Genomic DNA, 55,228 nt, shown 5'->3' with positions numbered 1-55,228 from the left:
ACGCCCCGAGAAAGAGGGTCCCGTGGCCGAGCGGGGTCACGACCGCGTCCGGCGCGTCCCACCCCCGTTGGAGGGCGATCTCGTACGCGACGGTAGCGGTCCCCTCGAAGAAGGCGGGGTTCCACGCGTGGCTCGCGTACCACGCCTTGCCACCGGACTTGTCGGACTCACCGGACTCACCGATCGACAGCGCCGCGACACACGCGTCGGTTACGTCGGTTCGGCTCCCCTCGATCCGCACCGGCGTCGCGCCCGCCCGCCGGATCGCTCGGAGCTTCGACGGTTTCGCGTCGGCGGGAACGTACACCTCGGCGTCGATCCCCGCCCGCGCCGCGTACGTCGCGATCGCGGCTCCCGCGTTCCCCGACGAGTCCTCAACGACCCGATCGACGCCCAGCTCCGTTGCGCGTGTCAGCGTCGTCGTCGCCCCGCGGTCCTTGAACGAACCGGTCGGGAAGACGTACTCCAGTTTGAACGACGCGTTCCATCGTGTCTCATCGGATCGGCCGTCCCCGCCGGCGTCCGTCGAGCCTCGTTGCGCCCCGTCGGCGTCGACGAGGGGCGTCATGCCCTCGCCGAGCGTTACCCGATCGGTCGGGTCGTCACCGACGGGGAGGAACGCCTCGAAGGCCCACAGCCCCGCTCGCGTGTCGAACTCGGCCGGGGACGGCGGCTCGCCTCCCGGAATCGGACGGTCGGCAAAACGAAGCGGGGCACCACACCGACACCGCCACCGGTCTCCCACCGTCTCCCCACAGGCCGGACACTCCAGGGATCGAACCGTCGTTTCCCCGCAATCGGTCCCGCCCATCAGTACGTGTCGACGTTCGTCCCTACCGAGCAGACGTACTCGCCGGCGGCGACCTGTGGCAGTCTGCGGGTTCGCCAGAACACGCCGCTCTCGTCCGCGGTCACCCGCGCCTTTCGCGATCCGAACACGTCCGTCACCTCGAACAGGGTGTCGCCGACGGACACCCGCTCGCCGAGGTCGGTCTCGAACCGGACGAGCCCGCCGGCCGGGGAGCCGTACTGGTCGAACCCCCGCGCTCGGGTCTGTGGTTCCACGTCGACGTCCCCGTCGAGGAAGCCGTAGTAACGGAGGACGTTGAACACCCCCTCGACACCGTACCGGATCGACTCCTCGTCCCACCCTACGCACCCGCCGAGCTCGGGGTCGATGGTCGGGACCCCCTGATCGGGGCCGGCCCGCGCCAGCTGGCCGTCCGGGCCCTTGATGTCGAGGACGTGGCCACAGCCGAACACCTTCGCGAGCTCCAAGCAGTCGCCGTGGAGGTGGTGTCGCAGCCCACAGCGGACTCGAGTTTCGTTTATCATCCGGCTCGTCGAGCCCTGGTGGAGGTCGAGGACGAGATCCGCCTCCTTCGCCGTCTGAAACGTCGCGTGGGCGATCCGCTCGCTCGTCGTTCCCTCGGGGTCGCCGGGGTAGCCGCGATTCATCTTTCGGTCGTCGATCGGGTTCCGGTGTTCGGCGACTTGAAAGCCGAAGTAGTTCACGATCCCGACGACGAGCACCGCGCCCGACAGTGTCGCCGGGTCGATCCGGGGGACGACCCGGCTCACCACCCCCAGCCCGTTGAGCTCGTCGCCGTCGCTGACCGCCTGCATGTAGAGCGTCTTCCCATCGCTGGCACCGTTGATGACGGCGACCGGCAGCCGGACGGGGCTTCCGTCGCGCGTCTCCCCCACCTCGAGACGGCCGGTGTCCGCCTCGCCCGGCGGTGCCCGTGCCGTTCCCAGCGTGATCATTACACGGAGGTGGGCCGGCGGCCCCTTTATCCGTTCGGTCCACGTCGCGTGAGCGACCCGATCGGCGACACAAGCTTTACGCCCGTCTCCGACAAACGGATGGTAGCCACTACCGTCCCGCGTGTCGGTCCTCCCACGTTCCGGTCGCGGAACGGTCGCCGTTTCGGGAGCTCGACCCCGCCCGGTCGCGGACGAAACCCATCACATGAGCATCGATATCGACCCGCTGTGTGACGCCGCCGGTCTGACCGTGACCGATCACATCGAGAACACCCAGTTCGAGCTGTACACCGACCGGCGCGTCGTGCCACGCCCGTCTCCCGAGGCGGACCACTACTTCCCGGTCGACGCGAGCGTGACGGTCGAGACGGGGTGTATCAAGATCCCGCGGGTCGCACAGGTGACCGCCCGTGACGCCGACGGAACGCTTCTCGCCCGCGGTGACGACTTTTCGATGCCCGACGGCGAGTACTACGTCAGCATCGATCCCGCGCCGACGAAGCTGTATCTCGATTTTTCGGCGGAGTTCTCCGCAACGGCGGACCGCGAGACGACGCGTATCGAGTTCGAGAACCCCACCGTCATCTCGCTCGGGTTCCGCTCGCTCCATCAGGCTCCCGCCGGAACGATCACTACCCCGACCGACCCTGAGTCGCTGATGCAGGCCGTTTCACTGCTCGGCTCCGCGCTTCAGACGACGAGCCCCGAACGGTCGTTCCCGACGCTCCGGGGCCACCCGCCGCTGATCGAGCCGGGCGACGAGTTCCGGATCCCCGAGCGGGTCGATCCGCCCGACAGCGGCGTCCGGATCGTCGTCCCGCCCGAGTATCGATCGCTGTACCCGGTCGTTCCGCTCGCGTACTACTTCGCCGCGGAGGTCGTCCCGGGGTCGCCGGCACGGATCGAGGGCGACGGCTGGGAGCACTCGCTTGAACCGGACCTCGAACGGCGGGCAGCCGAAGTCCTCAGACAGTCGTTCCACTTCGACTGTATCGCCCGTACGGAGGGGTTCTATCCGGTCGACCTCCACGAGCGCGAGGCGACCGACATCGACCTCGACTGGGGGGCCCTGTACGACGCCCCGCTCGCTGAGCGCCTCGGCGAGTACCTCGCCGTCCCGTTCGAGCGGGTCGAACCCGAGCTCCCGCAGTGGACGCTGACGACGGACGTCCGGCCCGACCCGGACAACATCGAATCGATCCCGTTCGTCGCGGCCGAGCTGTCGATCGTCCGCTCGCCGGAGACGGTTACGCCCGCGAGCGCCACGGCGGACGACGGTCTCGGCTTCTTCCGTGCGCCAAGCCCGGAACCCGCCGATCTGGTTCGGGGTGGTGCGGATGCGTCGACGCGCGGCGCGGACGTACCGACCGACCGGGGGGCGGCCCTCGACAGCGCGGAGTTCGTGCAACCGGAGGGGGTCGACACGGTGGAGCACGCCTGGGTCGGTGACGGGGTGCCGCTCGATGCGAACAAGGCCACGCTGGACGCGTACCGCCGGCGGCTGGAGACGGGTGCCGTTGAGCAGTCACGCATCTCCGTCCTCGTCGTCTGTAACGACGAGCAAATGGCCGAGGAGGACGAGGTTTCGGAGCTGTACGGGCTCCGCGATATGGTGCAGTTCGACATCGACGTCAAACACAACCTCACCCGCGCGGAGATGCGTGAGACGCTCGCGTCCGACGTGGACTTCCTCCATTACATCGGCCACGTCGACGACCGGGGGATGCAGTGTTCGGACGATCACCTCGATCTCACCCAGGAGGACCTCGAAGTCGGCGTCAGCGCCTTCCTCTTGAACGCCTGTCAGTCGTACGGACAGGGCGAGGCGCTCGTCCACCGTGGAAGCCGCGGCGGCATCGTCACCCTGAGCGACGTCGCCAACTCGCCGGCGACCAAACTCGGCCGGATCATCGCGCGACTGATGAACAGCGGGTTCAACCTCCGGACCGCGCTTCACGTCGCGAAACGCGAGCTGATCACCGGCCACCAGTACATCGTCGTCGGCGACGGTGGAGCGACGATCTGTCAGAGCCGGAGTGGTTCAGCTGTAGTTGTTACACTCTCGCGTAATAGAGACGATAGTTGGAACGTGCTAACTGATGTGTTCCCGAACGGTGCGTACGGGCTGGGATCACTTACTACGGCTAATCTTGGGTCAACACAGTCAAATTATTATTTACCTTCTCTTATGACTGTGGATGACGTTTCTTCGTCAAACCTCAGAGAGTTCCTTGAATTGGAGGTACTCCCGATATTCGTCGATGGCGAACTATACTGGAGTGATACTTTCACGATCGATTAGGGGCCTGGATCGGTGACAACAGCGTTCGCCGCCGCGGGAGCCGCCTGCGACAACAACAGCAGGGCGGTGAACAGGACGCCGGTCATCTTCGGGTTCTCAGCCAGGTAGTCTGCAACACTTTCGTGCATATTACAGAAGATAACGCGTGATAATAACATCCAGTCTTATGCGAACTGGTACGTGTTCGATGTTTGAATCAATACAGTTCTGAAACGAACGTCGAGGCCCGTTCGACAGCTGGATCGACGCAGGGGTCGCTATTCAAGCCATGGGACACCCGATCGTCCGCTGAAACCGCGCCATATCGGCAGGACTCGTCACCCGTCGCTGGATTCAAGCGGCACTCGCCGCATCGATGGGTATGAGCGAGGGCGACGTCGACCTGCTTGACCCGTTCCGCCAGTTCCTCTCGTTTCGGCGGGACGTGCTCGTGTTGTCGGTGGCGATGTTCGCGTTCAGCCTCGGGTTCCAGATGACCAGCCGGTACGTTCCGGAGTACATGTCCGCGCTCGGAGCGAGCGCGTTCGTCATCGGACTGTTCGGTACCGTCGGCAACGTCATCGGCGCGGCGTACCCGTACCCCGGCGGTCGGCTCTCCGACCGGATCGGGTCGCGCGTGGCGCTCACGCTGTTCGGGCTCGCCTCCAGTCTGGGGTTCGCGGTCTGGCTCGTCGCGCCGAACCTCGGGACGATCACGGTCACCGGCGTCGTCCTCGAACCGTGGATCTGGATCTTCGTCGGGCTCTTTTTCGCACAGGCGTGGAAGTCGTTCGGTCTCGGCGCGACGTTCGCCGTCGTCAAGCAGTCCGTCCCACCCGACCGCCTCGCGCGCGGGTTCGCGAGCACGGAGGTGTTCCGGCGGACCGCGTTTCTCGTCGGGCCGCTGATCGCGGCCGGCGTGTTGTACGCGTTCGCCGATTTCACCGTCGGGTTCCAGTACGTGCTCGCGATCGCCGTCGTTTTCGCGGTGCTCGCCACGGTCGCCCAACACCGGCTGTACGACGCGAGCGAGGACTCGATCGGCAAGGAGTTCGAGGGGATCTCCGAGATACTCGGCGACCTCCGCGGGCTCCCCTCGACGCTCCGTCCGCTCCTCGTGGCCGACACGCTCGTCCGGTTCGCCAACGGGATGGTGTACGTGTTCTTCGTCCTCGTCGTCACGCAGTTCCGCGAGGTGGGACTCACCGTCGGCCCGATTTCGTTGTCGCCGGCGGTGTTCTTCGGCGTCCTGTTGGCGATCGAGATGACGGTCGCGCTCGTGTCGATGCCTCCCGCGGCGCGGCTGGCCGAGCGGGTCGGCTTGAAACCGGTCGTCGGGTTGGGCTTCCTCGTGTACGCCGTCTTCCCCGTCCTGCTCATCGTCGCGCCCGGCGACCCGCTCGTGTTCGCCCTGCTGTTCGCGTTCTCCGGGCTCCGGTTCGCGGGACTGCCGGCACACAAGGCGCTCATCGTCGGTCCGGCCGAACGCGACGCCGGCGGGACGGTGTCGGGGTCGTACTACTTCGTGCGCAACGCGGTCGTCATCCCGAGCGCCGCGATCGGCGGCCTGATCTACGGCGGCTTCTCCCTATCGTCGGTCGACTTTGCTTTCGACGGCGACCCGGTCCTCGCGTTCGGGATCGCGAGCGTCATCGGACTCGCCGGGGTCACGTACTTCGCGGCCTTCGGCGAGGAGTACGAGGCGTACGCCTGAGTTCGGTCGCCTCTGCTCGCCTGCGCTCTGCCTCCATGCGTTCGCCACCCCGTTTTTGTAGCTCGGGTGTGAATCACGACGTATGACTGACCTCGAGACCACGATCCACGAGGCGTTCGAGCACACCGAGTACGACCTCGGCGACGTGGGGATCAACCGACAACAGGTCCGGATCCCGGTGTTACAGGAGGGTGCCGATCCCGACGCGCTCCGTGCCGTCGTCGATGAGGCCGTCGGCGAGGACGCGGTCGTCGGGTTGACGGTGACGACGGAGACGATCGCCGGCGACGACACCGTCGGGACGGTCGTCACGTTCCAATACCGGCCCTGACCGCAGTACTGCCGCGACGCTCCATCCGGCTCCGTGACTCCGCGGCTCCGTGACTCCGCGGCTCAGGAACCGCTTCCGATGCTTTAACCCTCACTGGACACGATACTTCGCCGTTCCGGCGAGGTATACAGTTGACGACACGGTTATCAATCCGTTGTGCGTACCCACGCGTCAACGATGGCGTCCGATCCCGGCCACCATGACGGTTCCCGGCCTCACGACGGTGCACGGTACCTCACGGGGTCGCCAGTGCGGGTCGAGATCCTCAGGACGCTCCGGCAGGAACCGTGTCGTCCGGCGGCGCTCACCGACGCGGTGGATGCGACTCGGACGACCGTCCAGCGAGTTCTGGCCGGGTACCGTGAGCGCCGATGGGTGGTCAAACGTGACGCGGCGTATCACGTGACGGCGACCGGCGAACGGGTCCACGACGCCTACGAGTCGCTGTTGGCCGATATCGACCGTGCGGACCGATACGGGGAGTTCGCGGCCGACATGAAACGTGCCAGTGCGGGGTTCCCCGCATCGGGACTCGACAGTGGCACGCTCACCGCCGCGACCGAGCGGGACCCGCTGGCTGCGCTCGACCGTGTCGTGGAACTGCTCCGGGTCGCGAGCGGCTCGTCGATCCGGGCGGTCTCGCCAATCGTCACGACCCAGTACAACGAGGCGGCCGCGTCCGCACTCGATGCGGGTTCCGACGTCGAACTCGTTATCGACCGGGACGTGCTCGCGACGTCGATGGACGAGTTCGGTCCGGCGACCGACCGAGCCCTCGACGACGACGACGCCTCCGTGTACGTCACCGAGCGCTCGATCGAGTACGGGTTCTTTCGCTACGATGATCGCGCGTGTGTCATCGCCTACGACGAGAACAACAACCCGCGGTACGTGCTCGAATCCACCGCTCCGTCGGTGCTCGACTGGGCCGACTCACGGTTCGACGCGCTCGTGGTCGATGCGACCCCATTATCGGCCGTTCTCGAACGGGCCTGAACTCAGTGGTCGCGTAGGTTGTCGCCACCCTCATCAACGGGCGTCTCTGCCGGCGACCCCACGGTGTCCGCTTCTGGGTCCCGGCTGTCCCGGTCGAAGTTCGTCGGCACGACGGTCGGGTGATCGATGCCGACCGATAGGTCGTGTGCGCTCATCTCCCTACCTCAAGATACGCCGTCCACTCCCTAAAAATTACCCATGCGCATAAATCATGCGCGTAGCGCGGAGTAATGTTCGGCGGTTATGCGATCGCACGGGGTCCGGGTCGTTTCACGCCGACTCGCAAGGCGGCTACCCGCCCCGTGGTTACTGGAACTCCTCGGCGTACAGCTGCTGTGCGTGTTCGATCGCTTCCTTGGCGGTCGCTTTGTCCTCCCAGCCGAGCGTTTCGACCTCCTTCCCCGCCTCCAGGTTCTTGTACGTCGAGAAGAACTCGTCTATCTCGTCGCGGATCTGCTGTGGGATGTCCTCGAGGTCCTCGATGTGGTCGAACCGCGGGTCCTCAACGGGGACTGCGATCACTTTGTCGTCCTGTTCGCCGTCGTCGTCCATCCGCATCAGCGCGACGGGGCGGGCTTCGACCACGCAGCCGGGGAACGTCTGATCCTCGACGAGTACCATCACGTCGAACGGGTCGCCGTCGTCGTAGTACGACTGCGGAATGAAGCCGTAGTCGTACGGGTAGTGGACGTTCGAGTGCAGCACCCGGTCGAGCACGACGGCGGGGATGTCCTTGTCGTACTCGTACTTGTTCCGCTCGCCTTTCAGACACTCGACGACCGCGTAGATCTCGTCGGGGGCGTTCGGCCCCGTTTCGAGGTCCTCCCAGAGGTTTACCATGTAGAACACAGTCCGACGAACGCGTCCAAAGTCCTTTCGGACGGCGTCTCCCGATTGCCAGACACGGTACCAGTCAGCCGACCCCTCTCGCGGGTGTCACACACGGACCCGGCCGGATCGGCCGGCTTCTCACTCCGACTCGTTTCCGGCGGATCGGGCGAAGCGGCCGATCCGAGACGTGTACCCGCCGTCTGCCGGTCTATACCGACGATTGTTGAGAAAGGTTATAAGTCAGGGAACCGTTCGGTCATGCATGTCAGAGGCACGATCAGTTTCCGAAGAATCGACGACCGCCCACGACCTGACCGCGTTCCAGCAGAACATCCTCACGATCCTGGCTGAAGAGCCCATGTACGGGCTCGCGGTCAAACGGGAGCTCGAGGCGTACTACGGCTCGGAGGTCAACCACGGCCGGCTCTACCCGAACCTCGACGACCTCGTGGACCAAGGGCTCGTCTCGAAGAGCGAACTCGACAAGCGAACGAACCAGTACGAGCTCACTGATGCCGGACACGACGTCGTTCTCGGCCAGCTGGAGTGGGTCCTCGACCGATTCGTCATCGACGAGACGCGGGCCGACGAGGTCCGCTCGCTTGTCGAGTAACCGGTTCCACGCGGCCACGGCCCACGGCAGTCACGGCCTGATCCCTGTTCGATCACGATCCGTGCTTTGGCACACGACACGGATCGTCTTCCATTCTCACGGCGAGTCACGACGCCGACTTCTCAGATCTCGGGCTCGTCGGGGCCCGATCCCTCGATGTTCGGTTTCTCGATCTCCGGATCTTCGATCTCCGGCTCCTCGACATCCCTTGCCACCGATTCGACCGTCGTCAGCGACTCCTCGACGCGCGCGAGCTGCTCGTCGGTAGGCCAGCCGTTTCGCGGGAGGTACTCCTCGCGGAACTCCTCCCGGATCGCCGGCGTCGCGTCGTCGACGTGCCGAACGTAGTGATTGCTCATGAACGCCGCGAACGTCCGGGCGGTCTCGGCGTGCACGTCGGCAGCACGGTCGGCGACCGCGTCGACGACCGCGTCGTTGTAGGCGGCGATCTCGCGGTATCGGTCGGCGTCCCCCGGGCCGGACAGCGACACCTCGACCGCGCGATCGGTGTCCTCGATCCGGTCCATCCGCACGGTCCCCGACTCCATCCACTCCGCCGGATACAACACCAGTGTGTCGTCGTCCTCGCGGAGCCGCGGGGTGTACTCGTGATCGGTCACGAGCTCGTCGCGTCGCTCGCGATAGTGCGCGGCCGCGTCCGGGTCCGTCGCCTCCCGCGCGAGCCGGGTGAGGCGCTCCGCCTCCTCGACCACCTCGACCGGGACGTCCGGGACGCGGTCGGCGGCCTCCTCTTGGACCGTCGTCGCCCCGCCGGTGTCGTCCGTGTCTCCGTCGACAGCGGCGTCTCCATCCGGCGACCCCGCTTCCACGATCTCGCGTGCCCGTTCTTTCGCCCACTCCGGCGGTTCGTCGTCGGCGGTTCCGTCCCCGTGCTCGTCGGTCCGATCAGTCCCCTTCATCGAGTGCCTCGTTCGCCAGATCGTCGGCGCGTGCGTTTATCTCCCGCGGAACGTGCGCCAACGACCACCGGTCGAACCGCGCTAACAGCTCCCGGACTCGGACCCGTCGCTCGCGGAGCGTCGGGTCGTTGGCGTCCCACTCCCCGCGGACCTGCTTGATTATCAGCTCGGAGTCCCCGCGGACGTCGATCGCGTCGAAGCCGTACTCGTCGGCCGCCTCCAACGCTCGGATCAGCGCCGCGTACTCCGCCTGGTTGTTGGTGACGCGACCGATCCGCTCGCCGCCCTCCGCGACGACGCCGTCGGACGTGACGAGACACCAGCCGACTGCGCCCGGACCGGGGTTTCCGCGAGACGCGCCGTCGAAGTAGACGTGCGCCCGCCCGCCCCCCTCCGCGATGAGGTTCGTCAGCCGCGCCGGATCGCTCCCCTGCACCACGACCTTGTCGTCGTAGGCGACGGCGACCGCGCCGTCCCGGTCCGCCCGCCACCGCTCGTGGTCGGTGTTCCCTGGCTCGATCCGGACGCCCGCGTCCTCCAAGCGGGAGCGCGCGACCGCCGGATCACAGTCGATCGTCGGCATTCGACCGAACTCCGAACCGGCGGGTAAAAGCGTTGTCCGTCTCGGGAGGGTGGTTCGTCGACTGTTGATGGCTCGTCGACTGTTGATGGCTTACCGACCGCTGGCGGCCCGTCGTCCGCGGCTCGCAGCAGATCCGATCCCTCACGAACTTTTAAGTCAGCCGGTCGGCTTAGTATATAAATGCGATGACACGGCCAACCCGGCAACGGGATCACGACCGGCAGCGCACGCGGGATGAGGACGAGGACGAAACGGAGTCCGGTGGGGTGGACATCGATGGATCGAATCTCGACGAGCTGGACGCCGAGGAGTTGGACCCCGAGGACCTCGATCCGGCGGAGCTCACCCGGACGGCCGACGGCGAACTGATACACGAGGAAACCGGACTCATCATCGAGGAGGAACAGATCGATCCCGGCCCGGAGTGGCGGGCGTTCAACCACTCGGAGCGGCAGTCGAAGTCCCGCGTCGGCGCGCCGACGACGAAAACGATGCACGACAAGGGGCTGACGACGACGATCGACTGGAAGGACAAGGACGCGTACGGACGCTCCATCTCCTCGAAGAAACGGTCACAGATGCACCGACTGCGGAAATGGCAGGAACGGATCCGGACGAAGGACGCGGGCGAACGTAACCTCCAATTCGCGCTCTCAGAGATCGACCGCATGGCGAGCGCGCTCGGCGTCCCGCGTTCGGTACGGGAGGTCGCCTCCGTCATCTACCGCCGTGCCCTGAACGAGGACCTTATCCGCGGCCGCTCGATCGAGGGCGTCTCCACCGCCGCCCTCTACGCCGCCTGTCGAAAGGAGGGGATCCCCCGCTCGTTGGAGGAGATATCCGACGTCTCGCGCGTCGACCGCAAGGAGATCGGCCGCACGTATCGGTACATCTCCCAGGAGCTCGGCTTGGAGATGCGGCCCGTGGACCCGAAGAAGTACGTCCCCCGGTTCTCCTCCGAGCTCGAACTGAGCGAGGAGGTGCAGGGGAAAGCCAACGAGATCATCGAGACGACCGCCGAGAAGGGACTGCTCTCGGGGAAGTCCCCGACCGGCTACGCGGCGGCCGCGATCTACGCCGCCTCGTTGCTCTGTAACGAGAAGAAGACCCAACGCGAGGTCGCCGACGTCGCACAGGTGACGGAGGTCACCATCCGCAACCGGTATCAGGAGCAGATCGAGGCGATGGGGATCCACGCGTAGCGGTCTGTTCCACGCGCCGTTCTCCCCCTCGACACGAGTAACGTTCAAGCCGCGCCGTCGCCACTATCCGAGCGAATGCGGCTCGACGAGTACCTGGAGTTCGAGGCGAACGAGCGCGCCGAGCGGCGGCGACTCGCGCGCGAGAAGGACTACGGGATCCTCGACCATCTCGACTCCTTCGAGCGACGCTTCGAGGCGGAGGTGTCCGACGACGCGGTCGTCGGCAGCGTCTCGCCGTCGATCTTCGTCGGCCGCTCGAACTACCCCCGCGTCTCGACCGGGTTGCTCTCGCCGGTCGGACGCGAGGAGCGCGCCGCGACCTTCGAGACGTCGGCGGCGTGGTACGACGAGGGCGTCTCGATCGGCGACGTGTTCGAGCGCCGAACGAGCCTGCTGAACGCCAACCGAGGAATCGACGTGAACGACGCCGGAGCAGGCGACGGAACCGGGGTCCACGACGCGTGGGACGGGTGGCTCGGGGTCCAGCGCGAGGTCGCGATCGCGGACCGCCCGGTCGACGTGGAAATCGGCTTGGACGGGACGCCGGACCTCGATTTCGAGGTCGGTGTCGAGGACGTGAAGACCCCGACCGGCCCCCGGGCGTCGGCCCGTGACGCGGCGCTTGGCGAGAACCCGCACGTGCCGCGGCCGGTGAAGAAGACGCTGGAGGACGACGACTGGCGCGCGGAGGGGGCGATGACGTACCTCTACCGGCGCGGGTTCGACGTGTACGAGATCAACACGATCCTCTCCGCGGGCGCGCTCGGCCAGGGGGAGAGCCGTCGACTCGTTCCCACGCGGTGGTCGATCACCGCGGTCGACGACACGATCGGGCAGTATCTCCGCGGGTCGATCCGGTCGAACCCGACGATCGACGCCATCGAGGTCCACCGCAACGAGTACCTCGGGAACGCGTTCTGGGTCGTCCTCGTCCCCGGCAACTGGGAGTACGAGCTGGTCGAGCTGAAAGCGCCGGGCTCGATCTGGAACCCGGACCCGGCGGCCGGGACCTACCTCGCGGCCGCGAGCGAGGGGCGCGAGGGGCGCACCGGCTACGTCGAGGAGACCGCGGGCGCGTACTACGCCGCCCGCGTCGGCGTCTTAGAACACCTCGACGAGCGCGGGCGGCAGGCGAAAGCCCTCGTCTGCCGGCACGTCTCCGACGAGTACTGGGGTCCCGTCGGGGTCTGGCAGGTCCGCGAGGCCGTCCGAAACGCCTTCTCGGGCGAACACGGCACCGCCGAGACGTTCGGCGAGGCCGTTCGCGGTGTTGCCGAGCACCTCCCGATCTCGACCGCTCGGCTCCGGCGGAAGTCGACGATGGCGGCCGGGCTCCAGGCGAACCTCGCGGAGTTCTCGTAATCGGACCCGTGTGACGCTTACATACTCGATCGGGAGGCCGACCTCGTCGGCTACGTCAGCTTTGTCGGCCGCGTCGGCTGCGTCGGTTCCGGCCTCGCGGTCGCCGCTACGGTCGGCAGGCAACTCACCGGCAGCACCGACCGGTGATCGAGGTGTCGCTTATATACTCACTCGTCGGATCCGCTTCGAATCACTCGCCGAGCCGGTCGAAGACTTCCTCGACCAGCTCGCCGGTGTCGTCGACGATCGCGTCCATCTCCTCGTCGTCGCTCGGGAGGCCGAGGAGTCGCGCGATCTTCATGATCGAGACGTGGTGGACGACCTGTTCGCCGGGTTCGACCTGCTCGATCACCATGTTACAGGGGAACAGCGCGCCGATCCGCCCGTCGGTCGCGTCGAGCGCGCGGTCGGCCACTGCCGGGTTACACGCCCCGAGCACGTAGTAGGGGTCGCGGTCGGCGTCGACCTTCTCGTTCAGCAGCTCGGAAGGGGAGAACTCGACGGGGACGCCGAACCCCACCTCCGAACAGACCTCGCGGACGCGTGCTATCGCCGCCTCGTGGTCCATCTCTAGGGTGGCTCGCTTCTCGCCGAAATCGTCGCCGTCGAGCGCGTCGGGGTCGAACGGGAGCGTCATGGGTTTCACTCGGGCGGGACGGACAAAAGGGTGTGCGATGCCGGTCGCTTCGGACCACTCGGCACGTGTCGCCCGGACCGTATGGTCCCTGTCGCCCGGATCGTGTGGTGCGGGTCGGATCGTGTGGTGCGGGTCGCTCTGAGCCGCGCGACGGCGGGCCGCTACTCCGTCGCGACTGGGCCGCGTCCGACGACCTCTTCGACCGCGTCGACGAACTCACCGCGGCTCTCGAACAGGGAGACGTCCGATTCCGCGAGTGCCCCGTCGAGCTCGACGGGCCCTTCCGGGGTTCGGATCTCGCTGTCGCCCTCCTGTGCCCGGATGTCGCTCCGTTTCGCGGGCCACGTGAGCCGCGACGCGACGCGGGCGATCGGCTCGCCCGCCACGTCCGGCCCCTCGCCGAGCTCGACGGCGGGCACTTCTTCGGCTTCCGCGTCCGCTTCCGCGTCGGTGTCGCTCATGCCCCGCGATTCCGGTGCGCTGAGGGTAACGTTTTCGATACGGTTTATCCTCGCCCTGATGTCGATGGTTCACCGACAGGGTACCGAACATATCCGGTCACACGGTTATCACGTCCCGCTCGCTAGCTCTGAGCGGGAGTCGAGGCACACGATCCCGTCAGAGACTCCGGGTCGGGGCCGCCGGAGACGTCTGCCAGCCCTCACGGACACGTCGCGTCGTCGGTGGCGGTCTCACGACGAAACGGCGTCTCGCCCCTCGACGCGGGATTTCACCGCCAATCGTGGTCCGTCGTGTTCAGTCGCTCGTGGCCGTCTTCCGTCACGACCACGAGGTCTTCGATCCGGCAGCCGAAGCGCCCGTCGAGGTACACGCCCGGCTCGACTGAGAACACCATCCCGGGCTCCAGCTCGCGGTCGTTGCCCGCCACGAGGTACGGCTCCTCGTGGACGTCGAGGCCGACGCCGTGGCCCGTCCGGTGGACGAACGCGTCCCCGTACCCTGCCGCTTCGATCACCTCGCGGGCGGTCCGGTCGATCGACGCTGCCGTGACGCCCGGCTCGACGGCCCCGACCGCGGCGGCCTGTGCCTCGCGGACGACGGCGTGGACCTCCTCGTACGCCGCCGGCGGCTCGCCACCGAACACGAGCGTTCGCGTCTGATCGGAGGGGTACCCGTCGACGCGGGTCCCGAAATCGAGCACGACGGGGTCGCCAGCGCGTATCTCGCGATCCGCGGAGCTGTGGTGGGGTTTCGCCCCGTTCTCTCCAGCGGCGACGATCGTTTCGAAGGAGATCCCCTCCCCGCCGTGAGTGGTGAGCCGGTCGGCGATCCAATCGGCGAGCTCGCGTTCGGTCATCCCGACCGCCTCCGTGCCGAGCGCGCGGAGGTCCGATACCGTCGCGTCCGCGGCCGCGGCCGCCCGCCGCAGCGCCGCGAGCTCCGCCTCGTCCTTACGAACTCGCAGGTCGGCGAGCGCCTCGCTCCCGAGCCCCCACGTCACCGCCGGCGCGACGGCCCGGAGGTCCTGCGTGAACCGCGCCCACATCGTGTCGTCGACGAGCAGGCGACCGCTCCGCAGGTCGTGCTCGTCGAGGACGTCACGGGCGGCCTCGCGGGGGTCGTCGCCGTCGGCCCACGTGCGCACGTCGTCCACGTCGGTCTCCGATCGGACCTGCTCGCCGTACAGTTCGGGTACGAGGAGCGTCGCGGGGTCGGTCGCGGGAACGATCAACAGGAAGTGTCGCTCGCCCGGCTCCTCGTTGAACCCCGTCAGGTACTGCAGGTTTCGACTCGGGAAACAGACCAGCCCGTCGGCGTCGACGGCGGCGAGCCGGTCCCGCGTTCGCGCCCGTCGGGTCGTGTATGTGTCGTCGGTCATACCCGGTGTCGGTGCCGGATCAGTATATAAACAGGGTGTGGTTACTGCCCCATCAAGCGGGTCGTAACTATACCCTGAGGGGTGGTGTGTGGTGACATGAGCACCGAACCGACCTCGACGTTCGACTGTCCGAACTGCGACACCACGGCCCCCTCGACGTCAGTTCCGTACGACACTCTCGGCTACGCGGTTTGTCCGGTCTGTTCGTACTCCGGTGGGCCGATCGCGACCGACGACTGAGACGGGTCTAGAAAACGGATCGAGCGTCGCCACCTTCGGATCGGACTCGCATCCCACCAGCCCGCGTTCGGCGCGGGAACCGGGCCGTTTTAGCCCCGGGCGCGCCCTCCCCGGACATGAGCTGGTCGATCGCACGCGAGGACGACACGATCACGGAGTGGGAACGCTCGGACGGGTACGCGACGGTTCGGATCCGCGAGCGCGGCGACGGCGGGTTCGTCGTCAGGCTCGACGTGATGGAGCAGGCGACCGACGAGGCCGCCTACGACCGCGTCCGGTTCGACGATCGCGCGGCCGCCGAGGCACACGCGGAGTCGTGGCGCACCGCGCGTGACCTCGACGAGTGAGTCGGTATCGTGGTCGCTGTCGAACGGAGGGCGTGGTCGTGGCGTCGAACCGGAACCCGGCTCGCGTCCCGACGGTTACGGGAGTTCCACGTCGTCATCGAGGAACGTCTGACACTCGACAGTCCGGCCGTCCGGGTCCGTCGCGAAGAACTGATAGATGTCGTACGTCGGGTTCCGGTGTGGCTCCTCGCGGGCCACGTCCGCGAGCCGGTCGTGGGCGGCGTCGACGCCGGCCCTGTCGGGGTACAGGAACGTCACGATCCCGCAGTCGTCGGTCCGGTCACGGTCACAGAACCCGACGATGAGGTTCCCGTGTTCGAGTATCGTACAGTCGGGCTGTTCGAGCCACAGCTCCATCCCCAGTCGGTCGCGGTAGAACTCGACGACTGCGTCGTGGTTCTCGGTCGCGTAAAAGACGATCCCGGACATACGGGGGGAAGGGTGGGCCGACACCTAAACCCACGTGACGGCTCCGTCGGCTCCGGAAGCCACTTGCCCGGTGGCGGTGATCTGCCCGCATGTCGAGCGAGAAGGAGCGGATGCTGGCCGGCGAGCCGTACGATCCGAGCGATCCCGAGCTGGTCGCCGAGCGCGAACGCGCTCGCGATCTGACGCGACGGTACAACCGAACCGCGGCCGGCGACGAGGCCGAACGACGGGACGTGCTGGCGACGCTGTTCGGTTCGGGCGGACGAACGGCGACCGTCGACCCCCCGTTCCGCTGTGATTACGGCTACAACCTCCACGTCGGCGAGGGGTTCTTCGCGAACTTCGACTGCGTGGTGCTTGACGTTCGCCGGGTCGAGTTCGGCAGGAACTGTCTGCTCGGGCCGGGCGTCCACGTGTACACGGCGACACACCCGCTCGACCCCGCGGACCGGGCCGGTGGGCTGGAGTCCGGCGAGCCCGTCACCGTCGGCGACGACGTCTGGATCGGCGGGCGCGCCGTGCTCAACCCCGGCGTCTCCGTCGGCGACGGGGCCGTGATCGGGTCGGGCGCGGTCGTCACCGGGGACGTCCCGTCGGGCGTCGTCGTCCAGGGGAACCCCGCGAGCGTGGTGCGGGAGCTCGACGGGGTCTGAGATCGCCCGCCGTCGACTCCGCCGCTGGCGGTTTCGGCGACACCGACCCCACGCCGGGCTACCGCTCCGGATGCGTCGGCGCGTCGAACCCGCCGCGAACGAGGGGTTTCGCGACGTGTCGGCGGGCGCTCGGCGGCACCTCGTACCAGCCGCGTTCGAGCGTCCGGTCGGTCGGCTCGGCCACCTTACCCGGCGCGGTCGTGCCGCAGTCTCGACAGCGGTACCCTTGATCGCGCCCCGCCGACGACATCCGCCGCCCGCAGTCGGGACAGGTCGGCGTCGTCCGCTCGGTCCGGACGAGCTCGCGGACCGCGAACTTCTCGAGTTTCAGGGTGCCGTCCGGCCCCGGATCCGACGCACGACGCTCGTGTTCGCCACACAGGGTTACCCGGTCGCCCGGGCGGAGCGCCCGCACGCGGTCACGGAACCGACCCGTGGGCGCGAACGCGACGGCGCGGAGCGCGGGCTCCGTGGCCAGCCCATCGGCACGCCTCCCGTCGGCGGGTGACCCGTCGACGTGGGACCCCTCTCGCTCTCCGTTCTCTGCGGGGCGGTCCTCCGCGATGTCGACGTGGACGTGGCCGCCGCGTTTGGTCTCCGGGTCGCCGGCGACGACGCCGGACACGCGGTAGCCCGCCCCGTCTCGGAGGGCGTCGATCCGGCCGTCAGCGAGGTGCGCGTCGGTGCCCTGGTTGGTGAGGAACGTCGCGGCGCGCTCGACGGGTTCGCTGTCGATATCAGTGGCGACTCGCCGGCACGCGTCGGCGTCGTCGCCGCGGATCCCGTGGAGGATCGGTCCGGGGGCGTTGGGGACACACACCACCGCCCCTGTGCCGCGGTCGACGGTGTCCCAGACGGTCGGGTACTCCCGGTCGGCGGCGGCGAAGACGCTCTCGGCGTCGACCTCGCGGGGCGTGCCACAGCGGTCGCGCTCGCGGTAGGTGATCCGTTCGTAGCTCCGGTCGTCGAGCGTCGCGGGCGCGCCGACGGCCGCGAGCGCCCCGATACGTCCCCTGCCCGGTGTCTCTTCTCCAGCCGCTCCGCCCGACCCGAACCCCGCGTGGCGGTAGCCGTGCGCGTCGGCGAGCGTCGTCGCCTCGTCAAGCGTGAGCCGCTCTCGGAGCGCCCGCCGGGAGAACGCCTCGACCGCCTCGGGGATCACGGCCGTCGGATCGCCGTTGCGGCCGTCGGGATCGGTGACCCCACCATCGAGACCTGCGACATCAATGTCGGCGACGACGACGCCCGGCGACGTCCGCGGGTCCTCCGCGGCCGCGAACTCCCGAACGGTGTCGGCGGCGACCCGAAACGCCTCGTCGGCGGCGACCCCGCTCGCGTGGATTGCGACCGCGGCGTTCCCCCGTGTCTTGTGTTTCACGGCCGGGTTGAGCCGGACGAGGACCCGTCGCTCGACGGTTCCGCCGATCGCTTCCAGTCGCTCGCCGAGGCGGACGCCGACGTACGTCGTACACATCCCGCGCTCGCGGGAGTCCGTGTCGTCGACGGCGACGATGGGCATATCCGTGGTTTCGTCCCGGCGGACAAGCCGGTTTCGGGCCGGAACCCGTATTTAATGGTGTCGTCGGTCATTCGGAGAAAACCGCAAGCGGGCGGTGCCGTCCGCGGATCTCGCCGACACAACGTATATATGTGCCGAGGCGCTTGGTTCACTTATGTCCCGGACTGCGTTGGTAGACAACGTCACCGCGATGCTGGAGGACGCGGGATTCCTCGTCAGCGACCGGTGTGCGGTCCGGCCCAAGAGCTTCGACGTGGCCGCCCGCCGCGAGGTGGACCTGCTGTTGTTGAAGATCCTCGGCAACGTCGACGCGCTCGACGCGGAGACCGGCGCTGAGATGCGCCGGCTCGGCGAGTATCTCGACGCGACACCGATGGTGATCGGGATCCGGACCCGCGATGAGGAGCTGAAGCCGGGTGTGGTGTACTTCCGACACGGCGTGCCCGTCATCAACCCGGACACCGCCTACGACCTGTTCATCGAGGGAATGCCGCCGCTGATCTACGCCGCTCCCGGGGGGCTCTACGTCAGCCTCGACGGCGACCTCCTCGCCGACGAACGCGAGGAGCGCGGCTGGTCGCTCGGCCGCCTCGCCACCGAGCTCGGCGTCTCCCGCCGGACGGTGTCGAAGTACGAGGACGGAATGAACGCCTCCATCGAGGTCGCCGTCCAGCTCGAGGAGCTGTTCGACGAACCGTTCTCCAGCCCGGTCGATGTTCTCGACGGGGCCGACGACGTTCGCGACGCCGACCCGACTCCCTCCGCCCCGGACGCGGACCCCGACGACGAGCACGTCGTTCACGTGCTCACCAGCGCGGGGTTCACCGTCCATCCGACCGCCCGCGCGCCGTTCAAGGCGGTCTCCGAGGACGACGACTCGCCGGTGATGCGGCTGCTCACCGGCCACTCGGCGTTCACTCCCGCGGCGGAGAAGCGCGCCCGCATCATGTCTTCAATCGGTGAGGTCGCACGCACCCGATCGGTGTACTTCACCGAGGAGGAGGAGCAGCGTGAGTCGGTCGACGGCACCGCTATCGTCTCCTGTGCGGAGCTCGCTGCGGTCGACGACCCCGAGCGGATCCGCGAGCTCATCCGCGATCGCGCGGAAGCGCCGTCAGAGGCGTAGCCGACGCTCCCGGGATTTCGATGCCACTCTCGCGCCTCGAACTCGGCTATCGCGTTTTGGGGCCGGTCAGCGCCCGAGTAACCGACTGAAGAAGCCGCCCTTCTCGTCGTCCTCGTCGTCGGCATCGGGCCCCGGTTCGTCGTCCTCGTCGTCCGCCGACCGCGAGAGCGCTGTCCCCACCGTCCCCTCGTCGTCGTCGCGGAACGGGACGCTGCCGGCGAGTTCGTCGTCTTCGTCGGCGTCGAGACTCCCCTCGTCCGCCTCCGTGTCGGCGACTCCGCCGTCCTGCGTTCCCTCCGTCTCGTGATCCGCGGTCGACTCCCGATCGGGGTCCTCCGCGTCCGGGATGTTCCCCATGAGCGACTCAGCGTCGCCGTCCTTGACGTCGTCCGGGTCCGGGTCGTCATCGATGTCGGCGTCGTCCGGCTCTGGCTCGTCATCGGTGTCGGCGTCGTCCGGCTCTGGCTCGTCGTTATCGACCTCGTCACCCGGATCGGCTTCCGACGCCGGCGGCTCCGCCCGCTCCGCGTCGCCCGCGTCGTCGGTGCTCGACTCACGCGCGGCCTCTTCGCGCTCGTCCCCGACCGCTTCGTCGATCCGTTCGGATTCGGGTGGTTCCTCGTCCGCGACGATGATGTCCGTCCCGTCGCCCTCCTCGGCGATCCCGGCGGGCCCCGCATCGGCGACGACGATATCGTCCTCGTCCCGCTCGTCTTCGTCGTCGGTCGCTTCCGTTTCGTCCACCTCGAGAGGCTCATCGATGTCGGTGCCGGTGAGCGCGCGCGCCAGCTCGCGGTACGCCCGTGTCGCCGGGGCGGTCGGCGCGGCGGTGACGAGCGGCTCGTTCGCGGCGCTCGCCTCCCCGACGGCCGTGTCCTCCGGGATCCGGGCCAACACCGTCGTGTCGAGGAGCTCGCCGACGACGTCGTCGGCCGCGTCGTCGGACCCGCTATCGACGCGGGTTATCGCCGCCCCGGCGACGTGGCCGCCGATCCGCTCGGCCAGCTGCCGGGTCTTCTCGGTATCACCGAGTGCGCTCCGTTCCGGAGTGGAGACGAGCAGCGACTCGTCGGCGATCCCGAGCGGGAGCGTCGAGTCGTGTGAGAGCCCCGCACCGGCGTCCATGAGGACGTAGTCGGCGTCGTCGAACGCCTCCACGACGTCCGAGAGCCTCGACGGGTCGGCGGCCGCATACGCGTCCAGGTCGGTCTCGCCGGGGATGACCCTGAGGCCAGCCGGCCCCGCGTGAACCGCATCGGTGGGGGACGCGTCGCCGGCGAGCACGTCGTGGATCGTCGTCCCACTGGGATCGATCCCCAGCGCGTCGGCGAGGTTCGCCATGCCGATGTCCGCGTCGATCGCGACGACGTCGGCGCCCGATCCCGCGAGTAGGGTCGCCACCGCCGCGGTCGTGGTGGTCTTCCCGACGCCACCCTTCGCCGACGCGACCGCATACACCGTTGCCATACCGTCAGGGTCCGGCGACTGCTACTTAAATGTAGGCGGCGACGGTCCATCCGTCGACCGGACGGCCGGCGTCTCGCCGAGACGGCTGGTGTCTCGCCGGGACGGTCGGTAGGATCGTTGTCCCAGGCCCCGCGTACCCGCCCACGCGGTTCCGCAAACACCTTATACGTCGCTCGTAGACGTTGAAGCGATCAGTAGAATGGCGAGACCAGAGGTGCTCGACCGGATAAAGGAGGCTGAAACGGAGGCTGACGAGATCATTGCGGAGGCGGAATCGGACGCCGACGAGCGCCTCGCCGAGGCCAGAGAGCGCGCGGCCGAGATCCGCGCCGAGGCCGAGGAGGAGGCGGACGCCGAGGCCGAGGAACGGCTCGAAGCCGCCCGCGAGGAGATCGAAGCGCGTCGCGAGGAGATACTCGCCGCGGGCCAGGAGGACCGCGAAGCGCTCGAATCGGCCGCTCGCGACCGCACGGACGACGCGATCGACTACGGCGTCGAACGCTTCGAGGAGGCGGTGTTGCGCCACACGGGGGAATGAATGGTTCTTAGACCCGAACGGATGAGCAAGGTGTCGGTGACGGGGTCGAAACGCGTCATCGACGACGTCATCGAGGCGGCGTACGAACACCACTCGCTCCACGTCAGCGAGTACGACGGCCGCTACGACGGGTTCGAACCCGGCGACTCGCTCGCGGGTGCCGAGGGAGTCAACGAGCGACTCGTCACGGTCCGCTCGCTCGAGAGCATCCTCGACGTCGATGCCGACGACCTCGACGCCGTCGGGTCGGTCGACGACGACGAGCTGGCGGCCGAGCTCGAACGCACCCGCGAGCGGGTGAACGAGCTCGACGATCGGCGTGACGACCTCCGGGCGTCGATCCGCGACCGCCAAGAGGAGATCGACCGAATGGAGCCGTTCGCCGACCTCGGTATCGCGCTCGACCTCCTCCGTGGCTACGACTCGCTGGAGGTCGTCGTCGGCGAGGCGAAACTCGAGGCGGTCGAGGACGCACTCGCCGCCGCCGGGGATGTCGCCGCTCACGAGACGTTCTCGGGCGGAGGTGTCGTCGCCGCGTTCGCCGCGCCGGCCGACGGGGCCGACGACGGGTTCCTTCAGGATGCCTTCGTCGGCGTCGACATCGCGATGCTCGAGGTGCCCGACGCGGACGCGAGCCCGAGCGAGTACGTCGCCGAGCTCGAACGCGAGCGGGCCGAGCTCGAGGCGGAGCTCGACGAGATCGACGCGGAGCTCGACGCCGTCAAGGAGGAGGCGGCGGGGTTCCTGCTCCGCGCCGAAGAGCAGCTCACCATCGAGGCACAGAAGAAGGAGGCGCCGTTGTCGTTCGCGACCACGAAGAACGCGTTCGTCGCCGAGGGGTGGATCCCGACGGCGACGTTCCCCGACTTCGCCGCGAGCATCGCCGACGCGGTCGGCGACCACGCCGAGGTCGAGGAGCTGGAGCGGGCGGAGTTCGGCCCCGACGGCGACCACCACACCGAGTCGGTCGCGGGCGGGGGCGCTGACGCGACTCCCGAGCACGCGGAGGCAACGGAACGCGAGGCAGCCACGGACGGCGGCCACGCTACTCACGGGGACGAAGACCCGCCGGTCGTCCAGAACAACGGGAAGGCGGCCGGTCCGTTCGAGCTCCTCGTTCAAGGGTTCGGCCGGCCGAAGTACTCGGAGTTCGATCCGACGCTCCTTGTCTTCCTCACGTTCCCGCTGATGTTCGGGTTCATGATCGGGGATATCGGCTACGGCGTCCTGTACGCCGCCGTCGGTTGGTACCTGTACGCCAACTACGACGGCGCGTTCCGCGAGATGGGCGCGGTCGCCATCTGGGCCGGCGCGTTCACGATCCTGTTCGGCATCTACTACGGGATCGACCTGTTCGGCTACCACGCGTACCCGCTGCTCGGCATCGAGTCGTGGGAGGTCTCGAAGGGGCTCTCGCCCGGTACCGGTGAGTGGGCGCTCGCGTGGCTCGTGATGAGCGTGCTGTTCGGCATCCTGCATCTGAACGTGGGGTACGTCCTCTCGTTCGTGAGTAACTACCAGCTCCACGACCTGAAACACGCGATGTACGAGAGCGCGTCGTGGCTGCTGCTGCTCAACGGGATCTGGGTCTGGATCTTCAGCAGTCAGGCGGCGGGCGTCCGTCCCGAGTTCCTCCGGCCCGACGTGACGATCCCGCTCGTCGGTGCGAACGTCGCCGAGCTCGACTTGGCGGCCACGGGGCCGAAACCGGAGTTCCTGTTCGACTCCGTCGCGGTGTTGACGTTCGGCGCTGTCGAGTTTGCCGGCTTCCCGGAGCTCGTCGGCGTTCTCGGGTTGATCGCGGCGTTCGTCGGCTTCGTCCTGCTCGCGATCGGCGAGCCGGCCGAGGTCGTCGAGGTGCTCTCGCCGGTCGTTAACGTCGTCTCGTACGCCCGGATCATGGCGGTGCTGCTCGCGAAGGGTGGGATGGCACTCGCCGTCAACCTGCTCGCGTTCGGCGCGTACATCGACGACGGCGGCTCCGGGAGTTTCCACTTCATCTTCAGCGCGGAGCGGCTCGCCGAGGTCCAGGCCGATCCGGCCTCCTACGAGCTCGTCTTCGCGGGGATGTCGACCGCGTTCGACCCGAGCTCGATCGGGCTCGTCGGGATCGTCGCGCTAGTCGGCGCGGTCCTCGTTGCCATCGTCGGACATATCGTCGTCCTCCTACTCGGCATCACGGCCGCCGGTATTCAGGGGATCCGCCTCGAATACGTCGAGTTCTTCGGCAAGTTCTACGAGGGCGGTGGCGACCCTTACGCGCCGTTCGGCTACGAACGGACCTACACGTCCGAGGAGTAGCGGCGGCTCGAACGGGTCATTCGACCCTCTCGATCAGTTTGGTTGACTCCTCTCGATCCCGGCTCGTCCCGAACCGTCGGTCACGGCCGCTTCCGTTTCGACCTCGAAGACCGAACAACCCGGACTGACACCTGTGAGACCCCGTCTCCCGGCGGTTCCGGTCGGTCGTTTTGGGAAGCTTTATGACTCCCGTGGCGGCAACTACGTACTGTTCGGAGACGAGCAACTGCAACTACTACCAATGCTTGAAGCTACCAACGAACTCGGGAACGTCGTACTGGAGGCTGGGGGAACACTGACTGACGCCGACGCCGCGGCCGCGCTCGCCGTCGGGCTCGCCGCGCTCGGTGCAGGATACGCCGAGCGGGGGATCGGGTCCGCCGCCGTCGGCGCGATGGCTGAGGACGATGACCTGTTCGTCAACGGGCTCATCCTGACGGTCCTTCCCGAGACGATCGTCATTCTCGCGCTCGTCGTCGTCTTCATCGTCTAAGCGGCTCCCTTTCCACCAATGAGTTTGGAAACCGTCGTTGAGGACGTTCGAGACGAAGCCCGCGCGCGTGCAGAGGAGATACGCGAGGCGGCCGAGGCGGACGCCGAAGAGGTTATCTCGGAGGCGGAGGCCGACGCCGAGCGTATCCGTGAGGAGCGGCTCGCGAAGGTCGAGAGCCAGATCGACCAGGAGCGCGAGCAGACCCTCTCGTCGGCGAAGCTCGAAGCCAAACAGGAGCGCCTCTCCGCCCGCCGAGACGTCCTTGAGGACGTGTACGACGGCGTCGAGGCCGCCATCGAGGAGCTCGACGGTGACCGCCGCCGTGAGCTGACCGAAGCTCTGCTCGATGCCACGCTGGCGGAGTTCGACGACGACGAGGAGGTCGCCGTCTACACTCGCACGGAGGACGTCGAGCTCCTCGAGGAGCTCGTCGCGGGCCGTACCGCCCAGGTCGACGGCGAGGTCGAGTGTCTCGGCGGCGTCGTCGCCGAGAGCGACACCTCCCGCGTCCGCGTGAACAACACGTTCGACTCGATCCTAGAGACGGTCTGGGACGACGAGTTGAAGAACATCTCGGAGCGACTGTTCGACCAATGAGCGCCGTCGGCAGCTCGAACCCGGAGTACGTCGTCGCGCGGGTTCGCGCCCGCCGCGGCTCGCTGTACGGGGATGAGGAGTACCGTAAGCTCGTCCGGATGAGTCCCGCCGAGATCGCCCGATTCATGGAGGAATCGAGCTACGAAACGGAGATCAACGCGCTGGGGAGCCGGCATGCCGGCGTCGACCTCATCGAGTACGCGTTGAACCGGAACCTCGCCAAGCAGTTCGAGGGGATCCTCGACTGGAGCGAGGGTGGGCTGTACGACCTCGTCGCCCGCTATCTCCGGAAGTTCGACGCGTGGAACGTGAAAACCGTGATCCGCGGGATCTACACCGACGCCGGTCAGGAGGCGGTCGAGGTCGACCTCATCCGTGCCGGCGAGTTCGACGATCGCCGCATCCGTCGGCTGCTCGAGGCCGACTCGATCGAGGCGGTCGTCGAGGTGCTCGAGGACACGATTTACGGTGATCCGCTGCGAGCGGCGTACGTGGAGTACGAGGAGACCGATACGCTCGTGCCGCTCGAGAACGCCGTCGATCGCGCGTTCTACGAACGACTCCTCGCGAACCTGCCGGGCGACGAGCCGACCCGGCAGTACGAGGCGTTCCTCAAAGCCGAGGTCGACTTCCGCAACGCCGACAACGCGTTGCGTCTCGCCCGGTCCGGGGCGGACATCGATCCGGCGGCGTACTTCATCGAGGGTGGCGACCTGTTCACCCGGGACACGCTTGCCCGCCTCGCGCGGAACCTCGACGAGCTCGTCGAGTACATCGCCGACAGCCAGTACGCCGACGAGCTCGGGCCCGCGCTGCGCGAGCTCGAAGAGGCGGACAGCCTTATCGCGTTCGAGCACGCCACGGACGCTGCACTGCTGGCGTACGGCGATCGGCTCGGAACGATCCACCCGGTGTCAGTGACCCCGGTGATCTCGTACATCCTCGCGAAGGAGCGCGAGGTCGAGAACATCCGAGCGATCGCTCGCGGCAAGGAGGCCGGACTGTCGGCCGACGAGATCGAATCGGAGCTGGTGATAACATGAGCCAAGAGATCGCCGTGATCGGCAGCCCGGAGTTCACCACCGGTTTCCGGCTTGCTGGCGTCCGGAAGTTCGAGAACGTGCCGGACGACGAGAAGGACGAGCGGCTCGACGACGCCGTCGAGCGCACGCTCGACGACGAGGAGACCGGCATCATCGTGATGCACGACGCGGACCTCGACCACCTCTCGCGGGGGACCCGCGAGCGCGTCGAGGGAAGTATCGAGCCCGTCCTCGTGACGCTCGGCGCCGACGGTGCCGGCAGCGGCGGGCTCCGCGACCAGATCAAACGAGCCATCGGGATCGACCTGATGGAGGAGGAGGACTAATATGAGCAAGGCAGAATCCACGGAGACCACCGGTGACGGTGTCATCCAAAGCGTGAGCGGTCCGGTCGTGAGCGCCCGCGACCTCGACGCCCGCATGAACGACGTCGTCTACGTCGGCGACGAAGGACTCATGGGGGAAGTGATCGAGATCGAGGGCAACATCACGACGATCCAGGTGTATGAGGAGACCTCCGGGGTCGGCCCCGGCGAACCCGTCGAGAACACGGGCGAGCCGCTGTCGGTCGACCTTGGTCCGGGGATGTTGGACGCCATCTACGATGGTGTCCAGCGCCCCCTGGACGTGTTGGAGGGCAAGATGGGAAGTCCCTACCTCGACCGCGGGGTCGACGCCCCCGGCATCGACCTCGAGAAGGAGTGGGAGTTCGAGCCGACCGTCGAGTCGGGCGACGAGGTCGCGGCCGGCGATGTCGTCGGCGTCGTCGAGGAGACGGTCACCATCGACCACAAGGTCATGGTGCCGCCGGACTCCGAGGGCGGCGAGGTCGTCGCCATCGAGTCGGGCTCGTTCACCGTCACCGAGACGGTCGTCGAGCTCGACACCGGCGAGGAGATTTCGATGCATCAGGAGTGGCCGGTGCGCGAGGCACGGCCGACCGTCGAGAAGCGCACGCCGCGTCAGCCATTGGTGTCCGGCCAGCGCATCCTCGACGGACTGTTCCCGATCGCGAAGGGCGGGACGGCCGCGATCCCGGGCCCGTTCGGCTCCGGGAAGACGGTCACCCAGCACCAGCTCGCGAAATACGCCGACGCGGACATCATCGTCTACGTCGGCTGTGGCGAGCGTGGCAACGAGATGACGGAAGTGATCGAGGACTTCCCCGAGCTCGAGGACCCCGCCAACGGCAACCCGCTAATGGCGCGGACCTCGCTCATCGCAAACACCTCGAACATGCCCGTCGCGGCGCGTGAGTCCTGTATTTACACGGGGATCACCATCGCGGAGTACTACCGCGACATGGGGTACGACGTGGCGTTGATGGCCGACTCCACCTCGCGGTGGGCGGAAGCGATGCGGGAGATCTCCTCGCGGCTGGAGGAGATGCCCGGCGAGGAGGGGTACCCCGCCTACCTCGCCGCTCGCTTGGCACAGTTCTACGAGCGGGCCGGCTACTTCGAGAACATCAACGGGACGGAAGGGTCCGTCTCCGCCATCGGCGCGGTGAGCCCGCCCGGCGGCGACTTCTCGGAGCCGGTCACACAGAACACGCTGCGTATCGTGAAGACGTTCTGGGCGCTCGACGCGGATCTGGCCGAACGACGCCACTTCCCGTCGATCAACTGGAACGAGTCGTACTCGCTGTATAAAGACCAGCTCGACCCGTGGTTCGAAGAGAACGTCGAGGAGGACTGGGCGGAGAAGCGGCAGTGGGCCGTCGACATCCTCGACGAGGAGACGGAGCTACAGGAGATCGTCCAGCTCGTCGGGAAGGACGCGCTGCCGGACGACCAGCAGCTCACCCTGGAGGTCGCCCGCTACCTGCGTGAGGCGTACCTCCAGCAGAACGCGTTCCACCCGGTGGACACGTACTGTCCGCCCGAGAAGACGTACCTCATCCTGACGACGATCGAGACGTTCCACGACGAGGCGTTCGACGCGCTGGAAGCGGGCGTGCCGGTCGAAGACCTCGTCTCCACGGAGGCCGCCCCGCGGATCAACCGCATCGGCGTTCAGGAGGACTACGAGGAGTTCATCGCGGACCTCAAAGCGGAGATCACCGAGGAGATCCGGAGTCTCTACTGATCATGAAAGAGTACCAAACAATCACTGAGATCAGCGGCCCCCTCGTGTACGCCGAAGTCGACGAGGCGATCGGCTACGACGAGATCGTCGAGATCGAGACGGCACAGGGAGAGACGCTGCGCGGCCAGGTGCTCGAATCCTCGGACGGCCTCGTGGCCATCCAAGTGTTCGAGGGCACCTCCGGTATCGACCAGAAGGCGTCCGTCCGATTCTTGGGCGAGACGATGAAGATGCCCGTTACCGAGGACCTACTCGGACGGGTGCTCGACGGCTCCGGACGGCCGATAGACGACGGTCCGGAGATCGTTCCGGAGGAGCGACAGGATATCGTCGGCGCGGCGATCAACCCGTACTCGCGGGAGTACCCCGAGGAGTTCATCCAGACGGGAGTCTCCGCGATCGACGGCATGAACACGCTCGTCCGCGGCCAGAAGCTCCCTATCTTCTCGAGCTCGGGCCAGCCACACAGCGAGCTGGCGATGCAGATCGCCAGACAGGCCAGCGTGCCCGAAGAAGAGGAAGGCGACGACGAGGAGGGCTCGGAGTTCGCCGTCATCTTCGGCGCGATGGGTATCACCCAGGAGGAGGCCAACGAGTTCATGCAGGACTTCGAGCGCACCGGCGCGCTGGAGCGCTCCGTCGTCTTCATGAACCTCGCGGACGACCCCGCCGTCGAGCGGACGGTCACGCCGCGGATGGTCCTGACGACTGCCGAGTACCTCGCGTTCGAGAAGGACTACCACGTCCTCGTCATCCTGACGGACATGACCAACTACTGCGAGGCGCTCCGCGAGATCGGTGCGGCTCGCGAGGAGGTCCCCGGGCGGCGTGGCTACCCCGGGTACATGTACACGGACCTGGCGCAGCTGTACGAGCGTGCGGGTCGGATCGAGGGTCGTGACGGATCGGTGACGCAGATCCCGATCCTCACGATGCCCGGCGACGACGACACCCACCCGATCCCGGACCTGACCGGGTACATCACGGAGGGACAGATCTACGTCGACCCCGACCTCAACAGCCAGGGCCTGCAGCCCCCGATCAACGTCCTTCCAAGCCTGTCACGGCTGATGGACGACGGGATCGGTGAAGGGCTCACCCGCGAGGACCACGCCGACGTGAAAGACCAGATGTTCGCGGCGTACGCGGAGGGAGAGGACCTCCGCGACCTCGTGAACATCGTCGGTCGCGAGGCGCTGTCGGACCTCGACAACAAGTACCTCGACTTCGCGGATCGGTTCGAGTCGGAGTTCATCGACCAGGGGTTCGACACGAACCGGGACATCGAGGAGACGCTGGATATCGGCTGGGAGCTGCTCTCGATGCTGCCGAAGGACGCGCTCAACCGGATCGACGAGGAGTTCATCGAGGAGCATTACCACGAGGACGCCGAACCGGAAACCGTCGAAGCGGCGGACTAACCCATGGCCAAGGACGTCAAACCCACGCGCAAGAACCTGATGGCGATCGAGGATCGTATCGAGCTCTCCGAGCGCGGTCACGATACCCTCGAACAGAAGCGTGACGGTCTCATCATGGAGTTCATGGACATCCTCGATCAGGCACAGGACGTTCGATCTGGCATGTCCGAGGACTACGAGACGGCCCAGCGGAAGATCGACATGGCGCGCGCGATGGAGGGTGACGTCGCCGTCCGCGGTGCGGCCGCGGCGCTGAAGGAACACCCAGAGATCACCACGCAGTCGAAGAACATCATGGGTGTCGTCGTCCCGCAGATCGAATCCTCGAAGGTAAAAAAGAGCCTCGACGAGCGCGGTTACGGCCTGCTCGGCTCCTCCGCGCGGATCGACGAGGCCGCCGACGCCTACGAGGAGCTGCTCGAATCGGTCATCCTCGCCGCCGAGGTGGAGACGGCGATGAAGAAGATGTTGGAAGAGATCGAGACGACGAAGCGCCGCGTGAACGCCTTGGAGTTCACGCTCCTCCCGCAGCTGTACGAGAACCAGGAGTACATCGAACAGAAGCTGGAAGAGCAGGAGCGTGAAGAGATCTTCCGGCTAAAGAAGATCAAGGACAAGAAAGAGCAGGAAGAAAAGGAAGCGAAGGCCGAAGCTGAAGCCGAAGCCAACGCGGAGGCGGCCGCGGGCGCCGCCGACGCCTGATCTGCCTCTCCGTTCACTCTCCGTTCACCGGCTTCGATTCCTTCCGAGCGTCGTCCCGTCGATTTACGTTCTCGCGTCGCTCACCGACGGGTATGTCCTGTCCACACTGTAACGCCGCGGTCGTCGCGTTCAGCGTTCCGCCTCCTCTTCGCGAGCACGCACCCGCCACTGAGAGCGCGATCTGTACGCGGTGTCTCCGGACGGAACCGGCCGTCGAAGCGGGGGCGGACGCGGCGGTGGACGGAGCGGGGGCGGACGGAGCGGCCGCCGGAGCAGCCACGGGGTCGCAGGGAACCGATGGCTCGACCTCCCCACCCGACTTCTCGACGGTCGATCCCGCCTTTCCCAGCGGGGAGGCGGGGGTCGCGCTCGCGCTGCTCTGTGGCTGCTTGGAGTCGTTCGCGCTCAACCGGGCGTCGATCGAGGCGCTCATCGACCACGCAGAACGGGAGGGGGCGGACGTGTTCGCCTTCCTGAACCGGCTCGACGCTTCGGAGGCCGCTTTCGATCTCGACCGGCGACGGGCCGCGCTGCTGGATCTCCTTTGAGCCGTCGTCTGCGCGGGAACGTCTCAAATATCGACGCCCGGCGGATCGTTCCACTCGTCGTCCTCGTCGGTCGTGTCGCGCTTCCCGTCGGTCGTGTCGCGCTTCCCGTCGGTCGTGTCGCGCTTCCCGTCGGTCGTGTCGCGGTCCCCAGTGTCCCCCGCTCGCTTCTCGTCGGGGTCGTCGCCCCCCGGGTCGAGGATCGTCTCGCCCCGTCGTGATTCGTGGACCTCGAACCGCTGTCCCTGTGCGTACGGGTCCTCTTCGGGATCGTACTCGGTTTCGCTCCGTTCGAACAGGTACGCGAAGAAGCCGAACAGCGGGACGAAAAACGAGATCGCTGCCCACTTTTCCGGGTTCATCCCGTAGTTCGGCGCGTCAAGATAGGCGTACGCCGCGAACCCGACGAGCCACGCGAGCGGGAGCCCGATCAGTATCGCGGCGAGGAACGGGTCCATACTCCCGCTTCGACCGCGTCGATATAAGCGTCCGGGTCGCTTGCCGTCGGTGGCAGGTGGTGGGGGGACGGGGGGATCGGCTCAGCGCTCGACGTACGCGATCCCGTCCGGGTGGAGCTCGGTCTCGAAGCGGTCGACTTCGGTCCAGTCGGGGACGGGCGCCTCGCTCTCCCGGTCGCTCTCGGCGTCATCGCTCGCCTCGGGCGCGGCGAGCACGCTCACGTCGTTGGTCTTGTTGTTGGCGACGAACGCGCGGTCGCCGGCGGGCGCGAAGGTAGTGCCGCCGGGCCAGATCCCGACGGGGATCCGCGCTACCTCCCACGGGCGCACCTCGCCGTCACGGACGAACTCCGCCTCGATCACGCTCACGTCGTCGCCCTCGCGGTTCGGGACGAGGACGTACTCGCCGTCTGGCGAGGGAACGACGCGGATCGGCGTGTCGCCGAGCACTGCGATCCCCTCGTCCGCGAACGTTTCGGGGTCGACGACGGAGAGGCGCGAGTCCTCTTGGTTGGCGACGAGCAGGCCCGCTGTGGGGTGGACCGCGATCCCCTCCGGGCCCTCGCCGACTGGAATATCGGCGCTGATCTCGCGCGTGTCGGCGTCGATGGCGGTGACGTTGTCGCCGCCGATGTTCGCGATGAAGGCGGTCTCGTCGTCGGGCGTCAGCGCCACCATGTGGGACTTGTCTTGGTGGGTCGGGAAGTGGTCGATCAGCGTCGGAATCGGGTCGGCGATGTCGAAGACGAACACCTGTGAGGAGTACGTGGAAGCGAGCCAGAGCTCGTCGGCCGTCCCCCGCACTGCGAGCCCGTGCGGGAAGTCGAACGACTCGTGCTCGAACCGGTCTTTGACGGTCCAGTCGTCGGTGTCGATCGTGAGTAACGAGCCGCCGAGCGAACAAGTCACGTAGATGACAGACCCGTCAGGGCCGACCGTCACCTCGTGGGGGTTGAAATCGGTCTCGACGACGGTGTCCGTCTCTCCGGTGTCCGGGTCGATAACGGCGATCGAGTCGCTGTCCTTGTTGAGGACGACCAGCCTGTCATCGGTCATGATCAGGGGATCGGTCGGCGGTCACAAAAGATGGACGGAAGCGGAACGCGGCTGGGGGCCGTTCCGGTTTTTCGGGCTCTTCCCTGTTTTTAGGTTCGCTTCAGGTCCTCCGTCTCAGTCCCAGAACGACTGGGTGCGGGCGTACTCGCGCTCTTGGCGGAGCACGTCGCGGTAGAACTCCTCTTCGTCCTCCCGGAGCTTGTTGATTATTCTGGCGGCGTTGTGCGGGCCGACGCCGCGGGCGGCCATCGCGATCACGGCCCGCTTCCCGTGCGTCTGGACGAGACTCGCCGCGCGGTGGGCGCGTTTCGTCCGCCGCTCCTGTTCGTCGTCCTTCTCGGTGGCCCGCACCGCGGCGACCGTCTCGTCGTCCCACGGGTTCAACGCGGCGATCCGGGTCGATCCACACTCGGGACACTCCGGCTGGTCGCGAACACGACGCACCTTCGTCGTGTGCTTCCAGTCGGTACAGTGGAGACACGCGAGGATCACCCGGTCGTTTCGGATCCGCTCTTTGATCGTCTCGATCACGTCGGCGTCGGCGTTCTCCGGCACGAGGAACTCGCTGCCGGCCGACCGCCCTGCGGTGCCGAGCGGGGTCCGCTCGCGGGCGGTCGCGAGGCGTGTTCCGGCGGAGGAGCCGTCCCCAGACTGGATCTCAGCGAGGATCCCGGCGGTCTCCTCGACGGCGAGGTCGGCATGGAACACCTCCCGGAGCGCCTCGTCGTGGACGGGCGTTCCCTCCAGTGCGGCGAGCAGCCGGTCGCCGCCGAACTTCCCGCGTCCCTCCCGGTAGCGCTTGACTGACCCGAACTTCGCAGCGACCTGTGCGAGCGTGAACTTGAGCGCGTCGGAGTTCTTCAGTGCGAGTTCGAGATACGCTTCCAGTCGGTCCGGATCGGTCGTCTCGAGCACCTCCCGGAACGTGCCGGGGTCAACGCCGCGCGGCACCTCGAACTCGATCCGATAGGGGTCGACGTCCATCCCGACCGACGACCCCGCCCGCTGCCCCACGAGCGCGGCGAGCAGCCGCGCGAGCGTCTCGTTGACCTCGTGGCCGAACGTCGCGTTCACGGCGACGGTCCGTGCGCTCCCCTCGATCACGATCCGCTCGTCGGTCGGGACCGGATGGCCGGCCTCGACGTGGTCGGTCACCGACTCGATAGCGGTCGTGACCGTGTCTGTGTCGGCTGGGTACCGGCCCGCGAGGTCGTTCGCAACGGCTTCGGGTGTCGAGCCGGCCGCGAGCGCGGCGGCGACTTCCCCACGGAGCCGCCCGACCTCCTCGGCGACCGGCCGCGGGACGGGGATCTCCTGACCGATCCACGAGGGTACCTCGCCGGCGGGGTCCTCGATCGGCGTCACTTCGACGCGCTCCTCCTCCTCGTCGACGGCCGTGATCCGCCACATCTCGCCGCGCTGGATGAACGTCTCGCCCGGCCCGGCGAAGTTGACGACGAACCGCTCGTCGAGGGTGCCGATCCCCCGCCGGGAGGACATGTCGTACACCTCGTAGGTGGACTCGTCGGGGATCATCGAGAGGTTCGCGTAGAAGTACTGCCAGGTACCGCCGGACTTCTCGAGGGTGTCGCGCTCCTCGTCGAGCCACAGTAGGCGGTTCCCGTCGAGCTCGCGGACTACTTCCTGAAACCGCGGTTCCGAGAGGTCACGGAACGGGTAGGCGTTCGTCACCGTCTCGTACGCCTCCCGGGCGTGTATCTCCCCGTCGTCCATCACGAGCCCGACCACCTGGTTGGCCACGGTGTCGAGGCTGCCGTGGTGGATGTTCGCCGGTTCGACGAGCTCCGCGCCGGCGCGCCGGGTGATCGCCATCGCCTCGAGGGTGTCGTCGCCCCCCTGTGTCACCACGGTCCCCTCGGAGACGAGATCGCGGCGGTGGCCGGCCCGCCCGACCCGCTGGAGCAGGCGCGCGACCTCGCGGGGACTCCCGTACTGGACCACGTGGTCGACCCGCCCCACGTCGATGCCGAGCTCCATCGAAGAGGTGCAGACGAGGCCGTCGAGCTCGCCCGTCTTGAACCGGTCCTCGACGTCGATCCGCACGTCCTTCGAGAGCGAGCCGTGATGGACCTCGATCTCGGTTGGGTCGACCGTTTCGTCGTCGGCCGTGTCAGTCGTGTCGTCGTCGGTCCCGTCGGTCCGCTCCCGCTCTGCCAGCGTCTTGAACCGCGATCCGAGCGCCTCGGCGGTCTGACGCGTGTTGACGAAGATCAGGGTCGACTCGTTCTGACCAACGATCTCCCGGATCGTCCGGACGTGGCTCGCGGTCGTCTCGTCGATCGCCAGCTCGCCGGCCAACCGAGAATCGCGGTCGGTGATCTCCGGGTCGAGCACCCGCACGTCGGTTCGGGTTCCGGCTGCGACCTCGACCGTCTCGAACGCCCGATCGCCCTCGCGCTCCGGGTCACGTCTCCCGCAGCCGACAAGGAACCGGCCCACCTCGTCGGGGGACCCCACCGTCGCCGAGAGCCCGACTCGCTGGAACGACCCCGCGACGCGACGGAGTCGTTCGAGCCCGACGGTGAGCTGTGCGCCCCGCTTGGCGGAGGCGAGCTCGTGGACCTCGTCGATCACGACGTGTGCGACGTCCTCGAGCGCGAGGCGCATCTTCGACCCCGTCAGGATCGCCTGGAGGCTCTCCGGCGTGGTGATGAGCACGTCCGGCGGGTCGTCGGCCTGTTTGCTCCGCTCGTACTGCGTGGTGTCGCCGTGGCGCACCGCGACCTCGACGTCGAGCCGGTCGCCCCACCACTCCAGCCGGTCCATCATGTCGCGGTTGAGCGCGCGCAGCGGGGTGATATACAGGGCGGAAATCCCCTCGCGGGGCTGATCGCCCGGCGCGTCGCGGTCGTCGACGATCGCGTCGAAGACCGGAAGCATCGCGGTTTCCGTCTTCCCCGTTCCGGTCGGCGCGAGGACGAGCGCGTTCTTTCCGGCTGCGAGCGGGGGGATCGCCTTTCGTTGTGGCTCAGTTGGGGTGCTGAATCCCTGGTCGGAGAGCGCCTCACGAACCTCGCTCCCGAGGTGTGCGAACGCGTCCATCCCCGACGGTTCCGCCATTCTCTGATCGTCGGAAGTTGGGGACTCGGGTGATTAAGCCCGTCGCTGTACGTGGATTGCTTATAAGTGCTCCGTTGAACGCCGACGCCGTCTGCGGATCGTATCGCTGATTTCACGGGATTTGGACGCCGTCTGGCGATATGGGACGTCTCAGGAACCTCGCACAAACGTTTCACGAATTCGCTACGAACCATTTTGAACAACCAGACGTACCCGCTGTCGCCGACGGCGACAACGGGTACGCCAAGTCCACCAAGATCGCGCTCCTTCTGCTCAAAGAGGAGATCAACAAGCCGCTTCGGAGGCTCGAAGACTATCTCAACGAGATGCCGGGAATTCTCGGTGTGTTTGATCTTGAGGCATCTCCGGATTACACATCTTTCAGCGTCTGGGACGATGAATTCCCGATGAAAGAACTGCGCCGCCTGCTCCGCGCCTCGGCGGAGCAGGCGGGGCTCTCAGGCACTGCGTCGATCGACGCCAGCGGCTTTCAGCGTGATCAAGCCAGCTCACACTACCGGAATCGGGTCGGTTACTCGTTCAACGCGATCAAAACGACGCTGCTTGTTGACACGGATTCTCTTGCTATCATGGACGCTCATTTCACGACGAAGAAAGCCTATGACGGCCATATCGGGCTGCAGGTCTTTCGGCGGAACGCCGAAGACCTGCAGGCGTTGCTGGCCGACAAAATGTACTCGTGGAGTGATCTCCGCGAAGCCTGTCGTGACGCGTCTACCCGACCAGTGATCAAACACTGCGAGCAAAACGCGCTCAAGAAAGCTCACAACGCCAGAATTGACGATGATGTCTACAATCAGCGGTCAATGAGTGAGACCGTGTTTGCGATGCTAAAAGACGACGGCGACGAGATCCGCTCCCGGAGCTGGCACGGCCAGTTCCGGGAGCTCACACGGAAGTGTATCGTCCATAACCTCGAGCAGGCGGCGAGTTAGAGCTCGCCGCCTGCTCTCCTTCTCCGAATATATCCGGGAGAGGCATCGCCATCGTCCACCTCATGCTTTATGTAGTATCTTGTGAAACTGATGCTTTGGTCGCCGCACAATTCCGCTCAAATCGAATCGCCCGATCTGAGAATCTACAGATAAAGCGCCGCTACCGGTAGAATATCGAATATCAAAAATCCGATGTTGCCGCCGTCTTGCGTTCAACACGGCACTTATAAGTGATCGATGCTGTGCTGAACGCTCGCAGCGACCAGCGATCGGTGGCGATCACCGTCGAAGTTCGGCTGTTTATTTATAAATGGCTGACGGCGGATCGACGGAGACCGGTTTCGAACCCCGGTCGGTCTTTATAAATGGGTGGCCGTACATCGACGGTGGACAGGCCCAAAGCCCCAGCCGCTCGCTTATAAGTCACGGACTCCACGCTGACGACTGCCAAAGCCCCAGCCGCGACGACTCGATGCGCTCGTTGCGGTCCTCAGTCGGTCGCTCGCGCTCCCTCCTTGCGGTCCTTACGTCGCGCGTCTTCGTCCTCGCGGCTGCCCCTTTGAGCCCCACCCCGTCCCGCGTCCGCACCTCACGCCTCCCCAGCCTCGCAGCGGCCACTTATAAGTGGCCGCTGCGTCCCTCGCGCGGTGCCACTCGCGGCCTACCGGCCGCTCGTGGGCACGCGCCACCGCAGTTCGGTTTATGTACAACACACGTCGTCTACGTCACGCCGCCTTCGCTCGTCGCGTACTCCTCGTGCGCGCCGCCGTCGAGGATCGCCTCGACCTCGTCGACGACTTCCAGCACGTCGGCGAACGAGGTGTACGGCGCGGCCGGACACACCCGGACCACGTTCGGCGGGCGGAAGTCGACGATCACGCCGCGATCCCGCAAGGCCGCGCTCAGCTGCTCCGCATCGGAGTGTTCGAGGGCGACGTGGCCGCCGCGGGCCGCGTGCTCGCGGGGCGTGCCAACCGACACCTCTGGAAGCCTCTCGTCGACGAGCGCGATCAGGAAGTCGGTGAGTGCGAGCGATTTGGCGCGCAGCCGGTCGATCCCCGCGTCCCGGAGGAGCTCAATGGAGCCCTCCAAGGGTGCGGCAGCGAACAGCGGCGGCGTCCCGATCTGCCATGCGCCCGCGGAGGCGGCGGGGGTGTACGTCATGTTCATTTCGAACTGCGTCGCCTTCTCGTGGCCCCACCACCCCGCCAGCGCGGGCGTGAGCCCATGGTGGCGCTCGGCGACGTACAGCGCGCCGATCGAGCCGGGGCCGGCGTTGAGGTACTTGTACGTGCACCAGGTCGCGAAGTCGACGCCGGCCTCGTCGAAGTCGTGCGGGACCGCTCCCACGGAGTGGGCCGCGTCGAAGCCGACGTACGCGCCCGCCTCGTGGGCCGCCTCCGTGATCCGCTCGACATCGAACAGCTGTCCGGACCGATACAGCGCGGTCGGCATCCAGACGATCCCGATATCGTCGTGTCTCTCGAGGGCGGCCTCGATATCTCGGGGGTCGATCGTCCGGCCGTCCCGGCTCGGAACGACCCGGAGCTTCTCGTCCGGATCGATCCCGCGACCCCGCAGCTGCGCGCGGATCGCGTAGTGGTCGGAGGGAAAATCGAGCTCGTTCACGAGCACGGCGGGCACAGCTCCGCCGTCCTCCGCCGTCGGCCACTCCCCGCCCGTGACCGCGACCCCCTCTCGCTCCGGCCCCTTCCCGGCCAGCAGCTCGTCGAGGAACGTCCCGACGAGCGTGTGGATATTCACCGTGATCGAGTTGCCGACGGCGACCTCACTCGGATCCGCCCCGACCAGGGGCGCGAGCGCGTCGCCGAGTCGCTCGCCGACTGTGAACCACGGCGGGTCGGCGTCGGTCCACCCGGCGATCAGCAAGTCGCGCCACTCGTCGACGACGCGGTCGAGGCTCGCGAGGGCGTCGTCGCTTGCGGGGCCGAGCGAGTTGCCGTCCATATACACCACGTCCTCGGGGACGTGATATCGGTCCGCGAGCGGGGAGAGCGGGTCGGCGCCGTCGAGTCGGGCGGCGAGGACGGCCGGGTCCGCGTCGCCCACGTCGGCCGCTCCGTCGTACTCGTCCATACGGGATCGGGTGCCGCCGTCGACTAATCGGTTCCGGGGATGGCACCTCGGAAGCCGGAGGTATATAAAAGGGCTCGACCGCTACTCGACGATGTCGATCGCCGGCCGACCGGGTTCCGCTTTGCTGACCACCGCGTCGTCGGCGTCGGCGGCGCGCTCGACGCGGACCGGCGCGTCGAACTCGCGTTCGATCAGCCACGCGGCGGCCCGCAGCGCGTCGTACTCCTCGTCGCCGGAGAGCGTTTCCTGAAGCGCCTCTCGGTTCGCTTGCAGGTCCTGCCCGTACGAGGCTGCGTCGTCGCCCTGTTCTCGGATGTGGCTCTCTCCCATCAACTCCGAGATGAGGTTGTCGGCCTCGCTGTCGACGGCGATCGAGAGCGCGTCGTACTTCCAGTCGGGCGCGACGACGACGTCGATCCGTTCAGGGTCCTCGATCCCCGCCACGTCGATAATGTCGCGCACGTCCTCGCGGGTGTTCGTCACGAGGCGACGGCGCTTCTCGACCGTCTCGCGGTCGGCGCTCGCGCTCGGCCAGTCGGCCTCGGCGACGAACCTGTCGCGACCGAGCGTCTCCCACAGCTCTTCGGCGAGGTGTGGCACCACCGGCGCGAGCAGACGAACCGCGACGTCCAGCCCGCGCTCGTACGTTTCGGGGTGCGGCTCGGCGTGCTCGCGGTAGCTGCGGAGCGTCCCGACCAGGTCCTGTGCCTCCCGCAGCGCGACGTTGAACGTCAGTTCCTCGTACTCCGTACCCGCGATAGCGACGGCGGCGTCGATCTCGTTCGCAACGTACTCGTCGACGGTGTCGCGCTCGGTGTCGGAGTCCGAGTCGGCGTCGGCGCTTCCCGCCCCGCCCGGGTCGCCCGCCGCGTGCTCCTCGACGAGGTCGCTCAGACGGGTCAGGAACCGGTACGTCGACTTGACGCCCTCCTCCGACCAGTCGAAGTCGCGCTCGGGCTGGGCCGCCTGCATCATGAACAGCCGGGCCGTGTCCGCGCCGTACTCCTCGACGATCCGCTGTGGCGAGACGGTGTTCCCCTTCGATTTCGACATCTTCTCGCCCTCCAGCTGCACCATCCCCTGTGCGAGCAGGTTCGTGAACGGCTCGCGGTGGTCAAGCCCCTCGTGGTCGGCGATCGTCTTCGTGACGAACCGGCTGTACAACAGGTGCATCACGGCGTGTTCGATACCGCCGACGTACTGGTCGACGGGCATCCAGTCGTTCGCACGGCCGAGGTCGAACGGGGCGTCGTCGAGGTCGGGCGAGACGTACCGCAGGAAGTACCACGAGGAGTCGACGAACGTGTCCATCGTGTCCGTCTCGCGGGTTGCGGGACCGCCACACTCCGGACAGGTCGTCTCCTTCCACTCCTCGGCGGCGTCGAGCGGGTTCCCGGTCGTGTTGATGAACTCGGGCAGCTCCACGGGGAGGTCCTCCTCCGGCACGAGGACGCTCCCGCAGTCGTCGTGACAGTGGACGACCGGGATCGGCGTGCCCCAGTAGCGCTGTCGGGAGATCCCCCAGTCACGCAGCTGGTACTGGGTGCTCTCCGCGGCGCTCTCGATGTCCTCGGTGAGCCGCTCGCGGGCAGTCTCGCTGTCGATCCCGTCGTACTCGCCGGAGTTGATCAACACGCCGTCGTCGGTGAAGGCCGAGTCGCTCACGTCGGGTGCATCGGGAAGCGACTCGCCGTTAGCAGTCGTCGGGTCGTTCCGGTCGTCGGGTTTCGGAGCGATCACGGGACGGATCTCGACGCCCATCTTCTCGGCGAACGCGTGGTCGCGCTCGTCGTGGGCGGGGACGGCCATTAGCGCGCCCGTCCCCACGTCCGAGAGGACGAAGTCGGCGACGAACACGGGGATCTCCTCGCCGGTGGCGGGGTTGGTGGCGGTGAGGTCGGTGGCGACGCCGTTCGGTTCGTCGCCCTCGGGGTCGGCCTCGTGGTGGACGAACTCGTGGACCGCGTCGTCCTCGGCCGCCAGTTCCTCGCTTATCGGGTGGTCGGGGGCGAGCGCGAAGAACGTCGCGCCGTGGATCGTGTCGACGCGGGTGGTGAACGCCTCGACGGGGCCGTACTCCCGCGGTTCGGTCCCCTCGCCGCGTCCGTTCGAGGCGCTTCGCGCCTCGCCGATCTGAAAGTCCAGCGTCGTTCCGTACTGCCGCCCGATCCAGTTGCGCTGCATCTGTCGGACGGAGTTCGGCCAGCCCGTTAGGTCGTCGATCGCCTCCAGTAGCTCGTCGGCGTACTCCGTAATCCGCAGGAACCACTGTTCGAGCTCGCGGTCCTCGACCGGTGTGTCACACCGCCAGCACAGCTCCGCATCGCCCTCGACCTGCTCGTCCGCGAGGACGGTTTCACAGGACGGACACCAGTTCACGTCGGCGTCGCGGCGCTCGACGAGCTCCTCCTCGTGGAACCGGCGGAACAGCCACTGGTTCCACCGGTAGTACTCCGGAGTACAGGTGGTGATCTCCCGCTCCCAGTCGTAGCCGAACCCCATCGACTTCATCTGGCCTTTCATCGTATCGATGCAGTCCATCGTCCAGTCGCGAGGGTTCGTGTCGCGCTCCTTGGCGGCGTTCTCCGCCGGGAGTCCGAACGCGTCCCACCCCATCGGGTGGAGCACGTCGTCGCCACGCATCCGGCGGTACCTCGCGTACGCGTCCGTGATCGTGTAGTTCCGGACGTGGCCCATGTGGAGCTTCCCGGACGGGTACGGGTACATCCCGAGGACGTACGTGGGGTCGTCGACGTCGTCCGGCGTGCGGTACGCGGCGGCGTCGTCCCACGCCCCCTGCCACCGTTCTTCCACCGCGGTGTGGTCGTAACCCTCTTGAGACATCTGCTTATATACTCGTGGAGCGGTCGGCGTCCTATACCTTTCCATCCTGTGACCGGCGTTGACATGCCTGTTTTGGTGAGTTCGTTCACCCCTGAGCCGGACCGTACCCGAACGGGTGTCCGGCGTGCTCGACCCGCCGGGCCGAAGGTATTTCCACGCGGAGCCGCCAGTTCGAGGCATGGCGCTCAAAAAGGTCCTCTACTACGGCGCGATCGGGATCGGGATCCTGATCGCCGTCAGCGTCGTCGTCTCCATCGTGTCGACGCTGTTGAGTCTGGCATGGGCGGTCGTCTCCGGTGCGATCTCGCTCGCGATCCTCCTCGGGATCGTCTACGTCGCGTACAAAGCCGGGTCGTGGATCTTCGGCAGCGACGACTCCACGACCGACACGATCGGGACCGGTCGGGGATCGTACGCCTCGACGTCGTCGTCCTCCTCCGACTCCGCCAGTCGGCAGGATCGGCTCCGACAACAGTACGTCGAGGGACAGATCAGCGAGGCGGAGTTCGAACAGCGGATCGCCCGCGAGCTCGAACGCGAGGACGTCGACGACATCGACCGCGAGCTCGAACGCGAGCGGTGAGCACCGGACGGATCGACGACCGCCTCCCTCCCTCGTCGCTTCGTTCGACCGATCTCTCCTCGCTTTCGCCGTGCCCGCCCGCCCCTACTCCGCTTCCGGGGGTCGCTCGCCCGTGAAGACCTCGACGGGATCGAGGTCGCCCGCCGGTTCGAACCCGAACGCCTCCCCGTAGAACGCGAACTCGGCTTCGTGGGCCCGTGCGATGTTGTCGGCGTCGCGGAACCCGTGCCGCTCCTCGGGGAACTCCACGTACGCGTACGGCGTCCCGTTCTCGACGAGCGCGTCGATCATCGCCGTCGCCTGTGCCCGCGGTACGACCTCGTCCTTTCCGCCTTGAAGCAGCAACAGCGGGGCCGTGATCCCCTCGGCGTGATACAGCGGCGAGCGTTCGCGGTACACGTCCTCGGCGGCCGGTAGCGGGCCGACGAGCCCGTCGAGATACCGCGATTCGAACTTGTGGGTCTCCGCGGCGAGCGCCGCGAGATCGGCGACGCCGTAGTAGCTCGCGCCCGCGTCGAACGTGTCGTGGAACGCGAGCGCGCTCAAGACGGCGTACCCGCCGGCACTCCCGCCCGAGATCGCCAGCCGGTCCGGATCGGCGAGCCCCTCCGCGGCCGCGTAGCGGGCGGCGTTCACGCAGTCGAGCGTGTCCCGAACCCCCCACTCGCCCTGTAACGCGTCACGATACGCCCGGCCGTACCCCGTCGATCCGCGGTAGTTCACGTCGAGAACGGCGACACCCCTGGTCGTGAGAAACTGTGTCGACGTCGACAGCGTCGCCTCCGACCGGCTCGTCGGCCCACCGTGAACCGTCACGACCAGCGGCGGCCGTTCCTCGTCGTCCGACGGCGGCGTCACGTCCGGGTTGTGCGGCGGGTAGTAGTGGGCGTACGCGACCGTCTCGTCCGCACCGACCGCGTCGCCGGTCGGGAAGACGACCGGCGTTGGCGTCGACACGTACTCGGGATCGAGGGGGTCGTCGGTGGACTCACGGAGGTGACGGCGGGGGCCGGCCGAGGGGGACCACTCCACCACCGCGCTCGGTGCGTCCGGTCGGTGGCCGACGAAGACGACGTGCTCGCCGTCGGACCGGATCGCCGTCGGTCGGAAGGAGCTGTACGGCAGATCGGGGTCATCGAGCGGGCTCCCAGCGGGCTCGCCGCCGCCGGTCGTCAAGCCGTCCTCCGGAGCGTCAGGGTCGAGCAACCGGAGGCTCGGCTCCCCCGCATCCGTGTACAGCGTCGCGATCCGGCCGTCGTCGAGGAAGGCGTACGTCGAGACCCCCAACTGCCACATCGGCACGCCGAACTCGGCGTCGGCGGGGTGGTAGTTCGCGAGCGAGCCGTCCTCGACCCGATAGAGGTTCCACCAGCCGGTTCTGTCGGAGACGGCGTGGAGGACGCCGTCGGGCGACCACGCCGGCGAGCAGACGGACTCGTCGTCCCCGCCCGCGGCGACCCGTCGGGACCCCTCGACGCGCTCGCCGCTCGCGTCGAGGGCCTCGACGACCAGCTCGGTCCCGTCCCACGGCATGTTCGGGTGGTCCCACCGGAGGTACGCGATCCGGTCGCCGGCGGGCGACGGTCGAGGGGCTGCGTAGAAGTCGTGTCCCTCGGCGATCACGACCGGGTCGGGAAGCGCCGCTTCCGTCTCGTCGTCCGCGTCGGGATGCAGCGGCAACCGGACGATCTCGTTCGCGGGCTCGTCGTCAGTCTCGGGCCCGACGTGGCGTTCCCGAACCGCGTACACGGTTTGGTGGTCCGGCCCGATCGCCACGTCGGCGTACCGGAGCCCGAGCGGCTCCGGCGGCTCGGGCGTGATCGGTGTCGGGTCCACGCTCCCGTCGGCGGGAAGCCGGTACAGGCGCTGGTCGTCCATGCTCGCGACGACTGCCGTGTCGCCGGCAACGGTGAAGTCACCGCCCCCATACTGATGAACTAGCGTTCTTACGTCGAACCCTTCCGGCGTGACCTCCTCGTGTGCCGGAAGATCGCCCGCCCCCCCGAGCGGTGCCCGACAGAGGACGCCACGGCCGCCCTCCGAGGGACGTCGCTCCAGCCAGTAGGCGTTCCCGTCAGCGATCCGGACGCCGGCGAAACCGCGCCCGCCCGCCGCGATGTCCGCCGGTTCGATGGGGGAGGGCCACTCACCGTATGGTGTCGACATGCGTGACCGATCGCCCCGGCCCGTCTTAAGCGTAGCCCGCGGACGGATCGGGAACCGTGTTACCGATCGTCACTTCCGGTGGTTTCGCCCCGTTCGAACCGTGACAACGGGGATCGCACAATGTTTATCACCTCACCCGTGGTGGTCAAAACACTAGAAGAACGAGTACTACACTCGTAGTAGTTGCCGCGGGAGACGAGGTGTCGAGCCGGAACAACCGACCATGATCGACGAACGAGCGGAGCACACGCGAGAAGCACTGACACGAGCGAACACGACGGGAGCGCCCGACACACGCCGACAGGACGCGGACGGCCGAGCGATCGGCGACGACCCGGCGGCTTCGGTGCGAGGGGCCGGCCGGGTCGCCGTCGACGGCGGGCGTCGAACCGGGATCGATGTCCTTCACGTCGAGCCCGACCCGCGCGCGGCCGAACTCCTGAGGGCGTTCGTCGCGTGGGCCGAAGAGGAGGTCAGGGTCCGATCCGCCGACCGCGTCGCGGACGCGCTCGACCTCGTCACCGAGGTCGACTGTGTGGTGACCGAACAGCGCCTCCCGGACGGGACCGGGATCGACCTCGTCGACCGCGCCCGCGAGCACGGTGTCCGAACGCCGGTTTTGTTCCACACCACGTGTCACGACGCGCGGGTGGAGTCCCGCGCGATCGCCGCCGGTGCGGACGCGTATCTCCGGAAACGATCGAACAGGGGACAGTACGATAGGCTCCTCGCTGCGATCCGTGCTCACGCCACGTCTCCACGAAGTTCAAACGTCGACCCCGGCCCGTCACGGCCGGAACGGACGCCACGAGACGCCCCCGGCTCGACGACCCTCCCGGCACGCTCGGAGGAGTAAGACCCCGACGGAACCCTTTTGAACGCCACTGACGTATCCGGAAACAGTATGGGCTTGGGCTCGGACATGTACCGGCAGCAGATCCTCGATCACTACAAGAACCCCCGCAACTACGGGGAGCTCGAGGACCCGGATTTCACCCACGTCGGCGAGAACCCCTCCTGTGGCGACACCATCAAGATGGAGGTCGCGCTCGACGACGCCGAGGAGACGGTCGAGGCAGTGCGGTTCACCGGCGACGGCTGTGCGATCTCGATGGCGTCGGCCAGCATGCTCTCGGAACGGCTCCACGGGATGAGCGTCGCAGAACTGGAGGCGCTCGACACCGAGGACGTCACGGAGATGCTCGGCGTCGAGATATCGCCGATGCGGATCAAGTGTGCCGTGCTCGGCCGGCAGGTCGCACAGGACGGCTCGAAGATCCATCGGGGCGAGCTCGACGCCGACCGGACCCGGACGGAGGAGTGAGGCACCGACACGGGATCGGTCCGTGACGGCTTCGCAACCGCGGCTCCCCGCCAGCGGGTCTCGTCGTCGCTGGTCCTGCCGCCGACCCCCGTTAGCGGTCCCGATATCCGACCACGTCCCCGGATCGAAGCGTCGACCGAGCCCACCGGACTTTTGCGCCTGAAGGGCGTCCGAGGAGGTATGAGCGACGGGTTCGACAAGGAGGCCGAACGCGAGAAGCTCCGCGAGAAGTTCGCGGAGGACGAACGGAAGCGTGAACACACCCAGCGAATGTCCGAGCTGCTCTTACAGGGCGCGACGATGACGAACCGCCACTGCGACGCCTGCGGCGACCCGATATTCCGCCACGACGGCCGAGAGTTCTGTCCGAGCTGTCACGCCACTGAGGACGGATACGCGGTGCCCGACGACGACGGGTCGACGCCGGACGCTGCGGACAACAGGTCCGCGGAGGTCGCTGATGCGCCCGGATCGGACGACGCCATCGGGTCGAGCGGTACCATCGGGTCGAGCGGTACCATCGGGTCGAGCGACCCCACCGGATCGGGCGACCTGACGACGGGCACGCCCAGCGGTGGGACGGCGGGTGCTGCGACGCCGACCGCGGCCGGTGCGGCTGAGGGGATGACCGAGCGCTCGGCGACCGGTTCGGTCGATGGCGTCGACGAGGCGAGAGCGTCGCTGACGCGAACGCTGACTCGCTTCGCCCGAGCGGCGGAGGGAACCGACGACCCGCGTCGCGCACGCGAACACTTGGAGGCCGCACGGGAAGCGGCGGCGACGCTTGCGGCGCTCGATCGGTGATCGATCCGGTCCCGGTCCGGACGTGTTGGACCGATCGCCGAACCGGCGGGACCTCCCGTCCCTACGTCCCGTCCGGGTTCTGCCCGTAGCTCTCGAACTGCTCCTCGACGGTCGCGAGCTGGTCGTCGGTGAGCGTGTGGGGCTCCCCCACGGCTGACGACCGAAGGTAGAGCCGACAGAGGTCCTCGACGTGGTGAGTGTTCTCGATCGCGGTCGACAGATCCGGCCCGGTGACAACGAGGCCGTGGTTCGCCAGAATGGCGGCGTCAGAGTCTGCTTCTGCCATCGCGGCGACGACGTTGACCGCGAGCTCTTCCGTGCCGTACGGGGCGTACTCAACGAGGGGGACCTCGCGGCCGACCGAGACGATCATGTAGTGGATCGGCGGTAGCGACCGATGAAGCGTCGCCATCGTCGTCGCCCACGGCGAGTGGGTGTGAACGATCGCGCCAGGCGCGGCGTGGTCGTAGATCCCGGTGTGCATCGGCACCTCGCTGGAGGGGGCCATTCGGCCCGCCCGACGGTCACCGTCGAGGCCGACGACCGGGACGTCCTCGGCGGTGAACGCGTCGTACGCGACACCGGTCGGGGTGACCGCGAACGCGTCATCGTGACGGACACTCAGATTACCGGTTCGGCCCGGCGTAAGCGCCGCTAGCTCCGGCGCGTGCTCGACGACCGCCTCGCGCTCGTCCCGAAGGAGCGACCGGTCGTCCGTCACGCGATCACCTCCGTCAGCGCCGCGAACTCGTCGACGCGATGGTCGGGTTCGGTGACCCCAGTCAGCGCGTCGGGCGCGGGTGGCTCACGGCTCCCCCCGGTGAACAACACCGAATCCATCCCGACCGCGTTCGCCCCCTCGACGTCTGCGGTCGGGTTGTCGCCGACCATTACCGCGTCGCTCGGGGCGATGTCGAGCGCCGCGAGCATCGTCGTGAACGGAAGCGCGCTCGGTTTCTCCCGGCCGACCTCCTCCGAGGTGACCAGCCGGTCCACGTGGTCGTCGATCCCCAACCGTTCCAGCTTCTCGAGCTGGACACGGGTCGTGAGGTTCGTCACGACGCCGACCGCGGACCCGGACTCCCGGACCGACGCCAACACTTCCGTAACGCCGTCGAAGGGCTCCATCCGATCGATATACCCCTCCCAGTACGCCTCGCCGATCGCGAGCGCGTCGGCGGCGTCGTGGTGGTCCGCGTGCGACCGCAGCGCACGCTTGAAGTAGATGAATCGCTCGTGCGAGGCGGCGGTCCCGCGGAGCTCGCGTTTCGCCTCCTCGCGGCCGGTCGCGTACAGGTCGTCGAACCGGTCACGGTCGATGTCGTATCCCCGCTCGCGGAACGCCGCCAGTGCCGCCCGCTTCCCCGCCTCGTTGCAGGGGGCGTACGGATACAGCGTATCGTCGAGATCGAGGAGGACTGCCTCATAACGCATGGATCGACCCTCGTGGAGCGGCGACTTAAACGTGGTTCGACGCCGGTGGGCGACCACCGTCCGCAACCACTCTTCTCCGTCCCCCACCGTCCCAGCCGACTCCTTTTGTCCGATGTCGAACCACTCGTGTGCGTGTACTGACCACCGCCCCGATCCGGGCGAGACGGGTGTCCGGTGACCCGGTCGGGGAGCGTCGCCGCCGGCTGTCCGCCATCCGCCGATCGCTCGGAGCGTCAGTGCTCCGGCGTTGTGCCCCGACTCACTGCTCGTTCATCGCCTCGCTGGCGATGTTTCGCCCGCGGGAGTTGAGCGTCACCTCCCGCCGGACCCGGACCTCCTCGACGACGTCGAGCTCGATCAGTCGTTCGAACGTCTCCTCGACGACGTCGACGTCGATCCCGAGGAAGGCCGGGATCTCGAACGGGGAGACACCGGAGTACAGCGCCATCAACACTTCTCGGTCCCGGCTCGAGAGGTCGACGTTCGTGGTACTCCGCTCCTCGCCCTTGCGGAGCCACGCTTCGACGAACCGCATTCGCTGTGAGCTCCCTGCGAGGTGTGTCTCGATGCTGGTACCGTCTCCGTCGGTGTGTGACACCTCGATCACCGGCTTCTTTTTTCCGTCGACGGTCCGTTTCGCGGCGTCCAACCCGCTGATATCGTCGAGATCGAACTCGACGAACGCCCCTTGTTCGAGCGCGGCACCGAGCCCGTTCTCGTCGATCTTCACCCGTGCCTGCTGCCACTCGCTCTCCTGAACGACGCCGCCGGCGACCGCCGGGTGTTTCGCCATCAGCGTCCGCTGGTCGAGCAGCGCGCGGTACACGTCCCGCTCGAACGACTCGTGGTCCGCCGCGGCGACGATGAGGACCTGATCGCCTAGGTCAAAACTCACGTAGTTCGAGACTCGCGTGATCGACTGGTTGGCGTCGTGTCGCCCGCCGAGTCCGTTCAGCTGCGAGAGTGGAACGGTCCGTTTCCCGTCGTTACTGGCCAGTATCAGCCGGCGGTTCGACAACAACACCCGCCCGGGCGTCCAGGAGACGTCGTTGACGGGGCGTCCCTCGCGGACGGCGACTGCGAACCGCGCTTGGGTGTCGGCGACCTTGTACTCGCCGTCGCTTCCCGCCATCTACCCACCCCCCGCTCGAAGCTTGGAGACGGCGGAGAACACCCGCTTCCGGACGGCTGCGCTCTCGTCGTCGGTGAGCTCCTCGAGACGGTTCAGCGTCTCCTTCCCGCCGACTGACCCAAGAACGAACACCGCCTTCGCCCGGGCTTCCTCGGGGTGCTCGGTACCGACCCGATCGAGGAGCCGGTCCTCCACGACCGGTCCGCCGAGGCTCTGGAGGCTGGTCGCAGCGAACTGTGCGGTCTGGGGGTCGTCGTCGGCGAGCGCGTCCGCGAGCGCCTCGACGGCCGGCGCCGTGTCCGGGTCCGCGACACGTCCGAGGATCCACGCCGCGTTCCGCCGCTGTCGGCGCTGTTTCCCCTTCGTGAGGATCTCGACGAGGGGGTCGACGACGGTCTCGTCGTCGGCCGCCTGTAGCTCGGAGACGACCCGGTCTCGGACCGTGTGGCTGTGCTCGGTCGGCACGTTCGAGAGCAGCTCGATCACGGAGTACACCGCCGCGTTCCGAACGATCGCGCTCTCGTCGCCAAGCGCCCGTGCCAGCGGCTCCACCGGCTTCGGGTTGTTCGCGTTGCCGAGTGCGCCCGCCGCGATCCGCCGGATCGACTCGTCCGAGTCGTCGAGCAGGTCGAGTAGGGGGTCGAGCGCGCGATCGGTGCCGATACTCCCGAGTGCGTTCGCCGCTGCCCGCCGGACGCGTGGCTCGCCGTCGAGGCGGTCGATCAGTGCCGGGATCGCCCGTGGGTCCGCGAAGGTTCCGCAGGCGTGGCACGCTCGCAGCCGGACACGGGGGTCGGGGTCCGAGAGGGCGTCCACTACCGCCGGTAGAGCGCTGGGTTCGTCGAGCCGTGCGAGCGCGTTTGCCGCCGCGATCCGGAGCTCGGGGCGGTCGGCGTCGAGCGCGCGAGCGAACTTGCGGGCGGTCACCCACTCGGCCTCCGACCCGCTTCCCCCCGTGAGTTCGGTGAGGAGCTGTTCGAGCGCCTCCTGTCCGATCTCGTCGAGGGCGTCGACAGCCGCTCCTCGAACGCCGGGGTCATCGTCCGCGGTGGCAGCTCGGAGCAGCCCGTCGATAGTCGCCTGGTCGTCGACTTCACCGAGCTCGCCGAGGAACTCCACTGCCCGCTTTCGGACCGCGGCGTTGTCGCTCCCCAGCGCGTCCCTAAGCCGTTCGACGTTTCCGTCGCGCGCGTGGCGGTACAGCGACATCAGTGCCTCCGGAACACGCGCCGCCGCTTGTCGATCGGTTCGTACTCGTCGCTTCGGTCCGGCGGGACGCTCTCCGTCATACCCACGACGAGGACGCCCCGATCAGCGAGTGACGCTTCCAGCGTGTCGAACAGTGCCCCCTTGTGCCCGACATCGATGTAGATCAGCAGGTTCCGACACAACACCAACTCGAACGGTCCGCGCGACCCGTCGCGTATGAGGTCATGTGTGTCGAACTCGACGAGTCGACGGGGCTCGGCCCGCACGCGGAAGCTGTCGCCGTCGCGGTCGACGTACCGCTCGGGGTTCGACAGCGGCGCGAGCTCTTCGGCGATATCCGTCGTTCGAGTCGTGTGATAGACCCCCTCTCGGGCGTTCTCGAGCGCCTCCTCGCTGATGTCGCTCCCGAGTATCTCGACCCGCCGCTCGTTGATGTCGGGGTCGTCACACGCCAACATCGCCAGCGAGTACGGCTCCCGTCCGTCCGCACAGGGTGCCGACCAGACGCGGACACGGCGTTTCTCCTCGGTCAGGTCGATCAGCACCTCACGCAGCACCGCCCACATCTCGGGGTTGCGGAAGAACTCGGTCACGTTGATCGTGAGCGCGTCCATCAGTGCTTGCCGCTCCGCTTTCTCCTCGCGGAGGAGCCGCTCGTACTCCGTGTGTGAGTCGGTGTCACGACGGCGCATTCGAGCGGAGATCCGCCGGTCGAGGTACGACTCGTTGTAGTAGCCTGGCTCGAACGGGACGGAGTCGTCGATCTGGCGTAACACCCCGTCGAAGGCGGCGTCCCCGGTCATAGGCTCACCACGTCGAGGACGGCCACGACGTCACCGTCGCCGAGCACTGCGGTCCCGCTGAGTCCCGGCGTCCCCGACAGCGGACCGTCGAGCGGTTTCACGACCACTTCCTCCTGGTCCAACACGCCGTCACAGTGGAGCGCGACCGTCCGGGTGTCCTCACGGATCCGGACGAGCATCCCCTCGTCGTCGGCGCTCGCCCCGCCGTCCGTCGCTGTGGTCGTCGACGAGTCGACCGGGGCCGTGTCCGCGTCGGAACCGGCGTCGACATCGGCATCGTCGGGAGTCGTGGTCCGGCTCGATGCTTCCGATCCGTTCGCCCCTTCGAGCCGCTCGTTTAGCCTGACGACCGGGTAGAGATCGCCCTCGTGTCGGACGATCTCGTCGCCGTGGACCCGCTCGATCCCGTCCGCACGGGACACCTCCGCGATCGATTTGATCGGGATCCCGTACTCGGTGCCGCCGACGTCGACGAACATCACCTTCACGATGGCCACGGTGACCGGTAGCCGGAACGTGACGGTGGTCCCCTCGCCGGGGTCGCTACTAACAGAGACGGATCCGTCGAGGTCCCGCGCGGTAGTCCGAACCACGTCCATCCCCACGCCGCGTCCGGAGACGTCGGTCACCTCCTCCGCCGTCGAGAAGCCCGGGTGGAAGACGAGGTCGTACACCTCGTCGTCGGTCATCGCCTCGACCGCGTCCCGGCTCTCGACGCCCTCGGCGACCGCCTTGTCGCGGAGTCGGTCCGCGTCGAGGCCGCCGCCGTCGTCGTCGACCTCGATGATCACGTGGTCCCGTTCCCGCTCCGCGGTGAGTCGAACCTCTCCTCGCGGGTCCTTCCCGGCCGCCTCCCGCTCGGCGGGGGGCTCGATCCCGTGGTCGACCGCGTTCCGCAGGACGTGTACGAGCGGGTCCCGCATCTCCGTGAGGATCGTCCGGTCGAGCTCGACGTCGTCGCCTTCGATCTCGAACCGTACCTGCTTGTCGAGGTCGCGGGCGATGTCCCGAACCAGCCGCGGGAACGAGTCCGACACCTGTGAGAACGGGATGAGCCGCATATCCATCGCGGTGTCCTGGAGGCTCGACGCGAGCTTGTCCAGCTCGTCTAACGTGTCCGGTTCCGCGTCCGCGCCCTCCAGCTCGCGGCGGAGCTTGATCCGGCTCGTCACGAGCTGTTCGACCAGCCCGTACAGCTCGTCGACTTGGTCGACGTCTACCCGGATCGACTTGATCTCGTCGCGGTTGCTGCCGTCCGTGGTGGTGTCGTCGGCGTCGGCAGTATCGTTGGCGCTATTGGCGTCGGCGGTATCGTTGGCGTCGGCGGTGATGGTGTCCGCGTCGTTTGCGTCGGCGGTGATGGTGTCCGCGTCGTCCGTGGTGCCGTCAGCACCAGCGTCGGTGTCCGGGTCCTCCGCGTTGTTCGTCTCGGCTTCCACGGGAGCTGCCGTCACTGATTCGACCTGCGCGAGCGCGTCGAGCCCCTTCGCGACGACTTCGGGGTTCGCGTCGGCGACGAACACGTCGAACCCGCCGTCGTACTCGCCGGCTTCGAGAGCGTCAGCGTCGGGATCAGTGACGAACCCGTCGAACTGCCCGTCGACAGCCTGCGTGATGAGCGTCGCGTCGACGCCCGGCATGGCGCTGTCCCCGACGGTGACCGCGGCGTAGACGATCTCGTCGCCGAGCTCGGTCGCCCTGTCCGGCAACGGCGGCACCGTGACGTCGGCGTTCGCGGGTTCGTCGACGTCCGTGCTCGTCTCCGCGTTGTCTCCTCCGTCGTTATCCTCGGCGTTTCCGTCTGCTCCGTTCTGCCTGTCACCGCCTTCTGTATCGCCGTGTTCCGTCTCGTCGTGTTCCGTATCGCCGTGTTCTGTGTCGTCGTGTTCCGTCTCGTCGTGTTCCGTCTCGTTGCTCCCTGTATCGCCCGCCGGATCGACCGTTCCGTGTTTCTCGATGGCGCGGAGCCGCGACTCCAGATCCGTGGGATCGGTCGATACCTCCCCGGTGTCGGCGATCTCCGCAACCATTGCTTCGACAGTGTCGACGCCCTCGAATAACAGGTCCATCAGCTCGGGGGTCACTTCCCGATCGCCCGAGCGGACCGCGTCGAGGAGGTCCTCCAGCGTGTGTCCGAACGAGGAGACGTCCTCGTACCCCATCGCGGCGGCGTTCCCCTTCAGCGTGTGGGCGACCCGAAACACGTCGTCCATCGCGGCGTCGTCCGAGGGGTCGGCCTCCAGCGCGAGCAGGGCGTTGTTGAGGTCGGTGATCCCGTCTTCGGCCTCGGCGACGAACGCCGCACGGTGTGAGTCCATCAGGCCGCACCTCCGTCGAAGATCGCACCGGCGACGTCGTCGAGGTCGTGGACCGCGTCGATCACGCCCGTCGCGACGGCGCGCTTCGGCATGCCGTAGATCACACAGGTGTCCTCGCTCTGTGCGATCGTCCGTGCGCCGGCGTCCGCCATCGCGCGGATCCCGATCGATCCGTCCGACCCCATCCCGGTCAGTATCACACCGACCAGCGGGTCGGAGACCGTCCCGGCGGCCGACTCCATCGTCACGTCGACGGCGGGAGTGACCGATCGCGAGTCGTCCTCCGTGAGCTTCACGCGGAGGCGTCCCGCGCGATAGCTCCCGACTTCGAGGTGGTTGCCGCCGCGGGCGACGAGCGCCTCGCCCGCGCCGATCCGCTCGCCGTCAGTCGCCTCACGCACGTCGTACGCGGAAACGCCGTCGAGCCGGTCGGCGAACCGCGACGTGAACGCCTCGGGCATGTGTTGGACGATCAGGACGCGACAGTCCGCCATCGGCAACGAGGCGAGCACGCGCTCGACCGCGTTCGGCCCGCCGGTCGACGCCCCGATCACGACCGTCACGGGGTCCGTTAGGTCCCTGCTCGGGGTCGAGGGCCCCGCGCTGCCACCCGCGTCGGCCTCCACGTCGGCGGCCGCGCCGTCGCGCGTCGCCGCGTCGAGGTCGGCGTCCGCCACCGACCGCACGGCAGCGACGAGCCGGTCAGCCTCGCGGGAGACGCCGGCAGACACCTCGCCACCCGGCTTCGCGAAGAAGTCGACCGCACCGCGCTCGAGCGCCTCGAACGTTACTGCCGCCCCGTCGTCGGTGTGTGCCGACAGCATCAGGATCGGCGTCGGCGTCTCGGCCATGATCCGCTCGACCGCCTCGAGTCCGCCCATTCCGGGCATCTCGACGTCCATCGTCACTACGTCCGGTCGCGTCTCCGCGACGACTTCGAGCGCCTCCGCGCCGTCGCCGGCCTCGCCGACGACCGCCACCCCGGCGTCGTCGAGGAGGTCGGCGATCAGCCCCCGCATGAACGGGGAGTCGTCGACGACGACCACCCGCGGAGCGTGCCCCCGCCCACCGCGTCGATCCGTCGTCCTACTCATGTCCGAGAGACCGCCCAGAATCGGCATAAACCCACGGACCCAGTAATCACCGGTGATAATTCAGGGGACACGGTTATGAGTCGTTTCCACACACCGTCGTGTATGGCAGCCATACAGACGGACGCCGAGCTCACGAAGGTACTGGAGTTCGGCCTCGGCGAGGGAACGTACTGTTTGGACATCGGCGTCATCGACGAGATCGTCGACGCCGGCGAGCTCACGCGGATCCCCAACTCACCCGACCACGTCGAGGGCGTGATGGACCTCCGCGGACGGACGACGACGATCGTCGACCCCAAGACGCTGTTCGATATCGAGGGGACGGGCCCCCGAGAGCGGATCGTCGTGTTCGACGACGACCGGCTCTCGGAGGGCGGCACCGTCGGGTGGATCGTCGATGAGGTGTTCCAAGTTCGTGACGTCGGTGTCGAGGACGTCGACGAGGGCACGACCACGGACGATCAGGGGATCAACGGGATCGTCAAGTCGGACGACCGGTTCGTCGTGTGGGTCGATCCCGCAGTCGACGGGGGCGAGGGCACCGATGTCCCGGTCGACGAGTCGACGACAGCCTAACTCGAATCGGGCGCTTTTGCGTGTGGCCGAGGCGACTCGACGATCACTCGGCGTTCTCACCGCTGAAAACCGGGCGGCAAGGCTTATGCGGAAACCCGCGAGGATCCAGGTATGCGCGTCTCCAGTGGGGTCCCCGGCTTCGACGAGGTGGTCGACGGCGGGTTCCCAGCCGATCGACTGTACGTGGTAAGCGGCCCGCCCGGCAGTGGGAAGACGACGTTCTGTTCACAGTTCGCCGCGCAGGGGGCCCGAAACGGGGACGACGTGCTGTACGTCAGCATGCACGAGACCAAAGCGGGGATCAAACGCGATATGGGCGGCTACGATTTCGGCTTCGACCGCGCCCTGGAAACCGACCGTATCACGTTCTTGGACTCCTTCTCGGCCGACGGTCGTCGGTTCTTCGGACTGCCCGGCGAACGCCGGGATCGGTCCGGCGTCGCTAATCGACTCACTGGGTTCATCAACTCCCGCGACATCGACCGCATCGTCTTCGACTCGACGATGCTGTTGCGATTCCTGCTCGACGACGACGAGGACACCATGATCCAACTCCTCTCGTCGCTTAAACGAACCGACGCGACCACGCTCCTCATCTCCGAGATGACCGATCCGAGCGCGTACTCCGAGGAGCACTACCTCGCACACGGTGTCGTGTTCATGCATAACTACTTGGAGGACGACGGGATGCGCCGCGGACTACAGGT

Annotated in this window: 54 protein-coding genes (2 of these 54 running past the window's edge); 28 read left to right on the top strand and 26 right to left on the bottom strand. The window is 67.4% G+C overall.

Annotated features, from left to right (window positions below; genetic code table 11):
* Together ACZ5TV_RS05930 and ACZ5TV_RS05925 are read right to left on the bottom strand one after the other, a co-directional pair.
* A protein-coding gene (locus tag ACZ5TV_RS05930; protein ID WP_464384226.1) for a threonine synthase crosses the window boundary here: on the bottom strand, positions 1–811 show its 5' portion. It extends 404 nt beyond the left edge of the window; the window shows 811 of its 1,215 coding nt (coding positions 1–811); it begins with the start codon at positions 809–811; its stop codon lies beyond the left edge, outside the window.
* Positions 811–1,767: a succinylglutamate desuccinylase/aspartoacylase family protein gene (locus ACZ5TV_RS05925; RefSeq protein ID WP_379779926.1), complete on the bottom strand. Its 957-nt coding sequence runs from the start codon at positions 1,765–1,767 to the stop codon at positions 811–813. The genes ACZ5TV_RS05930 and ACZ5TV_RS05925 overlap by 1 nt, the downstream gene beginning before the upstream one ends.
* Positions 1,768–1,972: 205 nt before the next feature.
* Here ACZ5TV_RS05925 and ACZ5TV_RS05920 point away from each other — a divergent pair, with 205 nt between their 5' ends.
* Positions 1,973–4,069, top strand: coding sequence for a CHAT domain-containing protein (locus ACZ5TV_RS05920; RefSeq protein ID WP_379779928.1), 2,097 nt, complete (start codon positions 1,973–1,975; stop codon positions 4,067–4,069).
* On the opposite strand, the gene ACZ5TV_RS05915 is transcribed toward ACZ5TV_RS05920, so the two are convergent.
* Positions 4,066–4,197: a DUF7503 family protein gene (locus ACZ5TV_RS05915; protein ID WP_379779930.1), complete on the bottom strand. Its 132-nt coding sequence runs from the start codon at positions 4,195–4,197 to the stop codon at positions 4,066–4,068. The genes ACZ5TV_RS05920 and ACZ5TV_RS05915 overlap by 4 nt on opposite strands.
* A 227-nt stretch (positions 4,198–4,424) precedes the next feature.
* Between ACZ5TV_RS05915 and ACZ5TV_RS05910 the strand changes: the two genes are divergently transcribed.
* From ACZ5TV_RS05910 to ACZ5TV_RS05900, 3 genes are all read left to right on the top strand, one after another.
* Positions 4,425–5,762, top strand: coding sequence for an MFS transporter (locus tag ACZ5TV_RS05910; RefSeq protein WP_379779932.1), 1,338 nt, complete (start codon positions 4,425–4,427; stop codon positions 5,760–5,762).
* Positions 5,763–5,844: 82 nt separating this feature from the next.
* Positions 5,845–6,093: a hypothetical protein gene (locus ACZ5TV_RS05905; protein WP_379779934.1), complete on the top strand. Its 249-nt coding sequence runs from the start codon at positions 5,845–5,847 to the stop codon at positions 6,091–6,093.
* 177 nt (positions 6,094–6,270) lie between these two features.
* On the top strand, positions 6,271–7,089 hold the full coding sequence (locus tag ACZ5TV_RS05900; RefSeq protein ID WP_379779936.1) for a helix-turn-helix transcriptional regulator: 819 nt from the start codon (positions 6,271–6,273) through the stop codon (positions 7,087–7,089).
* Between the two features lie 2 nt (positions 7,090–7,091).
* Here the strand turns inward: ACZ5TV_RS05900 and ACZ5TV_RS05895 are convergent, their stop codons facing one another.
* Positions 7,092–7,244 carry a hypothetical protein gene (locus tag ACZ5TV_RS05895; RefSeq protein WP_379779938.1) on the bottom strand — a complete coding sequence of 51 codons (153 nt, stop codon included), beginning with the start codon at positions 7,242–7,244 and terminating at the stop codon, positions 7,092–7,094.
* A 151-nt stretch (positions 7,245–7,395) separates the two neighbouring features.
* Positions 7,396–7,929, bottom strand: a complete 534-nt coding sequence (locus ACZ5TV_RS05890) for an inorganic diphosphatase (RefSeq protein WP_379779940.1) — start codon at positions 7,927–7,929, stop codon at positions 7,396–7,398.
* Between the two features lie 253 nt (positions 7,930–8,182).
* On the opposite strand from ACZ5TV_RS05890, the gene ACZ5TV_RS05885 reads away from it, so the two are divergent.
* Complete coding sequence (locus tag ACZ5TV_RS05885; RefSeq protein WP_379779942.1) at positions 8,183–8,533, top strand: PadR family transcriptional regulator; 351 nt, start codon at positions 8,183–8,185, stop codon at positions 8,531–8,533.
* Positions 8,534–8,655: 122 nt separating this feature from the next.
* Here ACZ5TV_RS05885 and ACZ5TV_RS05880 read toward each other — a convergent pair whose 3' ends face one another.
* Together ACZ5TV_RS05880 and rnhA are read right to left on the bottom strand one after the other, a co-directional pair.
* Positions 8,656–9,453, bottom strand: coding sequence for a DUF7108 domain-containing protein (locus tag ACZ5TV_RS05880; protein WP_379779944.1), 798 nt, complete (start codon positions 9,451–9,453; stop codon positions 8,656–8,658).
* A complete protein-coding gene (gene rnhA, locus ACZ5TV_RS05875) occupies positions 9,440–10,036 on the bottom strand; it encodes a ribonuclease HI (protein ID WP_379779946.1) in 597 nt (198 codons plus the stop codon). Before rnhA ends, ACZ5TV_RS05880 begins: the two co-directional genes overlap by 14 nt.
* A gap of 185 nt (positions 10,037–10,221) precedes the next feature.
* Between rnhA and ACZ5TV_RS05870 the strand changes: the two genes are divergently transcribed.
* Both ACZ5TV_RS05870 and nreA read left to right on the top strand, forming a co-directional pair.
* On the top strand, positions 10,222–11,238 hold the full coding sequence (locus tag ACZ5TV_RS05870; RefSeq protein ID WP_379779948.1) for a transcription initiation factor IIB: 1,017 nt from the start codon (positions 10,222–10,224) through the stop codon (positions 11,236–11,238).
* Positions 11,239–11,313: 75 nt separating this feature from the next.
* Positions 11,314–12,600, top strand: a complete 1,287-nt coding sequence (gene nreA / locus ACZ5TV_RS05865) for a DNA repair protein NreA (protein WP_379779950.1) — start codon at positions 11,314–11,316, stop codon at positions 12,598–12,600.
* 190 nt (positions 12,601–12,790) lie between these two features.
* On the opposite strand, the gene ACZ5TV_RS05860 is transcribed toward nreA, so the two are convergent.
* The 3 genes from ACZ5TV_RS05860 to ACZ5TV_RS05850 form a co-directional block, all read right to left on the bottom strand.
* Complete coding sequence (locus ACZ5TV_RS05860) at positions 12,791–13,237, bottom strand: DUF302 domain-containing protein (protein ID WP_379779952.1); 447 nt, start codon at positions 13,235–13,237, stop codon at positions 12,791–12,793.
* Between the two features lie 161 nt (positions 13,238–13,398).
* Complete coding sequence (locus ACZ5TV_RS05855) at positions 13,399–13,698, bottom strand: DUF5789 family protein (RefSeq protein ID WP_379779954.1); 300 nt, start codon at positions 13,696–13,698, stop codon at positions 13,399–13,401.
* A gap of 269 nt (positions 13,699–13,967) precedes the next feature.
* A complete protein-coding gene (locus tag ACZ5TV_RS05850; RefSeq protein ID WP_464384225.1) occupies positions 13,968–15,077 on the bottom strand; it encodes an aminopeptidase P family protein in 1,110 nt (369 codons plus the stop codon).
* 96 nt (positions 15,078–15,173) lie between these two features.
* Between ACZ5TV_RS05850 and ACZ5TV_RS05845 the strand changes: the two genes are divergently transcribed.
* Positions 15,174–15,317: a hypothetical protein gene (locus tag ACZ5TV_RS05845; protein ID WP_379783543.1), complete on the top strand. Its 144-nt coding sequence runs from the start codon at positions 15,174–15,176 to the stop codon at positions 15,315–15,317.
* 116 nt (positions 15,318–15,433) lie between these two features.
* Positions 15,434–15,664, top strand: a complete 231-nt coding sequence (locus ACZ5TV_RS05840; RefSeq protein WP_379783541.1) for a DUF7543 family protein — start codon at positions 15,434–15,436, stop codon at positions 15,662–15,664.
* A gap of 75 nt (positions 15,665–15,739) precedes the next feature.
* Here ACZ5TV_RS05840 and ACZ5TV_RS05835 read toward each other — a convergent pair whose 3' ends face one another.
* Positions 15,740–16,093, bottom strand: coding sequence for a VOC family protein (locus ACZ5TV_RS05835; RefSeq protein ID WP_379783539.1), 354 nt, complete (start codon positions 16,091–16,093; stop codon positions 15,740–15,742).
* Between the two features lie 89 nt (positions 16,094–16,182).
* Between ACZ5TV_RS05835 and ACZ5TV_RS05830 the strand changes: the two genes are divergently transcribed.
* On the top strand, positions 16,183–16,746 hold the full coding sequence (locus ACZ5TV_RS05830; protein ID WP_464384224.1) for a sugar O-acetyltransferase: 564 nt from the start codon (positions 16,183–16,185) through the stop codon (positions 16,744–16,746).
* 58 nt (positions 16,747–16,804) lie between these two features.
* Here ACZ5TV_RS05830 and ACZ5TV_RS05825 read toward each other — a convergent pair whose 3' ends face one another.
* The gene (locus ACZ5TV_RS05825) at positions 16,805–18,265 is read right to left on the bottom strand and encodes a TiaS agmantine-binding domain-containing protein (protein ID WP_464384223.1); all 1,461 of its coding nucleotides are present in this window, start codon (positions 18,263–18,265) and stop codon (positions 16,805–16,807) included.
* 154 nt (positions 18,266–18,419) lie between these two features.
* On the opposite strand from ACZ5TV_RS05825, the gene ACZ5TV_RS05820 reads away from it, so the two are divergent.
* Positions 18,420–19,391 carry a transcriptional regulator gene (locus tag ACZ5TV_RS05820; protein WP_379783316.1) on the top strand — a complete coding sequence of 324 codons (972 nt, stop codon included), beginning with the start codon at positions 18,420–18,422 and terminating at the stop codon, positions 19,389–19,391.
* A gap of 66 nt (positions 19,392–19,457) precedes the next feature.
* On the opposite strand, the gene minD is transcribed toward ACZ5TV_RS05820, so the two are convergent.
* Positions 19,458–20,858, bottom strand: coding sequence for a cell division ATPase MinD (gene minD, locus ACZ5TV_RS05815; protein ID WP_464384222.1), 1,401 nt, complete (start codon positions 20,856–20,858; stop codon positions 19,458–19,460).
* Positions 20,859–21,057: 199 nt separating this feature from the next.
* Here minD and ahaH point away from each other — a divergent pair, with 199 nt between their 5' ends.
* The 10 genes from ahaH to ACZ5TV_RS05765 all read left to right on the top strand — a co-directional run bounded on the left by ahaH (position 21,058) and on the right by ACZ5TV_RS05765 (position 30,589).
* The gene (gene ahaH / locus ACZ5TV_RS05810; protein ID WP_379779874.1) at positions 21,058–21,396 is read left to right on the top strand and encodes an ATP synthase archaeal subunit H; all 339 of its coding nucleotides are present in this window, start codon (positions 21,058–21,060) and stop codon (positions 21,394–21,396) included.
* 21 nt (positions 21,397–21,417) lie between these two features.
* Positions 21,418–23,697, top strand: a complete 2,280-nt coding sequence (locus ACZ5TV_RS05805; protein ID WP_379779898.1) for a V-type ATP synthase subunit I — start codon at positions 21,418–21,420, stop codon at positions 23,695–23,697.
* 241 nt (positions 23,698–23,938) lie between these two features.
* Entirely contained in the window at positions 23,939–24,190 is a 252-nt protein-coding gene (locus ACZ5TV_RS05800) for a hypothetical protein (RefSeq protein ID WP_379779876.1), read from the top strand.
* Between the two features lie 18 nt (positions 24,191–24,208).
* Positions 24,209–24,787, top strand: coding sequence for a V-type ATP synthase subunit E (locus ACZ5TV_RS05795; RefSeq protein ID WP_379779878.1), 579 nt, complete (start codon positions 24,209–24,211; stop codon positions 24,785–24,787).
* The gene (locus ACZ5TV_RS05790) at positions 24,784–25,830 is read left to right on the top strand and encodes a V-type ATP synthase subunit C (RefSeq protein WP_379779880.1); all 1,047 of its coding nucleotides are present in this window, start codon (positions 24,784–24,786) and stop codon (positions 25,828–25,830) included. Before ACZ5TV_RS05795 ends, ACZ5TV_RS05790 begins: the two co-directional genes overlap by 4 nt.
* Positions 25,827–26,156, top strand: a complete 330-nt coding sequence (locus ACZ5TV_RS05785) for a V-type ATP synthase subunit F (RefSeq protein WP_379779882.1) — start codon at positions 25,827–25,829, stop codon at positions 26,154–26,156. The genes ACZ5TV_RS05790 and ACZ5TV_RS05785 overlap by 4 nt, the downstream gene beginning before the upstream one ends.
* Position 26,157: 1 nt before the next feature.
* On the top strand, positions 26,158–27,918 hold the full coding sequence (locus ACZ5TV_RS05780; RefSeq protein ID WP_379779884.1) for an ATP synthase subunit A: 1,761 nt from the start codon (positions 26,158–26,160) through the stop codon (positions 27,916–27,918).
* A 2-nt stretch (positions 27,919–27,920) separates the two neighbouring features.
* Entirely contained in the window at positions 27,921–29,339 is a 1,419-nt protein-coding gene (locus tag ACZ5TV_RS05775; RefSeq protein ID WP_379779886.1) for a V-type ATP synthase subunit B, read from the top strand.
* 3 nt (positions 29,340–29,342) lie between these two features.
* A complete protein-coding gene (locus ACZ5TV_RS05770; protein ID WP_379779888.1) occupies positions 29,343–30,041 on the top strand; it encodes a V-type ATP synthase subunit D in 699 nt (232 codons plus the stop codon).
* A 92-nt stretch (positions 30,042–30,133) separates the two neighbouring features.
* Complete coding sequence (locus ACZ5TV_RS05765) at positions 30,134–30,589, top strand: DUF6276 family protein (RefSeq protein ID WP_379779890.1); 456 nt, start codon at positions 30,134–30,136, stop codon at positions 30,587–30,589.
* 23 nt (positions 30,590–30,612) lie between these two features.
* On the opposite strand, the gene ACZ5TV_RS05760 is transcribed toward ACZ5TV_RS05765, so the two are convergent.
* The 3 genes from ACZ5TV_RS05760 to ACZ5TV_RS05750 form a co-directional block, all read right to left on the bottom strand.
* A complete protein-coding gene (locus ACZ5TV_RS05760; RefSeq protein ID WP_379779892.1) occupies positions 30,613–31,044 on the bottom strand; it encodes a PLD nuclease N-terminal domain-containing protein in 432 nt (143 codons plus the stop codon).
* A gap of 81 nt (positions 31,045–31,125) precedes the next feature.
* Positions 31,126–32,100 (bottom strand): YncE family protein, encoded by a 975-nt coding sequence (locus ACZ5TV_RS05755; RefSeq protein ID WP_379779894.1) that lies wholly within the window; start codon positions 32,098–32,100, stop codon positions 31,126–31,128.
* Positions 32,101–32,214: 114 nt separating this feature from the next.
* Complete coding sequence (locus tag ACZ5TV_RS05750; protein ID WP_379779896.1) at positions 32,215–35,181, bottom strand: DEAD/DEAH box helicase; 2,967 nt, start codon at positions 35,179–35,181, stop codon at positions 32,215–32,217.
* Positions 35,182–35,321: 140 nt separating this feature from the next.
* Between ACZ5TV_RS05750 and ACZ5TV_RS05745 the strand changes: the two genes are divergently transcribed.
* On the top strand, positions 35,322–36,137 hold the full coding sequence (locus ACZ5TV_RS05745) for an IS5 family transposase (RefSeq protein WP_379783889.1): 816 nt from the start codon (positions 35,322–35,324) through the stop codon (positions 36,135–36,137).
* 720 nt (positions 36,138–36,857) lie between these two features.
* On the opposite strand, the gene kynU is transcribed toward ACZ5TV_RS05745, so the two are convergent.
* The gene (gene kynU / locus ACZ5TV_RS05740; protein ID WP_379781133.1) at positions 36,858–38,234 is read right to left on the bottom strand and encodes a kynureninase; all 1,377 of its coding nucleotides are present in this window, start codon (positions 38,232–38,234) and stop codon (positions 36,858–36,860) included.
* 81 nt (positions 38,235–38,315) lie between these two features.
* Positions 38,316–41,078 (bottom strand): leucine--tRNA ligase, encoded by a 2,763-nt coding sequence (gene leuS / locus ACZ5TV_RS05735; protein ID WP_464384221.1) that lies wholly within the window; start codon positions 41,076–41,078, stop codon positions 38,316–38,318.
* Positions 41,079–41,256: 178 nt separating this feature from the next.
* On the opposite strand from leuS, the gene ACZ5TV_RS05730 reads away from it, so the two are divergent.
* The gene (locus tag ACZ5TV_RS05730) at positions 41,257–41,661 is read left to right on the top strand and encodes a hypothetical protein (protein WP_379781129.1); all 405 of its coding nucleotides are present in this window, start codon (positions 41,257–41,259) and stop codon (positions 41,659–41,661) included.
* Positions 41,662–41,745: 84 nt separating this feature from the next.
* On the opposite strand, the gene ACZ5TV_RS05725 is transcribed toward ACZ5TV_RS05730, so the two are convergent.
* On the bottom strand, positions 41,746–43,827 hold the full coding sequence (locus ACZ5TV_RS05725) for a prolyl oligopeptidase family serine peptidase (protein WP_379781127.1): 2,082 nt from the start codon (positions 43,825–43,827) through the stop codon (positions 41,746–41,748).
* A gap of 223 nt (positions 43,828–44,050) precedes the next feature.
* Between ACZ5TV_RS05725 and ACZ5TV_RS05720 the strand changes: the two genes are divergently transcribed.
* The 3 genes from ACZ5TV_RS05720 to ACZ5TV_RS05710 all read left to right on the top strand — a co-directional run bounded on the left by ACZ5TV_RS05720 (position 44,051) and on the right by ACZ5TV_RS05710 (position 45,955).
* On the top strand, positions 44,051–44,683 hold the full coding sequence (locus ACZ5TV_RS05720) for a response regulator (protein WP_464384220.1): 633 nt from the start codon (positions 44,051–44,053) through the stop codon (positions 44,681–44,683).
* Positions 44,684–44,731: 48 nt separating this feature from the next.
* Entirely contained in the window at positions 44,732–45,151 is a 420-nt protein-coding gene (sufU, locus tag ACZ5TV_RS05715) for a Fe-S cluster assembly sulfur transfer protein SufU (RefSeq protein WP_379783671.1), read from the top strand.
* A gap of 180 nt (positions 45,152–45,331) precedes the next feature.
* Entirely contained in the window at positions 45,332–45,955 is a 624-nt protein-coding gene (locus ACZ5TV_RS05710; protein WP_464384219.1) for an Sjogren's syndrome/scleroderma autoantigen 1 family protein, read from the top strand.
* A 61-nt stretch (positions 45,956–46,016) separates the two neighbouring features.
* Here the strand turns inward: ACZ5TV_RS05710 and ACZ5TV_RS05705 are convergent, their stop codons facing one another.
* From ACZ5TV_RS05705 to cheB, 7 genes are all read right to left on the bottom strand, one after another.
* Entirely contained in the window at positions 46,017–46,676 is a 660-nt protein-coding gene (locus ACZ5TV_RS05705) for a class II aldolase/adducin family protein (protein WP_379783098.1), read from the bottom strand.
* Positions 46,673–47,389: an HAD family hydrolase gene (locus ACZ5TV_RS05700; RefSeq protein WP_379783100.1), complete on the bottom strand. Its 717-nt coding sequence runs from the start codon at positions 47,387–47,389 to the stop codon at positions 46,673–46,675. The genes ACZ5TV_RS05705 and ACZ5TV_RS05700 overlap by 4 nt, the downstream gene beginning before the upstream one ends.
* A gap of 259 nt (positions 47,390–47,648) precedes the next feature.
* Complete coding sequence (locus tag ACZ5TV_RS05695; RefSeq protein ID WP_379783102.1) at positions 47,649–48,521, bottom strand: CheF family chemotaxis protein; 873 nt, start codon at positions 48,519–48,521, stop codon at positions 47,649–47,651.
* Positions 48,522–49,730, bottom strand: coding sequence for a HEAT repeat domain-containing protein (locus tag ACZ5TV_RS05690; RefSeq protein ID WP_464384218.1), 1,209 nt, complete (start codon positions 49,728–49,730; stop codon positions 48,522–48,524).
* Complete coding sequence (locus tag ACZ5TV_RS05685) at positions 49,730–50,533, bottom strand: CheR family methyltransferase (protein WP_379782264.1); 804 nt, start codon at positions 50,531–50,533, stop codon at positions 49,730–49,732. Before ACZ5TV_RS05685 ends, ACZ5TV_RS05690 begins: the two co-directional genes overlap by 1 nt.
* Entirely contained in the window at positions 50,530–52,851 is a 2,322-nt protein-coding gene (locus tag ACZ5TV_RS05680) for an ATP-binding protein (RefSeq protein ID WP_379782262.1), read from the bottom strand. The genes ACZ5TV_RS05685 and ACZ5TV_RS05680 overlap by 4 nt, the downstream gene beginning before the upstream one ends.
* Positions 52,851–53,945: a chemotaxis-specific protein-glutamate methyltransferase CheB gene (gene cheB / locus ACZ5TV_RS05675; protein ID WP_464384217.1), complete on the bottom strand. Its 1,095-nt coding sequence runs from the start codon at positions 53,943–53,945 to the stop codon at positions 52,851–52,853. Before cheB ends, ACZ5TV_RS05680 begins: the two co-directional genes overlap by 1 nt.
* A 102-nt stretch (positions 53,946–54,047) precedes the next feature.
* Between cheB and ACZ5TV_RS05670 the strand changes: the two genes are divergently transcribed.
* Positions 54,048–54,521 carry a chemotaxis protein CheW gene (locus tag ACZ5TV_RS05670; protein WP_379782859.1) on the top strand — a complete coding sequence of 158 codons (474 nt, stop codon included), beginning with the start codon at positions 54,048–54,050 and terminating at the stop codon, positions 54,519–54,521.
* A gap of 111 nt (positions 54,522–54,632) precedes the next feature.
* On the top strand, positions 54,633–55,228 hold the 5' portion of the coding sequence (locus ACZ5TV_RS05665; protein WP_379782861.1) for an RAD55 family ATPase. 100 nt of this gene lie beyond the right edge of the window; only the first 596 of its 696 coding nucleotides appear in the window; its start codon is at positions 54,633–54,635; its stop codon lies off the right edge, out of view.

The sequence above is a fragment of the Halorubrum tibetense genome (assembly GCF_055396225.1).
Note: the sequence above shows the minus strand (reverse complement) of the source record. Positions and strands in the feature narration are given on the sequence as shown.

Bases quoted from the DNA above. Each gene is read 5' to 3' on its own strand.
- ACZ5TV_RS05925 (WP_379779926.1), bottom strand. From the start codon at position 1,767: ATGATCACGCTGGGAACGGCACGGGCACCGCCGGGCGAGGCGGACACC.
- ACZ5TV_RS05920 (WP_379779928.1), top strand. From the start codon at position 1,973: ATGAGCATCGATATCGACCCGCTGTGTGACGCCGCCGGTCTGACCGTG.
- ACZ5TV_RS05915 (WP_379779930.1), bottom strand. From the start codon at position 4,197: ATGCACGAAAGTGTTGCAGACTACCTGGCTGAGAACCCGAAGATGACC.
- ACZ5TV_RS05910 (WP_379779932.1), top strand. From the start codon at position 4,425: ATGGGTATGAGCGAGGGCGACGTCGACCTGCTTGACCCGTTCCGCCAG.
- ACZ5TV_RS05905 (WP_379779934.1), top strand. From the start codon at position 5,845: ATGACTGACCTCGAGACCACGATCCACGAGGCGTTCGAGCACACCGAG.
- ACZ5TV_RS05900 (WP_379779936.1), top strand. From the start codon at position 6,271: ATGGCGTCCGATCCCGGCCACCATGACGGTTCCCGGCCTCACGACGGT.
- ACZ5TV_RS05895 (WP_379779938.1), bottom strand. From the start codon at position 7,244: ATGAGCGCACACGACCTATCGGTCGGCATCGATCACCCGACCGTCGTG.
- ACZ5TV_RS05890 (WP_379779940.1), bottom strand. From the start codon at position 7,929: ATGGTAAACCTCTGGGAGGACCTCGAAACGGGGCCGAACGCCCCCGAC.
- ACZ5TV_RS05885 (WP_379779942.1), top strand. From the start codon at position 8,183: ATGTCAGAGGCACGATCAGTTTCCGAAGAATCGACGACCGCCCACGAC.
- ACZ5TV_RS05880 (WP_379779944.1), bottom strand. From the start codon at position 9,453: ATGAAGGGGACTGATCGGACCGACGAGCACGGGGACGGAACCGCCGAC.
- rnhA (WP_379779946.1), bottom strand. From the start codon at position 10,036: ATGCCGACGATCGACTGTGATCCGGCGGTCGCGCGCTCCCGCTTGGAG.
- ACZ5TV_RS05870 (WP_379779948.1), top strand. From the start codon at position 10,222: ATGACACGGCCAACCCGGCAACGGGATCACGACCGGCAGCGCACGCGG.
- nreA (WP_379779950.1), top strand. From the start codon at position 11,314: ATGCGGCTCGACGAGTACCTGGAGTTCGAGGCGAACGAGCGCGCCGAG.
- ACZ5TV_RS05860 (WP_379779952.1), bottom strand. From the start codon at position 13,237: ATGACGCTCCCGTTCGACCCCGACGCGCTCGACGGCGACGATTTCGGC.
- ACZ5TV_RS05855 (WP_379779954.1), bottom strand. From the start codon at position 13,698: ATGAGCGACACCGACGCGGAAGCGGACGCGGAAGCCGAAGAAGTGCCC.
- ACZ5TV_RS05850 (WP_464384225.1), bottom strand. From the start codon at position 15,077: ATGACCGACGACACATACACGACCCGACGGGCGCGAACGCGGGACCGG.
- ACZ5TV_RS05845 (WP_379783543.1), top strand. From the start codon at position 15,174: ATGAGCACCGAACCGACCTCGACGTTCGACTGTCCGAACTGCGACACC.
- ACZ5TV_RS05840 (WP_379783541.1), top strand. From the start codon at position 15,434: ATGAGCTGGTCGATCGCACGCGAGGACGACACGATCACGGAGTGGGAA.
- ACZ5TV_RS05835 (WP_379783539.1), bottom strand. From the start codon at position 16,093: ATGTCCGGGATCGTCTTTTACGCGACCGAGAACCACGACGCAGTCGTC.
- ACZ5TV_RS05830 (WP_464384224.1), top strand. From the start codon at position 16,183: ATGTCGAGCGAGAAGGAGCGGATGCTGGCCGGCGAGCCGTACGATCCG.
- ACZ5TV_RS05825 (WP_464384223.1), bottom strand. From the start codon at position 18,265: ATGCCCATCGTCGCCGTCGACGACACGGACTCCCGCGAGCGCGGGATG.
- ACZ5TV_RS05820 (WP_379783316.1), top strand. From the start codon at position 18,420: ATGTCCCGGACTGCGTTGGTAGACAACGTCACCGCGATGCTGGAGGAC.
- minD (WP_464384222.1), bottom strand. From the start codon at position 20,858: ATGGCAACGGTGTATGCGGTCGCGTCGGCGAAGGGTGGCGTCGGGAAG.
- ahaH (WP_379779874.1), top strand. From the start codon at position 21,058: ATGGCGAGACCAGAGGTGCTCGACCGGATAAAGGAGGCTGAAACGGAG.
- ACZ5TV_RS05805 (WP_379779898.1), top strand. From the start codon at position 21,418: ATGAGCAAGGTGTCGGTGACGGGGTCGAAACGCGTCATCGACGACGTC.
- ACZ5TV_RS05800 (WP_379779876.1), top strand. From the start codon at position 23,939: ATGCTTGAAGCTACCAACGAACTCGGGAACGTCGTACTGGAGGCTGGG.
- ACZ5TV_RS05795 (WP_379779878.1), top strand. From the start codon at position 24,209: ATGAGTTTGGAAACCGTCGTTGAGGACGTTCGAGACGAAGCCCGCGCG.
- ACZ5TV_RS05790 (WP_379779880.1), top strand. From the start codon at position 24,784: ATGAGCGCCGTCGGCAGCTCGAACCCGGAGTACGTCGTCGCGCGGGTT.
- ACZ5TV_RS05785 (WP_379779882.1), top strand. From the start codon at position 25,827: ATGAGCCAAGAGATCGCCGTGATCGGCAGCCCGGAGTTCACCACCGGT.
- ACZ5TV_RS05780 (WP_379779884.1), top strand. From the start codon at position 26,158: ATGAGCAAGGCAGAATCCACGGAGACCACCGGTGACGGTGTCATCCAA.
- ACZ5TV_RS05775 (WP_379779886.1), top strand. From the start codon at position 27,921: ATGAAAGAGTACCAAACAATCACTGAGATCAGCGGCCCCCTCGTGTAC.
- ACZ5TV_RS05770 (WP_379779888.1), top strand. From the start codon at position 29,343: ATGGCCAAGGACGTCAAACCCACGCGCAAGAACCTGATGGCGATCGAG.
- ACZ5TV_RS05765 (WP_379779890.1), top strand. From the start codon at position 30,134: ATGTCCTGTCCACACTGTAACGCCGCGGTCGTCGCGTTCAGCGTTCCG.
- ACZ5TV_RS05760 (WP_379779892.1), bottom strand. From the start codon at position 31,044: ATGGACCCGTTCCTCGCCGCGATACTGATCGGGCTCCCGCTCGCGTGG.
- ACZ5TV_RS05755 (WP_379779894.1), bottom strand. From the start codon at position 32,100: ATGACCGATGACAGGCTGGTCGTCCTCAACAAGGACAGCGACTCGATC.
- ACZ5TV_RS05750 (WP_379779896.1), bottom strand. From the start codon at position 35,181: ATGGCGGAACCGTCGGGGATGGACGCGTTCGCACACCTCGGGAGCGAG.
- ACZ5TV_RS05745 (WP_379783889.1), top strand. From the start codon at position 35,322: ATGGGACGTCTCAGGAACCTCGCACAAACGTTTCACGAATTCGCTACG.
- kynU (WP_379781133.1), bottom strand. From the start codon at position 38,234: ATGGACGAGTACGACGGAGCGGCCGACGTGGGCGACGCGGACCCGGCC.
- leuS (WP_464384221.1), bottom strand. From the start codon at position 41,078: ATGTCTCAAGAGGGTTACGACCACACCGCGGTGGAAGAACGGTGGCAG.
- ACZ5TV_RS05730 (WP_379781129.1), top strand. From the start codon at position 41,257: ATGGCGCTCAAAAAGGTCCTCTACTACGGCGCGATCGGGATCGGGATC.
- ACZ5TV_RS05725 (WP_379781127.1), bottom strand. From the start codon at position 43,827: ATGTCGACACCATACGGTGAGTGGCCCTCCCCCATCGAACCGGCGGAC.
- ACZ5TV_RS05720 (WP_464384220.1), top strand. From the start codon at position 44,051: ATGATCGACGAACGAGCGGAGCACACGCGAGAAGCACTGACACGAGCG.
- sufU (WP_379783671.1), top strand. From the start codon at position 44,732: ATGGGCTTGGGCTCGGACATGTACCGGCAGCAGATCCTCGATCACTAC.
- ACZ5TV_RS05710 (WP_464384219.1), top strand. From the start codon at position 45,332: ATGAGCGACGGGTTCGACAAGGAGGCCGAACGCGAGAAGCTCCGCGAG.
- ACZ5TV_RS05700 (WP_379783100.1), bottom strand. From the start codon at position 47,389: ATGCGTTATGAGGCAGTCCTCCTCGATCTCGACGATACGCTGTATCCG.
- ACZ5TV_RS05695 (WP_379783102.1), bottom strand. From the start codon at position 48,521: ATGGCGGGAAGCGACGGCGAGTACAAGGTCGCCGACACCCAAGCGCGG.
- ACZ5TV_RS05690 (WP_464384218.1), bottom strand. From the start codon at position 49,730: ATGTCGCTGTACCGCCACGCGCGCGACGGAAACGTCGAACGGCTTAGG.
- ACZ5TV_RS05685 (WP_379782264.1), bottom strand. From the start codon at position 50,533: ATGACCGGGGACGCCGCCTTCGACGGGGTGTTACGCCAGATCGACGAC.
- ACZ5TV_RS05680 (WP_379782262.1), bottom strand. From the start codon at position 52,851: ATGGACTCACACCGTGCGGCGTTCGTCGCCGAGGCCGAAGACGGGATC.
- cheB (WP_464384217.1), bottom strand. From the start codon at position 53,945: ATGAGTAGGACGACGGATCGACGCGGTGGGCGGGGGCACGCTCCGCGG.
- ACZ5TV_RS05670 (WP_379782859.1), top strand. From the start codon at position 54,048: ATGGCAGCCATACAGACGGACGCCGAGCTCACGAAGGTACTGGAGTTC.